The 57671-nt window shown below is 35.7% G+C and carries 52 protein-coding genes (2 of these 52 only partly in view); 34 read left to right on the top strand and 18 right to left on the bottom strand.

The genetic code is table 11. From position 1 onward, the window contains the following. Window positions 1–100, top strand: the final stretch of a protein-coding gene (locus tag DRF65_RS03600) for a T9SS type A sorting domain-containing protein (RefSeq protein ID WP_115968880.1). Its footprint begins 908 nt before the window's first position; 100 of the gene's 1008 nt are visible here — the last part of the coding sequence; the start codon falls outside the window, past its left edge; it ends in the stop codon at window positions 98–100. Window positions 101–185: 85 nt separating this feature from the next. On the opposite strand, the gene DRF65_RS03595 is transcribed toward DRF65_RS03600, so the two are convergent. From DRF65_RS03595 to DRF65_RS03585, 3 genes are all read right to left on the bottom strand, one after another. Then, the gene (locus DRF65_RS03595; protein ID WP_115968879.1) at window positions 186–803 is read right to left on the bottom strand and encodes a GNAT family N-acetyltransferase; all 618 of its coding nucleotides are present in this window, start codon (window positions 801–803) and stop codon (window positions 186–188) included. A gap of 76 nt (window positions 804–879) precedes the next feature. Next, window positions 880–1506: a hypothetical protein gene (locus tag DRF65_RS03590; protein WP_115968878.1), complete on the bottom strand. Its 627-nt coding sequence runs from the start codon at window positions 1504–1506 to the stop codon at window positions 880–882. A gap of 76 nt (window positions 1507–1582) precedes the next feature. Next, a complete protein-coding gene (locus DRF65_RS03585) occupies window positions 1583–2428 on the bottom strand; it encodes a helix-turn-helix domain-containing protein (RefSeq protein ID WP_228438487.1) in 846 nt (281 codons plus the stop codon). A 192-nt stretch (window positions 2429–2620) separates the two neighbouring features. Between DRF65_RS03585 and DRF65_RS03580 the strand changes: the two genes are divergently transcribed. Beyond that, the gene (locus DRF65_RS03580) at window positions 2621–3781 is read left to right on the top strand and encodes an MFS transporter (protein ID WP_115968877.1); all 1161 of its coding nucleotides are present in this window, start codon (window positions 2621–2623) and stop codon (window positions 3779–3781) included. A 47-nt stretch (window positions 3782–3828) separates the two neighbouring features. On the opposite strand, the gene DRF65_RS03575 is transcribed toward DRF65_RS03580, so the two are convergent. Both DRF65_RS03575 and DRF65_RS03570 read right to left on the bottom strand, forming a co-directional pair. Further along, entirely contained in the window at window positions 3829–4218 is a 390-nt protein-coding gene (locus DRF65_RS03575) for a hypothetical protein (protein WP_115968876.1), read from the bottom strand. Between the two features lie 40 nt (window positions 4219–4258). Beyond that, complete coding sequence (locus DRF65_RS03570; RefSeq protein ID WP_115968875.1) at window positions 4259–5638, bottom strand: MFS transporter; 1380 nt, start codon at window positions 5636–5638, stop codon at window positions 4259–4261. A 74-nt stretch (window positions 5639–5712) separates the two neighbouring features. On the opposite strand from DRF65_RS03570, the gene DRF65_RS03565 reads away from it, so the two are divergent. The 5 genes from DRF65_RS03565 to DRF65_RS03545 all read left to right on the top strand — a co-directional run bounded on the left by DRF65_RS03565 (window position 5713) and on the right by DRF65_RS03545 (window position 9222). After that, the gene (locus DRF65_RS03565) at window positions 5713–6558 is read left to right on the top strand and encodes an AraC family transcriptional regulator (RefSeq protein WP_115968874.1); all 846 of its coding nucleotides are present in this window, start codon (window positions 5713–5715) and stop codon (window positions 6556–6558) included. A 134-nt stretch (window positions 6559–6692) separates the two neighbouring features. Further along, window positions 6693–7187, top strand: coding sequence for a MarR family winged helix-turn-helix transcriptional regulator (locus DRF65_RS03560; protein ID WP_115968873.1), 495 nt, complete (start codon window positions 6693–6695; stop codon window positions 7185–7187). After that, window positions 7184–7948, top strand: a complete 765-nt coding sequence (locus DRF65_RS03555) for a hypothetical protein (RefSeq protein WP_115968872.1) — start codon at window positions 7184–7186, stop codon at window positions 7946–7948. The genes DRF65_RS03560 and DRF65_RS03555 overlap by 4 nt, the downstream gene beginning before the upstream one ends. 464 nt (window positions 7949–8412) lie before the next feature. Then, window positions 8413–8706 (top strand): T6SS effector amidase Tae4 family protein, encoded by a 294-nt coding sequence (locus tag DRF65_RS03550; RefSeq protein ID WP_115968871.1) that lies wholly within the window; start codon window positions 8413–8415, stop codon window positions 8704–8706. A 147-nt stretch (window positions 8707–8853) separates the two neighbouring features. Beyond that, entirely contained in the window at window positions 8854–9222 is a 369-nt protein-coding gene (locus tag DRF65_RS03545; protein WP_115968870.1) for a hypothetical protein, read from the top strand. A 438-nt stretch (window positions 9223–9660) separates the two neighbouring features. On the opposite strand, the gene DRF65_RS03540 is transcribed toward DRF65_RS03545, so the two are convergent. Then, complete coding sequence (locus DRF65_RS03540; RefSeq protein ID WP_115968869.1) at window positions 9661–10413, bottom strand: hypothetical protein; 753 nt, start codon at window positions 10411–10413, stop codon at window positions 9661–9663. A 246-nt stretch (window positions 10414–10659) separates the two neighbouring features. Between DRF65_RS03540 and DRF65_RS03535 the strand changes: the two genes are divergently transcribed. Continuing rightward, window positions 10660–11556 (top strand): hypothetical protein, encoded by an 897-nt coding sequence (locus DRF65_RS03535; protein ID WP_228438485.1) that lies wholly within the window; start codon window positions 10660–10662, stop codon window positions 11554–11556. Between the two features lie 5 nt (window positions 11557–11561). Then, window positions 11562–12518 (top strand): hypothetical protein, encoded by a 957-nt coding sequence (locus tag DRF65_RS03530; RefSeq protein WP_115968867.1) that lies wholly within the window; start codon window positions 11562–11564, stop codon window positions 12516–12518. A gap of 40 nt (window positions 12519–12558) precedes the next feature. Here DRF65_RS03530 and DRF65_RS03525 read toward each other — a convergent pair whose 3' ends face one another. Together DRF65_RS03525 and DRF65_RS03520 are read right to left on the bottom strand one after the other, a co-directional pair. Further along, window positions 12559–13140 (bottom strand): NAD(P)H-dependent oxidoreductase, encoded by a 582-nt coding sequence (locus DRF65_RS03525; protein WP_115968866.1) that lies wholly within the window; start codon window positions 13138–13140, stop codon window positions 12559–12561. Then, window positions 13137–14093, bottom strand: a complete 957-nt coding sequence (locus DRF65_RS03520) for an alpha/beta hydrolase (RefSeq protein ID WP_115968865.1) — start codon at window positions 14091–14093, stop codon at window positions 13137–13139. Before DRF65_RS03520 ends, DRF65_RS03525 begins: the two co-directional genes overlap by 4 nt. Window positions 14094–14179: 86 nt before the next feature. On the opposite strand from DRF65_RS03520, the gene DRF65_RS03515 reads away from it, so the two are divergent. Beyond that, window positions 14180–15010: an AraC family transcriptional regulator gene (locus DRF65_RS03515; protein ID WP_185148450.1), complete on the top strand. Its 831-nt coding sequence runs from the start codon at window positions 14180–14182 to the stop codon at window positions 15008–15010. A 1-nt stretch (window position 15011) separates the two neighbouring features. Here the strand turns inward: DRF65_RS03515 and DRF65_RS03510 are convergent, their stop codons facing one another. Next, window positions 15012–15245 carry a hypothetical protein gene (locus tag DRF65_RS03510; RefSeq protein WP_115968864.1) on the bottom strand — a complete coding sequence of 78 codons (234 nt, stop codon included), beginning with the start codon at window positions 15243–15245 and terminating at the stop codon, window positions 15012–15014. Window positions 15246–15648: 403 nt separating this feature from the next. On the opposite strand from DRF65_RS03510, the gene srmL reads away from it, so the two are divergent. Further along, a complete protein-coding gene (gene srmL, locus DRF65_RS03505) occupies window positions 15649–16683 on the top strand; it encodes a PheS-related mystery ligase SrmL (protein ID WP_115968863.1) in 1035 nt (344 codons plus the stop codon). 159 nt (window positions 16684–16842) lie between these two features. Here the strand turns inward: srmL and DRF65_RS03500 are convergent, their stop codons facing one another. Then, the gene (locus tag DRF65_RS03500; protein ID WP_115968862.1) at window positions 16843–17670 is read right to left on the bottom strand and encodes a helix-turn-helix domain-containing protein; all 828 of its coding nucleotides are present in this window, start codon (window positions 17668–17670) and stop codon (window positions 16843–16845) included. A gap of 154 nt (window positions 17671–17824) precedes the next feature. Between DRF65_RS03500 and DRF65_RS03495 the strand changes: the two genes are divergently transcribed. The 6 genes from DRF65_RS03495 to DRF65_RS28770 all read left to right on the top strand — a co-directional run bounded on the left by DRF65_RS03495 (window position 17825) and on the right by DRF65_RS28770 (window position 23828). Next, window positions 17825–18385 carry a GNAT family N-acetyltransferase gene (locus tag DRF65_RS03495; protein ID WP_115968861.1) on the top strand — a complete coding sequence of 187 codons (561 nt, stop codon included), beginning with the start codon at window positions 17825–17827 and terminating at the stop codon, window positions 18383–18385. 107 nt (window positions 18386–18492) lie between these two features. After that, on the top strand, window positions 18493–19032 hold the full coding sequence (locus DRF65_RS03490) for a class IV adenylate cyclase (RefSeq protein ID WP_115968860.1): 540 nt from the start codon (window positions 18493–18495) through the stop codon (window positions 19030–19032). A gap of 297 nt (window positions 19033–19329) precedes the next feature. Further along, window positions 19330–20613 (top strand): cryptochrome/photolyase family protein, encoded by a 1284-nt coding sequence (locus DRF65_RS03485; protein WP_115968859.1) that lies wholly within the window; start codon window positions 19330–19332, stop codon window positions 20611–20613. 18 nt (window positions 20614–20631) lie between these two features. Further along, entirely contained in the window at window positions 20632–21660 is a 1029-nt protein-coding gene (hemH, locus tag DRF65_RS03480) for a ferrochelatase (RefSeq protein WP_115968858.1), read from the top strand. 64 nt (window positions 21661–21724) lie between these two features. Continuing rightward, window positions 21725–22405, top strand: coding sequence for a MarR family winged helix-turn-helix transcriptional regulator (locus tag DRF65_RS03475; protein WP_115968857.1), 681 nt, complete (start codon window positions 21725–21727; stop codon window positions 22403–22405). A 502-nt stretch (window positions 22406–22907) separates the two neighbouring features. Continuing rightward, window positions 22908–23828 (top strand): helix-turn-helix domain-containing protein, encoded by a 921-nt coding sequence (locus DRF65_RS28770; RefSeq protein WP_228438483.1) that lies wholly within the window; start codon window positions 22908–22910, stop codon window positions 23826–23828. A 115-nt stretch (window positions 23829–23943) separates the two neighbouring features. On the opposite strand, the gene DRF65_RS03460 is transcribed toward DRF65_RS28770, so the two are convergent. From DRF65_RS03460 to DRF65_RS03430, 7 genes are all read right to left on the bottom strand, one after another. Then, window positions 23944–24270: a helix-turn-helix domain-containing protein gene (locus DRF65_RS03460; protein WP_115969171.1), complete on the bottom strand. Its 327-nt coding sequence runs from the start codon at window positions 24268–24270 to the stop codon at window positions 23944–23946. 22 nt (window positions 24271–24292) lie between these two features. Beyond that, entirely contained in the window at window positions 24293–24715 is a 423-nt protein-coding gene (locus DRF65_RS03455; protein WP_115968856.1) for a transposase, read from the bottom strand. A gap of 92 nt (window positions 24716–24807) precedes the next feature. Then, the gene (locus DRF65_RS03450; RefSeq protein WP_123947266.1) at window positions 24808–33180 is read right to left on the bottom strand and encodes a thrombospondin type 3 repeat-containing protein; all 8373 of its coding nucleotides are present in this window, start codon (window positions 33178–33180) and stop codon (window positions 24808–24810) included. Window positions 33181–33449: 269 nt separating this feature from the next. Next, on the bottom strand, window positions 33450–33971 hold the full coding sequence (locus DRF65_RS03445; protein ID WP_115968854.1) for a hypothetical protein: 522 nt from the start codon (window positions 33969–33971) through the stop codon (window positions 33450–33452). 136 nt (window positions 33972–34107) lie between these two features. After that, a complete protein-coding gene (locus tag DRF65_RS03440; RefSeq protein ID WP_115968853.1) occupies window positions 34108–34671 on the bottom strand; it encodes a hypothetical protein in 564 nt (187 codons plus the stop codon). A gap of 67 nt (window positions 34672–34738) precedes the next feature. Next, window positions 34739–36562, bottom strand: a complete 1824-nt coding sequence (locus DRF65_RS03435) for a hypothetical protein (protein ID WP_115968852.1) — start codon at window positions 36560–36562, stop codon at window positions 34739–34741. Window positions 36563–36903: 341 nt separating this feature from the next. Further along, complete coding sequence (locus tag DRF65_RS03430) at window positions 36904–37509, bottom strand: hypothetical protein (protein WP_115968851.1); 606 nt, start codon at window positions 37507–37509, stop codon at window positions 36904–36906. Window positions 37510–37878: 369 nt separating this feature from the next. On the opposite strand from DRF65_RS03430, the gene DRF65_RS03425 reads away from it, so the two are divergent. From DRF65_RS03425 to DRF65_RS03360, 14 genes are all read left to right on the top strand, one after another. Further along, the gene (locus tag DRF65_RS03425) at window positions 37879–39483 is read left to right on the top strand and encodes a helix-turn-helix domain-containing protein (protein WP_115968850.1); all 1605 of its coding nucleotides are present in this window, start codon (window positions 37879–37881) and stop codon (window positions 39481–39483) included. A 114-nt stretch (window positions 39484–39597) separates the two neighbouring features. Then, entirely contained in the window at window positions 39598–41268 is a 1671-nt protein-coding gene (locus tag DRF65_RS03420; RefSeq protein ID WP_115968849.1) for a helix-turn-helix domain-containing protein, read from the top strand. Window positions 41269–41737: 469 nt separating this feature from the next. Further along, the gene (locus DRF65_RS03415) at window positions 41738–42109 is read left to right on the top strand and encodes a helix-turn-helix domain-containing protein (protein ID WP_115968848.1); all 372 of its coding nucleotides are present in this window, start codon (window positions 41738–41740) and stop codon (window positions 42107–42109) included. 650 nt (window positions 42110–42759) lie between these two features. Continuing rightward, window positions 42760–43416: a MarR family winged helix-turn-helix transcriptional regulator gene (locus DRF65_RS03410; RefSeq protein ID WP_115968847.1), complete on the top strand. Its 657-nt coding sequence runs from the start codon at window positions 42760–42762 to the stop codon at window positions 43414–43416. A 44-nt stretch (window positions 43417–43460) separates the two neighbouring features. After that, the gene (locus tag DRF65_RS03405; protein WP_115968846.1) at window positions 43461–44951 is read left to right on the top strand and encodes a phytoene desaturase family protein; all 1491 of its coding nucleotides are present in this window, start codon (window positions 43461–43463) and stop codon (window positions 44949–44951) included. 1 nt (window position 44952) lies between these two features. Beyond that, window positions 44953–45789, top strand: a complete 837-nt coding sequence (locus DRF65_RS03400) for a phytoene/squalene synthase family protein (protein ID WP_115968845.1) — start codon at window positions 44953–44955, stop codon at window positions 45787–45789. A 55-nt stretch (window positions 45790–45844) separates the two neighbouring features. Next, complete coding sequence (locus tag DRF65_RS03395; protein ID WP_115968844.1) at window positions 45845–46312, top strand: SRPBCC family protein; 468 nt, start codon at window positions 45845–45847, stop codon at window positions 46310–46312. 2 nt (window positions 46313–46314) lie between these two features. Next, a complete protein-coding gene (locus DRF65_RS03390) occupies window positions 46315–46767 on the top strand; it encodes a sterol desaturase family protein (protein ID WP_115968843.1) in 453 nt (150 codons plus the stop codon). Next, entirely contained in the window at window positions 46764–47453 is a 690-nt protein-coding gene (locus DRF65_RS03385) for a lycopene cyclase domain-containing protein (protein WP_115968842.1), read from the top strand. The genes DRF65_RS03390 and DRF65_RS03385 overlap by 4 nt, the downstream gene beginning before the upstream one ends. Further along, window positions 47443–47991, top strand: coding sequence for a lipocalin family protein (locus DRF65_RS03380; protein ID WP_115968841.1), 549 nt, complete (start codon window positions 47443–47445; stop codon window positions 47989–47991). The genes DRF65_RS03385 and DRF65_RS03380 overlap by 11 nt, the downstream gene beginning before the upstream one ends. Before the next feature lie 33 nt (window positions 47992–48024). Then, entirely contained in the window at window positions 48025–48615 is a 591-nt protein-coding gene (gene ribA / locus DRF65_RS03375) for a GTP cyclohydrolase II (protein ID WP_115968840.1), read from the top strand. A gap of 52 nt (window positions 48616–48667) precedes the next feature. Next, window positions 48668–50095, top strand: coding sequence for an SDR family oxidoreductase (locus DRF65_RS03370; RefSeq protein ID WP_115968839.1), 1428 nt, complete (start codon window positions 48668–48670; stop codon window positions 50093–50095). 199 nt (window positions 50096–50294) lie between these two features. Further along, window positions 50295–50594 carry a hypothetical protein gene (locus tag DRF65_RS03365; protein WP_115968838.1) on the top strand — a complete coding sequence of 100 codons (300 nt, stop codon included), beginning with the start codon at window positions 50295–50297 and terminating at the stop codon, window positions 50592–50594. A 266-nt stretch (window positions 50595–50860) separates the two neighbouring features. After that, a complete protein-coding gene (locus tag DRF65_RS03360) occupies window positions 50861–51538 on the top strand; it encodes a MarR family winged helix-turn-helix transcriptional regulator (protein WP_115968837.1) in 678 nt (225 codons plus the stop codon). Between the two features lie 457 nt (window positions 51539–51995). Here the strand turns inward: DRF65_RS03360 and DRF65_RS03350 are convergent, their stop codons facing one another. After that, window positions 51996–53291 (bottom strand): NRAMP family divalent metal transporter, encoded by a 1296-nt coding sequence (locus tag DRF65_RS03350; protein WP_115968835.1) that lies wholly within the window; start codon window positions 53289–53291, stop codon window positions 51996–51998. Between the two features lie 998 nt (window positions 53292–54289). On the opposite strand from DRF65_RS03350, the gene DRF65_RS03345 reads away from it, so the two are divergent. The 3 genes from DRF65_RS03345 to DRF65_RS03335 form a co-directional block, all read left to right on the top strand. Next, window positions 54290–55735: a helix-turn-helix transcriptional regulator gene (locus DRF65_RS03345; protein WP_115968834.1), complete on the top strand. Its 1446-nt coding sequence runs from the start codon at window positions 54290–54292 to the stop codon at window positions 55733–55735. A 514-nt stretch (window positions 55736–56249) separates the two neighbouring features. Then, window positions 56250–57170 (top strand): hypothetical protein, encoded by a 921-nt coding sequence (locus tag DRF65_RS03340; protein WP_123947265.1) that lies wholly within the window; start codon window positions 56250–56252, stop codon window positions 57168–57170. A 10-nt stretch (window positions 57171–57180) separates the two neighbouring features. Beyond that, a protein-coding gene (locus tag DRF65_RS03335; protein WP_115968832.1) for a hypothetical protein crosses the window boundary here: on the top strand, window positions 57181–57671 show its 5' portion. 421 nt of this gene lie beyond the right edge of the window; the window shows 491 of its 912 coding nt (coding positions 1–491); its start codon is at window positions 57181–57183; its stop codon lies beyond the right edge, outside the window.

The following is a 57671-nucleotide window of genomic DNA, read 5'->3' as shown; positions in this document are numbered from 1 at the left end:
TGAAAATATTGATGTTTCAAAGCTTTCCAAAGGGGTTTATATTCTTCAGGGAGAATTGAAGAATGGAAATGTGGTTTCAAAGAAAATAATTAAGAAGTAAATTGATCATTTAAATAAAATCAGACGTAAAGTCAGATACTTTTACGTCTGATTTTTATATACTGTAGTTTATCAGAATATTGACTTTAGAGCTTTACGGAAGTTTCTTTTTCTCTGATTTGAGCTTCAATTTTCTGTTTTGCGGCCTTCCATTCGTCGTCCAGAATACTGTAATAGACTGCATTTCGGGTGCTGCCGTCATTTTGAATTTTATCTTTCCGTAAAATACCTTCAAATACCCCTCCGATTTTTTCGATTGCTTTTCTTGATCTGAAATTATTATCTTTAGTTTTCAACTGTACCCGATTGGTCTTTAATATTTCAAAACAGAAGGTAAGCAAAAGCAATTTGCATTCTAAATTAACAGTTGTTCCCCAAAAATCTTTTGTGATCCAGGTCCAGCCGATTTCTAATTTTTTATCTGACGGATATATTTCAAAAAATCTTGTGGATCCTATCAGTTGTTGGGTTTCCTTATGTCTTATGACGAAAGGGTATTGGTTTCCGTTTTCTCTTTCTGATAATGAGAATTCATAGTTTTGATAGAATATTGTTTTATCTGAAGCATTCGTGGGAATCAATGTCCAGAGATCTTTATCTGCTGCTGCAGCATACAATTCTTCAAAATGTTCTTTTTCCAGAGGAATCAGTTCAATAGTTGTGCCTTCTAAAATGATTGGATGGGATATCCATTGTTCCTTCATAAAATATTTTTTTGGTAAGCTAATTTAATTAAAAGCCTATATTCGTTTGGTTTTTAAATTGAAATAAATAAAATCATCAGCTGATATTTTCAATGGAATCTATCAGCCATTGATCACCATTGCCTTTGGAAAGGATATACTGATAAGTCATACCACAGTTTTTCAGGTGAAATTTTACAGCGTATTGTTCAGAACTGATTTGTTGTACAGTGAATTGTATGGCTTCAATATTTTGTAAATCGGATTGATAATCATCCTGGGTTCTGAAAAAGTAGTCATAATCAAAACCGTGCGGAGGCCCGTCATCAGTAGGGTTCTTCTTGAAATACTCTTCTCCTTGTACATAGTTTTGTTTGTAAACAGATAGAAATTTTTGAGAGAATAAACCGCTGCTTTTCAGAAAGTTCAACTCTTTTTCTGCCTGATTAAAATCTACATAATAATTAACCTGAGTTTCATTTTCGCCCTGAGGTCCTCCTTTTATCGTATTGAAGCTATATAGGTTATCTTCATTATCTCTATACCATTTCAGAAATGATTTTACCTTCTCCATCTGAGAATCATCTTCAGGTTTGGAGATTACCACTTCTCTTTTTTGTTGTGTTATGGTGTCCTGTCCAACAGACGGTTTGGAAACATTCTCTTTTTTACAATGAATAAACAGCAGACATGCTGTAGATAATAACCATGTTTTCCCTGGCATAATTCGTTTTTAAGGGTACTAAAGTACAAATAATAAGTGCTTCACTTTACTATTTTATTGAATGGCTTTCTTACTTTTATTTCTTTATCTTATAATTTTCTCTGTAGGTATTGGCTGTAATTCCTGTACAGCGTCTAAAATACCGGCAGAATAGGGAAGAATCTACAAATTGTAACCGGTTGCTGATTTCTTTAATGGACAGAGGGGTTGTTTTGAGTAGTTCCTGAGCTTGTTTTATCACTCTGTAGCTTATCCATTGTTTGATAGGCTTTCCGGTTTCTTTTTTTATTAAGCTGCTTAAATACTGAGGAGAAAGATGCAGCTGATCAGAATAAAATAATACACTTCTTTCCAGATATCCATGTTTATCCAGCAATTCAAAAAAGTGTTCTATAATGTCCTGACTTCGGGTCTGCAAAAGGCTGTTATTTTTTATCACAGGTAAATAGAGCTTTGAAACGAGCTCGAGAAGGGCATAGAGCAGATATTGTACAGATTCTACGGTACTTTCTTCTTTTGTTTTAGCATGATAGTCCTGAATGAGTTTTACAGTAGACCAGATTAGTTTTCCTGCAGGGTTTTCTATAGACATTACCGGATTGAATTTGATCTCATCACTAGCCAGAAGTACAGTCAGAAAACTATAACTGCTTATGAAATCCAAGGAAATAAAAAACACAGATAATTCAAGCTCATTACTCCCTGAACTGTTTTTAAGGTCTGTGTCAGGAAGTAACATGAGGATGGAATTGGTTTTTACATGAAAAGGAAGTGTATTGATCTGAAGATCCAGCGTCCCTTTTGATACAAAACAAAGCAGCAGTTTATTGAGATTTTCTGCTTTTCTGTGAAATTCAGAGAGGCTGTTTAGGATATATTTTTGAATATATAATCCTTCAAAATTGGGCTTGATCTCTATCATAATATTGTTGGATGACTTCTCAGAATGGTTAGTAATTTCGTCAGTGCATTCCGGTGATCAAATGTAAGCAGTTAATTTTTCTTTTTAAAAGCGTTGTTTAAAATGGAATATAAAATATCAAAAATGGAATATATTTTATTGGATGAGTGTTCCTAACTTCGCAAACGGAAATTTTAATCAAACACTGTTATAATGCAAGACCGAGAATCTCTCAATGCGAAAATGCCTGCTGCCTGTTTTTTACTTTTCTTTGCCCACGGACTTGTTTTCTCGTCTTGGGCAAGCCGGATTCCTATTATTAAAGACGCTCTTTCCATCAATGAAGCAGAGCTGGGAACTCTTTTGCTTCTGATGCCGATAGGGCAGCTTTCCACCATGATGTTATCCGGAAAGCTGATCAGTCAATACGGAAGCAGTAAAATCATTAAAAGTCTTTTTTTACTGTATCCGGGTTTTCTTTTGCTGATCGGTCTTTCTCCTTCTTACTGGGTGTTGGCCACTGTTCTGTTTTTTTTCGGCGTTACCGGGAATCTGTGTAATATAGCAATCAATACACAGGCGATTGAAATAGAATCAATTACAAAGAGAACGTTATTGTCTTCTTATCACGGAGCATGGTGTTTTGCTGGATTGATAGGGGCAGTTGTAGGCCTGATTACCATTAATCTGCATATAGAAACTTTTCATCATTTTGTGCTGACTTTTATCCTCGTCTCTCTGATCTGGCTGTATAGCAGAAACAATCTCACCAATATTATCCATAAAGCGGAACCACAGACGAGATCTATTTTTAAATCTGTAAATCCTACTTTGGTTGGGTTAGGAATCATTGGTTTTTTAAGTATGGCCATTGAAGGAGCTATGTTTGACTGGAGTGGCGTTTATTTTCAAACGATTGTAAAGGCACCGGAAAACCTTGTTATATTGGGATATACAAGTTTTATCTTAATGATGACTTTGGGGCGGTTTGTTGGAAACCGGATTATTGAAAAACTCGGAAAAAGAACTGTTCTGCAGTTTTGTGGGATTTTAATGAGCTGTGGTCTTTTCCTGAGTGTTTTCCTTCCGGAACTATGGATTTGTATCATTGCATTTATGATTATCGGGCTTGGAGCCTCTTTAAGTGTACCGTCGGTTTACAGTACCATTGGTCAGGTGAATACTGTGGCACCGAGTATTGCGCTGTCCTTTGTATCCAGTATTTCATTTTTAGGCTTTCTGATAGGGCCGCCATTGATCGGATATATTGCGGAAGGTTTTGATCTCAGGTATTCTTACGGGCTTTTTGCCTGTTTTGGAATCTTACTGAGCATTATGGCTGGTAAAATGGAGATATTCAGGAAAAAGAATTAAACTGTATATTATAACAAACGGTCTGTGAAATACAGACCGTTTATTTTTTATATCCAATTTTCTATAAGATGAACCCACAGTGCTCTTTCTTCAGTTAAAAGGAAAACAGCCGAGGACTTTCTGGTGTTGGCTACTCCTTCTGTCATCTGAATCTCTGTATAAGTGGCCAGACCATGATGCTCAGAATGATTAATTTCTATATTTTCAATCCGTACACTGCGGTCCGGGAACTTTCCAAACACGGTAGGAAGCCACTCTGAAAACATGGATAAAGTAGCTGTATTTCCATCCCCATTAATCATTTTGAAGTCAGGAGAAAACCCGGAAAGTATTCTTTTAAGTAATGCATTCTGATCCTTTTCATTACCCTGGAACCATTTTTCAATATTTTCACAGAAGTCTTTTAATTCTTCGGTAATTTTTTCTTTGTTGTTCATAAGATTTAAATTTAAAGCTATTTTTTGTTGTTGATGAAAATTAAGAGTTAACATATTTACGTAATCTGATGTTGGTAAGTATTCCTATCATCTGTACAGCGCCGATCATAAAAATAGCTATTGCAAAAGCCTTTGGAAATCCCAGGAGGTCAGTCAGATTAAAAAATAAGGTGCCGATCGCAGCTCCTCCGACTACACTGCCTACCTGTATTCCAATGCTGATCAAACCTGAAGCCTGTCCTGCCTTTTCTTTGGTTGTGAAAGTAATAGCAGTCTGCATCATTACCGGCATGATCGTTCCATGACCTAGTCCTGCCATAAATAAGGTCATATAACTGATGAAAGAAGGCTGCTGTTGAAAATAAAAGTACACTGCAGTACAAGTAAATCCTCCTATTAGTAACCCGAGCCCGATGTAAATCATTGTATACGTTGATTGTTTTATTTTGGATACTATTAATGGGGCCAGAAAAAAAGCAACTCCATAAGGAATAATGGCCAATCCTGTCTGCATGGAGCTTTGGTGTAGAAATTCCTGGAGATAATAAGGGTAACAAATGAACAGTCCTGAAGTAAAATTGTAAAAAAAGAGAATCAAAAGGCTCAAAGCGAAAGGTGTATGCTGTAATAATGTTGGGTCTATAAGCACAGGACGATTGTTTTTCAATAGATACGTTTCATATCTAAAGAAAATAATTAATAATGATACTCCTGATATCATAACAGTAAATATCCACCATGGCCAATGATACTTCTGCCCGAAGATAAGAGGACAAATCAATAGGAGAAGAGCAAAAATAAGGAGTAATGAGCCTTTAAAATCAATTCCAGAATCGGATTCCTTTCGGCTGTTGTCCATAGTAAAATGAATTCCCACAATACAGATAATGGTAATAGGGACATTAACAAGAAATACCATTTCCCAGGAAAAGTTTCCCCAATGCATGCTGAGGAGCAATCCACCAAGCAACTGTCCAATTACAGAGGCCAAGCCAAATACAGAACTGAAGAGACTCACAGCTTTTGGTTGTTCCTGGCTGCTGAATAAAACTTTGATAGAAGCTAAAACCTGAGGAGCCAGCAACGAAGCTCCAATTCCCTGAAATAATCTTGCTGCAATAAGCCATGTTACTGTAGGAGAAAATGCACACGCCAGCGAAGAAAATAAAAAGGTATACAATCCCAATATAAAAATTTTTTTACGCCCATAGAGGTCACCAAGCCGTCCTCCGCATACTACTAAAGCTCCATAGGTGAGTCCGTATATGGCAATAACCATCTGTAACTGATGTTCACTTGCTTTGAAAGCTTCTTTTATAGAAGGTAATGCCATATTGACAATAAAATAATCCAAGGGTGAAAGAAAAGCTCCGGCGATCAGAAAATTGAGTGCCTGCCATCGCTTCGGATAAGTGTTCATATTTTTTTATGCAAAATTAACCTCCTTTTGTTCTGTGAAAATTGTACTTTTGGAGGAAAGTATAGTGCGAACTCATGAAAGGATTACATCTTGAAGGTATTGAAGTGAAAGAAATAAAGCTTAAAGGAGAAATAACCTTTAAGACCATATCTTTTTTATCATTTGTATACATTGTACAGGGAGCCGGAAAACTCCTGTATGATGAACGTTATATTGATTTCACAGAAGGTAAACTTGTTATTATTCCTCAACAGGAATCCTATCGTTTTGAAAGCGAGAATGCTGATTTGATTACGATCGAATGCCCCATTGAATTTATTGATAAGATCCGCCTCGAAGCAGACCGTATTGAAAGCTGTGAAAACCTGTACAAGCTGCAATACATCAGTAATAACTATCATGCCCGTGCCGGATGTGTATTCCGTAATAAAAATGATGAAGATTTTGCTAAAGTGATTATTCAGCAGATTGCAAATGAATTTAGAAACAGGGTAGAGGATTACCTCATCATCCGTAACTGTATTTCGATCCTGCTTAATCTTATTGCCAGAAATATAATTCAGAGTGAAACTTCAGATCTGCAGAAGAACAAGAAGGCTTTTTCTATTATGAAAATCATTACTTATATCCAGCAGAATATCAAAGATAGAGATAAGACAGGAATTCAGACTATAGCAGAGCATTTTGGAATTTCGGGGAATTATTTCGGGGAATATTTTAAGCAACAGACCGGAGTTTCCTATCAGGACTATGTACTGGATTATCGGCTTAAGCTGGTTGAAACTTATCTGAAATACAGCAGTATAAGGCTCAGTGAGATTGCTTATGAACTTCAGTTTAGTGATGAAAGCCATCTCTCGAAACTTTTTAAAAAATACAGAGGGATTACTCCAGGGGAATTTAGGAAGAAAAATAAATAAAAAAGTAGCATCAGAACTGTTTTTATTTTTTTAAAACATTGATTTATTTAGGGTTATGAAAATTTTAATAAATTAATATAGCGAACTATATAGTTCGCTATATAGTTTATATATTTACACCAAAGATTTTTAAAATGGATTTTGACTTTATTAAAGAATTGGGATATAAGGCATTAGACAGCAGGTTGAAAAGGATCAGTGACCGGATGTCTCATGATGTCAGAAAATTCTATAAAGAGTTTGGAGTAGATGTAGAACCTAATTGGTACCTGGTGTTTATGTTACTGCAAAAAAAAGAAGAAGTTTCCATTACGGATATTGCAGAACCATTGGGATATTCTCATCCGTCTGTGGTCATCATTGTAAAGAAAATGGCTGAAAAAGGATATCTGATGATTAAAAAAGACAGTACAGATCAGCGTAAACAAATGGTTTCTTTATCCCCTAAGGCAATAGAAATACTTCCTCAATTGGAAAAGATCTGGGACAGCTGTGAAAAGGCCATTTTAAAATTACTTTCAGAAGATTTATCTATTCTTTCTTACCTCGATACCATAGATCAGGAATTGAAGAATGAATCTTTCCATCATCGGTTCAAACAGGAATACTTAAAAACAATACAATCATGAAAACATTTTTTCTCGCTACAGCATTACTTTTTTCCAATCTTATGGTTTGGGGCACAGAAACTAAGGTGATGGTAAGGGCAAAAGCAAAAGATGCTAAATTTATCGGAAGTTCATTGGGAGGTGCTCATATTATTGTCAGGAATAAGCTAAACCAAAAGATTTTAGCAGAAGGCAATACAGCAGGAAGTACCGGCAATACGGATCTGATTATGAAAACTCCTAAAGTGAGGGGAGCTTCAATTACTGATGATCAGACAGGTGGTTTTGTAGCAACAGTTGATATTGATGAGCCTACCTTTGTGACGGTTGAAGTTATTTCTCCACTGAACAGCAGACAGGCACAGGCTGTGGTAAGTACAGAATTATGGTTGATTCCCGGAAAGAATATTCTGGGCGAAGGAATCATTCTTGAGATTCCCGGATATATTATTGATATTTTAAAACCAAGAACTCACCAGTATATCGCATTGAATACAATTAAAGATAAACCGTTTTTGTTTCAGGCGAATATTGTTATGATGTGTGGATGCGTTATCGAAAAAGGCGGAGTTTGGAATTCTGATGAAATCGAAGTGAAAGGAATTCTTAAAAAAGATGGAAAACTGGTTAAGAATATTGATATGTCATGGGTTTCTACCAACTTATTTGAAGGCAACCATACCATCAGTACTCCAGGAAATTATGAACTTACTCTATATGCTTATCATGAGAAAACAGGCAATACAGGAGTAGACAAAGTAAATTATGTTGTTTTTGAATAACTTAAGAAATTAAAGGTTAAAATACATACAATGTTACACTAAATTAATTTTCTAATATAACTATCTTATAACGATTCTAATAAAAAAGGAAAGAGGATTCAATGTCCTCTTTTTAAGTAGTATAACTTAAAATTAATCCAAAATGGAAAATACAGAAAACGAAAACATTGAAAAATTTAAACGACATGGATTTTTTACAATGCCTGAAAATAAGGTAGTAGATAAACGCTTATTTTAAATTAATTAACATAATAAATTTAATCTCTAATGTTTGATTTATATTTCTATATTTGATATTAAAGTCTAATGTTTTATTATGGTAAGATTTGACGAATTGTGGAAAAATCATCCAGGAAAAGGGTCTCATCCCTGTAATGTAGCACTATTTCCAAACCAATGTGCTATCAGGATGAGTGAAGCTTTTCATAAATCAGGTGTTGATTTAATGTCCTTTAAAAAGTAAGATGCTGGGAGAACATGAAGATGGATTTAGACACATATTAAGAGCTCAGGAACTCGCTGATTGGATGCATCTGCATCCTGAAATATTTGGAAATCGACTAAAGCTTGAAAGAAAAAAATATCCCAAAATGGACCACAAATCTTTCAAAAATGGGAAGGGGATCATTTTTATTAAAGATGGATGGTCTGAAGGTACAGATCACATAGATGTTTGGAATGGAATGTCTTTAAAAGGTGGGAATGCTTTCGATTATTTAGGGAGAGGTACAGAAATTTGGTTTTGGGCTTTAATTTAACTACTATGAAAAATATTTGTTTTATAATAACATTATCATTAATATCTTTTTCCTGTAAAAAAAAATCAAGAAAAAGAATACACTCAATCAAATACTAAAAAAAGTACAATAATAGTAACTGATACAACTAATATTGACGGAGTATTATTGGAATTAATAAATGACAATGGAAAAGCAAAATTAAAGATTAATACCAAAGAATATAAATTATCCGGTGATATAAAAATCAACCCTCCATGTTATTTTTTAAGATGGGAAAAGAATAAAGTTGAAAACTTCTCTTATCCGGATGTAGGAGTAAAGCATACTTTAGTTATTCTTGGAAACATGGCAACAAAAGATGATAGAAAAACATTTGGAGCAGAAAATAGTGATAATATATGTGGAACAGGTATGCAGGGTATTTTATTTAAAAAAGACAGTATCATTGTTACAAATAAGATTTTAACACACTCATTTGTATGTGCTGATATTGGTACTGATGAAAAAGATTTTAGTGGATTTGCTCATGATTAAAATTACCATATCGGAAATATTCTCTTCAGTTTTATATAAATAGTCTGGATAATTAAAAATAGTCTCCCAATGGAAGACTATATGCAATAAATATATTGAAGATAAAGAATCAATTGTATTTATTCAAAATGATGGCCTTTATCAGTTAGACTTTTTTCTCTTCATCAGAAAAAATTTCATTATACTCATCAATGTAAATTTCTACATTATTTAAGTTTAGATCATTGACAACATAATCGTTAATTTTATTGGTCAATTCTTCAACAGTATTAAAGAAAACATTTTGCCTTAGTATTGTTATTTTCGTCCTTTATACCTACTGTAATAAGATTTCTATTTCAGAAGCTTATAATACAATATTAGAGGAAGTCAAAAAATTGAAAAAGTAATTAGTGTAAAATTGTATGTAGGTGGCATATTTTTTATAGGTATAACATTTTATTCCCAAGTGAATGTATACATATATTTTATCCCATTGGAATGCGAATACTTGGCTGAGAGAGGATAGTTATCTTTATCATAAGTAAATTCTACCGTAAATCCGGTTTTAGATCCGTTAAAGATATTATCATCCAATACAGATTGCGAATTATGCTCATGCTGATATACAAAAGGATCTAAAACTTTATCCCAGGCAACCGCGTTATCTTTTACCGTGGTAGTGACATTGGTTTTTTCTCCTGTTGCATTATAAACATTCGTTATGTTGCTTCCGCGGCTATCGGCGTATGTAATTTCACTTTTTCCAATTAGATTTCCAGTTCCGTTATAATATTGTGAACCTGTTAAATTATGGGAAGGTTTGGAAGCATCATTAGTATAATGTACCACCTGCATTAAGATATCCTGTCCTGTTGATGGGTTTCTGGTGTAACTTGATCGCTCAGTAACAAGCCTGCCGCTATAGGTAAATGTATAATAATTAAATAGTACATTCTGTGAATTATAGACGCTTCTTTTCGTTTCCAGACCATTTGTGTATTCTACTCTTGTAGTATTGGCTAAAGTTCCATTGTTGTAGTTTGTGATTTCGGAAATACTACCAGCATTGTTATAGGAAAATTTATAATAGGGCTTACCATCTTGTTTTACTTCAATAATTTTTTTTGATTTAGTAGTAGGTTCATCCGTGTCAGAACTACAGGATGAGAATAGATAAAAAGGGATGGCCAGCAGTAATATTTTTTTCATGGATATAATTTTTTGCAAAGAAAATACTTTTTATTCAATTTACCCTTGCTCGTGAATTATATAATTGATAAAAGGCAGCAGGGTATACCAGTATAAAAAAATACCTTATTTTTATCAGATCAGGAAAATGATTATTCTTGATTGCAGAGACTGAATCAATCATTCTGAAAACTTATGCGTTTAAACTTATTATTTTTCTGTTTACTTTTCTCAACATTCTGCAGCAGCCAGGATAAAAAAGTAACTATGTCAACCGGGCAGAGACTGGAATATTTATCAGAGAAGGTTATTAAGTTTAAAAATGAGCCGCTCTACCAAATAGATATACAGTCGTTTTTTAATTTTAAAATCATAATTAACGGCTGTCCTGTTTATTCAAATTACGATAAAACTCCGGTGACGGCAAGGATAAATATTAATCCGTCTATTCTAAAGGCAGGAAAACAGAAAATTGAAATAGAGCTTTATCCAGGATATGATAAGGCTGGAATTCAGAAGCACTCCCTTGAAAATGGAGAGAATTTTATTTTAAAAATTGAAAAAACAGGATGGAATAAAGATAAATCTCTGATAGAGCCTAAAGAGATATTAGTCTTTAAAAATAATGAACAGAGTGCTGATTTTTCTAAATTAGCGGAGTATAAAACCAGTTTAAACTTTGAGGCTTCTGTTCCTTACATTCTTCAGGGCTGGGAAAATGGGGAAGATCTGTCCCAGCTGGATCAGAAGGATCTGGAATTAAAAGTGGTCAATTTTTACAATACCATTGCTTCTGCTCTCAAAGAAAAAGATTATGATTACCTGAATACCCAATTTCTGAATGCAGACAGCGAATGGTATCAGGCAGAGTATTTCCCTAAGGATATTATGACTAAATTTCAAACTGTAAAAGGAAGAAAAGGCAAGTCTGTAACTTCAGGGACAGACGTTTCTTCGCAGAGTATTTATCCCATTGAAAATTATATAATGAAACTCTATGCTAATAATAAAATGGTGAGATTAGAGCCTAAAGAGGGAAGTCATAAGGGAGAATCTCTGCTTAGGTATACAATAACAGATAAAAATGGAATGAGCAGAACCTCTTTCATTGATATGCTGCTATACATTCCAAAAGGGGCTAAAGCCTTACAAATTATAAGATAAGAATTATGAAAAAATATATTTTATTAGGTTTGATATTATCTTTGTCGGCTAAAGCTGAGAAAAAGACTGAACCTGTGGTATCCCACCAAAATATTTCTGTAACCTCACAGGAAATCAGATATTCTGATAACGAACCTCATTATGGGGCCTATATCTCTACCAGTAACTGTTCTTTTGAAATCTTAATTAATGATATTCCCATTATAAAGCATAATGACACTTCCGGCAGTAGTCTGTCAGGATCTTATTTTCCGCTGAATGAATGGATTACTAAAAAAGGAAATCAAAAAATCATCATTAAAATGACACCGGGATTTAATCAGGATAAAAATATTTTAAATACGGAGCTTTCTCCTAATTCAGAAATTCAGGTGAAGATTGTAAAATCACTGAAAAATAAGAGTGGGAACTCTGAAGAAGACGAAGTGAGAAAATATTCAACATCTAAAAAGAAACGCATCAATAGCAATACATTTGAAGACGCATTCACCTTTTTTGCGGATATTCCTTACCATATAGAAACTCTGGAAAATGCAGAGGTCCTACTGACTACTGATAAAGATAAATTACAGGCCATTGAACAGGAGGCAGTTGCTAAATACAATAAGGTAAGAGATATCTATATGAAGGGTTCGTGGAGTACGCTGGCTAATATTTATTATAATAGAGAAAAAAGAGTGGCTAAACAGCTGTTCTTATTGCCAGATGAGATAAAGAACAGATGGAATGAGTATGTATTCAGAACAAATACCGATATTACATTTTTTGATGTAAAGCCGATTGAGGATTATAAAATGACTTTTTATGGCGATGGCAAAATCGTATGCCTACAGAAAATCAATAATGAAAAATCAGCGCTTTGGGGAGGTTTTAAAAGAAAAGGTAAGGATAATGTAACAACTACTTACATTACCCTTTATCTCTATCGTCCAAAAGGGACTAAAGAACTGGAAGTATATTAAAATTGGATAAATATATACAACCAGTAAGTCACCTAAAATTTTATAAAGAATCGGCGAGGGCCAATCCTGTGATGGTATCCAGCCATTCTTTTCTGTCTTTTTCTGTTAATTCATACAGTGGACCTATAAAATGGTTATTAATGGATGAAACTCCACAGTATTCTAAAATCCCCTTCTTTAGCTGAATAAGTCCACTTGACTGGTATTCATTCTCATAAACCTGGAGGGACAAATCACCCGCTGTGGTAATAATTCTTGCTGATCTTGCATTGAGTAATCCTTCGCTGTTCCCTTTTTTATCACTTTTAAAAGTAATTCCCGGAAGAAATGCCCTGTCAAAGAAGCCTTTCATTATGGCAGGCATCCCCAGCCACCAAACAGGATGTATCCATACCTGATGGTCACTCCACTGAATATCTTCCAGCGCTTTTACAAGATCAGGCTCCAGTTCCATTCTCTGTTGATATCCGAATTGAAGGTTAGGATTAAAATTAAGCTTTCCAATGGCAATATACCGTACCTCAGCACCGGAAGCTACAGCAGAGTGGATATAGGACTCTGCAATAACAGAGTTAAAGCTTTCCTGAGCCGGATGGCCGTTAATAACAACAATTTTTTTCATAATTTCTGAATTAAAATAAGTTTAAATAATTTGACTTGCTGTAGGTAAAAATTTTCAGAGATCTTACAAGGGAAGAAATCAAAAGCATGTACAGCACCTTTAATTTCCAATAGATGCACTGAAGCTCCTGCGTGCTGTAATTTTTGAGCATATTCCTTTCCTTCATCTTTTAGCGGGTCCAATTCGCATACAATAATGGTAGCATCCGGAAGATTGTCAAAATTCTTCTCCTGCAGCGGAACAGAATATTGAGGCGGTTCAATCATCTGATGCTGAAGATAATGTTTCCACATCCAGTAAGCAGCTTTTTTAGTCTGCATGGGAGCATTGGCTAATTCATTCATTGATGAGGTTTTCAGGAGATGGTCCGTAGGTGGATAGAGCAGATATTGATGCTGAATATTTACTTTTTCCTTATCTCTTGCATGCTGTGTTACTGAAGCTGCAATGGTTGCTCCGGCACTGCTTCCGCCTATTATGATCCTGTTTTTATTTCCACCAATACGGTCAGCAGATTCAGACAGCCATAGTAAAGCATCATAACCATCTTCCATAGCAGCAGGGAAGGGATGTTCCGGGGCTAACCGGTAATCTGCAGAGACAATAACCGCATCAATATCCACTGCCAGCCGATAGAATATAAAATCATACTGTTCCGGCATTCCATATATAAAAGCACCACCATGGAAATAGAGCAGTATCGGTAAGTTCTGTTTTCCCTTTGGCCTGTAAACTCTCAACCTGATGTCTCTTTGACGTTCAGAAGAGGGAATATAGATGTTCTCTACAGAAAGAGATAGAGGAACAGGCAACGGTTCTTCCACTGTCATGATCTTCATTTCTTCTTCCCGGATCTTTGCCGGATGATTGGCCAGTAAATAGTCATAATCAATTTTGCTAAATGGACTGTCAATAATGGCTTTTAAAAGCTCAGGATCTATTTTTTTCTGCATTACAGTTCTAATTTGTGTCGCAAAAATAGACTGATAAAATGGGCAAAAACAGGTATATTTAATGCTTATTTAGGTATCTTTGTACTATGGCAAGAGAAAATATACACCAATCCCTTGAGGTTTTTTATGAAAAGATAGATCAATGCCCGTTAAAGGACAGGCAATTCAATTTTTTTGAACTGGTGTATGTCATTTCCGGTATTGGGGATCATATCGTCAACGAAAATAAAATTGCTTTTTCTACGGGAGACCTGTTTTTAATTACACCCAATGACTGTCATGGATTTGATCTGAATGGAATCTGTGAATTTATGGTGATCCGTTTTGGGGAAAGCTATATCAAAGAATATCAGTGGAAAAGCATCGATCACATAGAATGTCTTTTGTATTACGCTTCTCATTTGTCAGGCTCGGTACTCGTGAATAATGAGGATAAAAAAATGATGGGTCTGCTCATACAGAATTTGCAGCAGGCTGTAGAGCATGAGTCAATATACAACGAAGATCTTACCCGCCATCTTGTGAATGCTATCATTGTAATTGCAGCAAGAAATATAGCTATTGTTAAACCACAGAATATCTCATCCAATGCAGATATCCGCCTTCTTCAGATGCTGGATTATATTCAGGAAAATATACGTAAGCCAAAACGATTAAAAGTAGAGGCTATTGCCAATGAGTTCGGATTATCTCCAACCTATCTTGGAAGCTATTTCCGTAGACAGTGTAACGAATCTATCCAACAATATATTTCTTCTTATAAAATTCGCCTGATAGAACATCGGTTACGTTTCAGTGATAAAAGAGTTCATGAGATTGCGGATGAGTTTGGCTTTGCTGATGAAAGCCATATCAATAAGTTTTTCAAAAGGCATAAAGGGAAAAGCCTTAAAGCATATCGGTTAGAGCCTGTTTAGGTTAAAGAGCATTAAATACTTCCATAATTGCCTCAATAAGCCCTTTTTCTATCTTTGATTCTGATGAGGTATCCTGTACCATAGCCCGCATATTGCCTTCATCGTCGCGTTCAAAAACGACTTCGTTACCATCCACATCTACATAGAATTTATAACCATAAGTGAATGTTGCCAGTTTTACATTAAATAGCTGCTCTTTGCCTTTATAGGTTACGGGTAATTCAAATTCTTCCATTAGGGGTTCTGTACATTTTAATTGTAGACAAAGTTCGGAAATCTTGGGGTAATTTTATCATACTTATAAGTGATTCTTGAATTTGTATTGATAAACAATTCATTCTAAGTTATATTCATGATATACGGGTTTCCTATTGGAGTTGAAAGCTATCATTAACCATTTTTTTAAACAGGCGTATTGCCCGGTTAGGATTTATTAGTTTTTTTTAATAACTTCGTGTCAAAGATGATTTCCAGAATCAACATATTATTTTTCTTCTTCTTTTTTGGCCCCCAAGGGCCGAGATAATTCTATATGTCCGTTGCGTACGGATATTCAAAACAAAATCAGACTTTTATATATTTTTTAAACCATACCTCTGCAACATTATTTTTGCAGATACTATACCATTATTTTCGATATGAATAATATATCAAAAACAATCAATGAAAAACGCGGAAGAAAACTGCATAACGATTCAAAACATCCTATTACTCAGTTAAAACAAAAAATACAGCATTTCTTCAAAGACTTTACCATATTCGACGACTTAAATGAAGTAGTAAGCATCCGTGACAATTTTGATGATCTGCTGATTCCTTTGGACCATCCAGCCAGATCTGCTAATGACACTTATTATACTGATGACAATAATGTATTGAGAACTCAGACATCAGCACATCAGAATGCATTGCTGCGTGCCGGTAACAGACAATTTATTGTAACCGGAGATGTCTATCGAAAGGATACCATAGATAAGACTCATTATCCGGTTTTTCACCAAATGGAAGGCGTTAAAATTATGCCCCAAGGTGCAGATGCATTAGCGGATCTAAGGCTTACATTGGAAAAACTGATTCAGTATCTGTATCCCGGAAAGGAATATAGGTTTCTGGATGATCATTTCCCGTTCACAGAACCATCACTGCAAATAGAAGTATACCAAAATGATGAGTGGATGGAGGTTCTTGGAGCAGGAGTCATTCACTCCAAAATTCTTCAGAATTGTAACATAGACGGAACTGGCTGGGCATTTGGTCTGGGACTTGATCGCTTGCTGCTTTCTTATTGTAATATTCCGGATATCCGATATCTTTGGACCCATGACCCTCGTTTTCTTTCCCAGTTTACAAATGGTTTGGTGGAATTCCGGGAATATTCAAAATATCCTCCCGTATATAAAGACATATCATTCTGGGTTAATGAATATAAAGAAAACTTTGAGGGAATCTGGTCAGACTATAATAACTTCTGCGAGATTGCAAGAGAAGAAGGAGATGACCTGATTGAAGATGTCCGTTTACAGGATAAATTTACCAAAGACAACATGACATTCCTGTCTTACAGAATTACATACCGCTCAAATGAACGAACCCTGAACAATGAAGAAATCAATACCATTCAGAATCGGATAAGAACTTCTTTGTCTGCTCATTTTGACATTGTCTTAAGATAATGCTTTATATCGTTTCTCAGGTAATAAGTTTGAGAGCTTCATTTTCATAGCATTATGCAACACCCAATCATACATCTGATTGGGTGTTGTTATATTTAGATATTGGGTTGTATGGAGCCTGAGATTTAGAAAAGCATTATTTTTTTTATTCCAAAGTAATCATTTTCGATACTCTGTTAAGGTAACACCTGTTAATTTTTTGAAATAACGAGCCATATATGAGGTATCTTTAAAATCGAGGCGGTCTGCAATTTCTTTGATAGCCAGATCTGTCGTTTTCAAAAGTGCCTTTATCTCCAGGATTACTTGTCTGTCAATTAATCCTTTTGGAGAATCGTTGAAGAAGTTTTTGGTTATTTGGGATAAGTAGAATGGAGTTATATTTAATTGATCAGCATAAAAAGCTACATTACGTTTTTCAGTACCATATTTACCTACTAACTCCCAAAATTTCCAGCATAATACTTCTTTTTGGCTATAGGAATGCATTTTTTTTATTTCTGCCACCGGCATTTCTTCTGCCATTCTAAGAAAAAGGTTTTGTAGGTGGTTGCGCAATATTATATGCCCGTGGGTAGTACATGTTTTCTTAATATATTGAAGCTGTGTTATCCACATTTTCAGCAGATCAGCTTCTAATTCCGGAGTTTTGCACAGTGGATGCTGATGCAGAAATAGGAAAAGCTCATTGGGTAAATGATACGCCACTTCTTCGGCCATAGCTTTATCAATGAGACAATAAAAGGATCTGAAATCATTTGATATTCGTTTTACGATACTTACATCATCTTCTGATAAAACCAATATATCATTTGGGTTTAATAGATAGTTTTTAAAATTTACATTCAGCAAAGCACTGCCTTCAATACAGATAATCAGGTTGGTGTAAGTAAGTTGCAGAGGATAACCAAAACCTTCGCTTAGATTAGTTTCCCCAATGATGACAAGACCTTTTCCCTGGGTAATATTTTGTGAATAACGAAGCATTAGTAAGTTTTAATTAGTACCTTAAATCTATCATTTTTTTCTTTATATCCTTCTTATTTGTTTTCAAAAGTACCTATTATGCGCAAATTTAGTCAATGTACTTTTGTGAAGTCCCTTTTATCTTTGCGTTGTAATAATTTAAAAATATAATGTTATGATTTTAGAAACAGAAAGATTGTTTTTACGTCCATTCAGGGAAGCAGATGCTGCAGATTTATATCATTATGCTAAAGATGAAAGAGTAGGACCAATAGCTGGTTGGCCGCCCCATGCAAGTGTTGATCAAAGCAAAGAAATAATCAATACCATATTTGCACAAGATGGAGTATTTGCCATTACACTCAAAGAAGACGATACTGCCATTGGAATGATTAGCCTGATTATAGGAGAAAAAAGTAATTTCCCAATAACAGAAGCTGAAGCTGAGATTTCCTATTGGATTGGAGTACCATTTTGGGGGAAAGGGATAGTGCCTGAAGCAATTCGCGAGGTAGTACGTTTTGGTTTTGAAGATCTAAGATTGGTGAATATCTGGAGCGGATATTATGATGGTAATGTGAAATCTCAAACGGCACAAGAGAAATGTGGATTTAGGCATCATCATATTGAAGAGACCAGCCAAAGTATATTTATAGATGAGGTTCGTAAGGAACATATAAGCCGTTTGACAAAGGATGAATGGACAATGGCTGCTTACGGAACGGTATCCTTCTAATGGAGTTGGATTCTTGTAGCTGCTATTACAAAACTTATTTCTACGAGGAAGGATAATATGTTTTTTCTTGAATATGAAACTCCGTTTAAAATGAATATTGTTACAATATGAAAATAAAGAATTTTGAATTTAAAGCAAAAGTAGAAGAGCTTGAAAAATATCAGGATCAGATTCTTAAACTAAATCCTATTGACTTTGGGACAGAACATCAGATAGACACTTACTTTAATGCTCCAAAGGGAAGATTGAAATTACGTGAAATTAAAGGAAAGGAAAGTAAATTGATTGATTATAACCGTGAAAATACTCAGGGAAGTAAAAAGTCTGATGTTCTTCTCTATAAACACGGTATGGATGATACTTTAAAACAGATCCTCTCCAATCAAATGGGAGTAAAAATAATTGTAGATAAAAAAAGAAAAATATACGGAATAGATAATGTAAAGTTTCATTTTGACACAGTTAAAGATCTTGGAACCTTTATTGAGGTAGAAGCAATAGATGAAACAGAAAAGTTCAACTTAGAGGAATTGAAAAAGCAATGTGATTTCTATTATGATTATTTTAATATTCAGCTACACCAGGTAGAAAAGTTGTCCTATAGCGATTTACTTACTGATAAATTAGAAAAAAGTTGGAATGCTTAAAGCAGTATTGGTCATCTCTAATGTTTTGGACATGATTGATTAGATATGGAATGGGTTCAAAGCAGGGAGACTTATACAGAAGGAGGACTGTTTGATGTTTAGTTTATTGATCGCGTACTTTAAAATGCTTTAACCCTTGTATTGATTTGTATCCTCTTATTGAGTTCGGAACATTAATACACTAAATTATTTTTATTTTAAGTTAATTTGGTCTATTAATGTTCTTAATTTTATTTTAAATAGTATATTTGTATTCATTTTTGATTAACGAATATTTATTTTTTTAAAAGAGAGGTCATGAATAGAGTGAATGTTTTTTGGTTCAGGAGAGACCTTAGGCTGGATGATAATATAGGGCTTCATCATGCCCTTAATGCGGGGGAAAATGTTGTTCCCATTTTTATTTTTGATACAGATATACTGAATCAGCTTCAGGATAAAAAAGACAGAAGGGTAGATTATATTCACCAGGCTTTACAACGTATTCATAGCAGATTGAAAAAGCATAACAGTGGACTTCATGTTTATCATGGAGATCCAATAGACATTTTTAAAAAAATAGCAGAAGATTTTACTGTTGATACTGTATTTAGTAACAGGGACTATGAGCCACAAGCCATACAGCGTGATCGACAGGTAGCTGAACTATTGTCAAAATATCATATTCAATTTAGGAACTTTAAAGATCAGGTCATATTTGAAAAAAATAACATCCTTAAAAATGACCTTTCTCCGTATACTGTTTTCACTCCTTATTCAAAGAAATGGAAAGAGAATTTGGGAAATGTAGAATCCGTTACAACAAATTGGGAGTTCTTTGCAGATTATGACGGAGCTTCAGGTGTTGTTCCATTAAAAGAAATTGGATTTGAAAAAACGGATATAAAGTTTGTAGAGCCTAAATTGGAGAAGGATATCATAGATACTTATGGAGATTACAGAGACTTCCCTGCAATGGATCGTACTACTCATCTCGGGATTGCGCTTCGCTTTGGAACAATTTCCATCAGGAAATGTGTACAATATGCTGTTAAACATAATGAAGTATGGCTTAATGAACTCATCTGGAGAGAGTTTTTTATGCAGATTCTGTATCATTATCCAAGTGTTGTACACCATTGTTTTAAAAAGAAATATGAGAATATTTCCTGGAGAAATGATGAAAAAGAATTTAAGGCATGGTGTGAAGGTAAAACAGGATATCCAATTGTGGATGCGGGCATGAGAGAACTCAATGAAACCGGGTTTATGCATAATAGGGTAAGAATGATTACAGCCAGTTTTCTTACCAAACATCTGCTCATTGACTGGCGGTGGGGAGAAGCCTATTTTGCAGAAAAACTCTTAGACTATGATCTGGCAGCTAATAACGGGAACTGGCAGTGGGCTGCAGGATGTGGATGTGATGCAGCACCTTATTTCAGGATATTCAATCCCTATGAACAGACTAAAAAGTTTGATAAAGATACTCAGTATATCAGGAAGTGGCTTCCTGAAGATTATAACGAAAAACCCATTGTAGAGCATACAAAAGCCAGAGAACGGGCATTGAAAGTTTATAAAGAGGCATTGGCAGAATAACAAATAAAATAAAAAAAATTGGCTAACAAAGGAATTTTATTAATCAATCTTGGTTCTCCAAGATCAACCGCGGTAGAAGATGTAAAAGAATATCTGGATGAATTCCTGATGGATGAGAAGGTAATTGATTATCGGTGGATTTTCCGGGCACTTTTGGTTCAGGGAATTATTTTAAAAACCAGACCTGCAAAATCAGCGGAAGCTTATAAAACGGTATGGACAGACGAAGGGTCTCCTCTCATTGTCATAACGAAAAAGATACAGCAAAAGCTGCAAAAACTTGTTGATATACCGATTGAGATCGGAATGAGATACGCGGAACCAAGCATTGAAACAGGAATCAGGAATCTTGTTGAAAAAGGAATTACAGAAATTGTATTGTTTCCTCTTTATCCACAATACGCAATGAGTACTACCGAAACGGTTATTGAAAAAGCGGAAGAAATCAGAAAGAAAAAATTTCCTCATGTCAGGATCAATTATATCCAGCCTTTTTATAACCGGGATCTCTATACGGATTGTCTTGCAGAAAGTATCCGTGAGAAACTTCCGGAAAAATTTGATGCCTTGCTGTTCTCTTATCATGGAGTTCCTGAGCGGCATATTTACAAAACAGATAAGACAAAGACATGTAATATGAATGACTGTTGTTATAAAGATAGCCATCCCAGTCATTCATTTTGTTACCGTCACCAGTGTTTTAATACTACTGAGCGGGTGATCAGAAAACTTGGATTACCAAAAGATAAAGTCATTGTTTCTTTTCAGTCCAGATTAGGAAAAGATAAGTGGATAGAACCTTATACAGATCATACATTAGAAACAATACCCGGTAAAGGAATTAAAAATCTTGCCGTTGTTTGTCCGGCGTTTGTCTCAGACTGTCTTGAGACGCTGGAAGAGATTTCCGTTGAAGGAAAAGAATCATTCCTGGAATCAGGTGGTGAAAAATTCACCTATATTTCCTGCCTGAATGATGAAGACCGTTGGATTGAAGTTATCCGAACCCTTTGTGAAGAGCAGCTTAATCAATTCTATTTAGTATAGTTTTGAGTATATATTGGCATTATTCTTTAAGAAATCAGGTATTTTTGTAGACGATTTGAAACGAATGAATTATACGCTTATTAAAGACTTCATAGACCTGCTGCAGGATTTTGAAACGGAAGCCTGTACTTGTCCTGATGTGTACCCGGGAACCATTCAGGGGTTTAAAGCATGGATTTTTGATAAGGAGAATGCCGGGGAAGTAGCTCATTCTGAAGAACCTTATTGGGAAGGTAAGGAGAATGGGAGAACTCCGGAAAGCGCAATAAATACATTGCTTGTTCATCTTAACCGATATGCGAAAACCTACTCAAAGTCTGCCATTTCAGATTCTGAATTTTCTACTCAGGAAGACTTTATTTATTTAATTAATCTGAAAGCTTTTGGAGAGATGAGCAAGATGGCTCTGATCAAGAAAAATATTCAGGATAAACCGGTAGGTATGCTTATTATTGCAAGGCTGCTACGTCAGGGACTTATTGAGCAGATGGATTCTGATACAGACAAACGCAGTAAATTAATCCGTATTTCAGAAAGGGGACTGATGATTCTGGAAAAGCAAATGGATAAGATCCGCCAAGCTACTAATATTGTTGCAGGAAATCTTAATCATAGCGAAAAGATGGAACTTATACATATTCTTAATAAACTGGATCAATTTCATTATCCCATTTTTTCACGGAATATCAATTCTGAACAGCTTATAAACACAGTGTATGATGAGTATTCATTTAAAGATAAGTAGCATAAGTTTCTCGCTGAATTTATCCTAAAAAGGAACTGTATTAAAAGACTTAATTAATCTACTAAATAAATCGCTAACTGTATTCAGTTGGCGATATTTTTTTGAAAATAAATGAACAATGAAGAGAGGATGTTTATTTGATCGGTGAGAAATAGCTATAAGAGATTTATGTTTATTTTGTATTAATTATTGATTATATGTAAAAAAACGGTATCAAATGGCGCCGGATTACCTAGTTATGGTCCGAAGAATTTTTCTTCCGACTTTTTTTATATTGTGATATAAAAAAATAGATTTAATCCGTTGGTTAACAGGTTTTTAATTTGTTTTTATTGTGGGGATTTTGTATCTTTATATTTGATAATCAATTATTTATATCAGTTTTTAAAGATCACAAAATATCTCTTAAAGATGTTTTACAATTTATTCCCGAAGCACTTTTGAGCCATCTTTCCACCAGTACCAAGTAGATCATTATAGCAAAGTTCTGCACCGCAAAAAAATGTTTTACCTGCTTTTGTTCTGCATCTTTGATAACGAAAAATTAAGTCAGAGAACTTTGGAAGATACTTTTAATAGCAGCGGATTCAAAGCATTGTTTGGACTGGGTGAAGAGGAAAAAGTACGTAGAAGTTCAATCTCAGAACGGCTTTCAAAAATTGATTCTAATTATTTCAAAGAAATCTATGAGCAGATGTATGAACGATTTTCAAGTCTTTATGACAAATCTGAAATCGAAAAATATAATCTCATCAGAGTGGACAGCACAATCGTTGCCGATACCTGTTCGAAACTTAAAGAAGGAATTGATCAAAAAAGCGGAAAGAAACTGGTGAAATTCAGTTTTTCTTTTGATGGAATTTTGCCATCGGCAGTAGAGATTTTTACGGGACAAAAATACTCGGCAGAAGACAATGCGCTCGCTGAGGCCGTTCTGAGCCAGGTGAAAAAAGAAGAGCACCATGATAATATTTACGTCATAGACAGAGGGTTGCAGTCTACAAGAACGATGAAATATGAAGCCCTTATAGATAAAATAGAGAGTAAGAGTGATGAAAGTCTCAAAGTTAAAAATAAAGTTTCCATTACGGATGATACTTTAGAGAAGATTTTGGAAAGCCTAGCGACTTTTGAGAAAAACAATGAATTCACCAATAAAGATACTAGCCTTCCTAAACTGGCACATCAGCTGGGCACCAATACAACATACCTGTCCGAAGTGATCAGACAGCATAAAAATACTAATTTTAACAACTATATCAATGGTCTCAGGATAAAGTATATTATCCAACTGTTGTATGATAACGCGGTTTTAGGGAATACAAGATCAGTTATCTCGCTGAAAAATCTGGATTTTCCTCCAGAGAAGTATTTACTGTTACATTCAAGAAAGAGAGAGGAATTTCTCCGTCTCATTTTATAAAAGAACTAAAGGATTCCAAGAAATAAAAACTTGAGTAATTAGTAAAGGAGCTCTGAAAAGAGCTCCTTTGTTTGGGTTTTATATATCCTTAATGAATTGATTGATAATTCGGGTGTTATTGAAACATTCTTCGCCATTTGGTCATCGTATTTCTGCTCAATCCAAAGTGTTCGGCTATCTGAAGATTATTCATTCTATTATTTTTTTGATAATCAAGAATACCCATAATATCTGATTCATTATAGGAACGAAGCTTTTGATTTATCTTTTTCAGATTTTGGTCTCTACTGCCAAAGATCCTGTTATTCAGTTCCATGATATCAAGAGCAGAAAGCATCTTTTTTTCTAATAGCCTTTTGCATTCTGCTTTTTTATGGGGAAATTTTTGTTCAATGATATCTGAATATATTAGCTTATAATTGGGTTGACTCTTTTTTTTCATTCTGATTTCTGATTTGATGCTGTCATTTATTATGTTTTGCAATCCACTTGCATAAAGTGGTATAAGGAATTCCATACTCATCCGTAACCTGGCGTTTGGTCTTTTTTTGTTTTTCTATCTGTTCCAAAATGAAGTCTATCATTTCCCGGGTATAGATGTTTTTTCTGAAACGGGGAAGTTTTGAAGAATCAGATTCCCGAATGGAGGCCGAAGGAGGAGCATAGAGGATGAGGTGCTGGGAATAGATTCTGAAGAAATCATATTCAAGCAGCTTGCTCCATCTCAATAATAGGTTTGTAGGGATGCTTTCTTGTTCATACATCTTATTTATTTCACTCTCGGTACATTTCATGAAGTTGCAAATACGAAGTAAGTCAATCTTACTTTCCTTAACCCGCATATGTATAAGCTCTCCAATATTAATATCTCTAAAATTTGCAATCATTTTTTTATATTATTTAAGAAACAGCCTTGTTGAAAAACTTTAACAAGGCTGTTGATTTTAAAAACCTTCACGAGAAAGGTATTGTTGATAATTTAGTCCGGACAGGTTTGTGTAGAAATGCAATGCCATGCCATGGAGGAGTCTCCCTCTTTAAGGGTATACATCTTCAAACATTTGTTCGTTGCATCATATACCATCATTCCTTCCACAAAATTAGAAGCCGGAATGCCCACCGGATTTCCTGATGTATCAAATGCAACTCTGTTTGGAACAAAACCTTTTGTTTTTGCCTCCAGAGCCAGCCAGCCACCTTTTCTTACCATAGGCCAGTTATCGGTTCCCGCTCCAGCTCTACCAAGTGCTGTGATTCCTACTTTGGTATCTAATGTGATTCCAGTCGTGATACCAGGTTTGTAACAGAATGGAGGGATACAGGTTGAAACGGAAGCGTTTTGTGAACTTCCAATTGCCTGTCCTGCATTGGCAATTGTTGGTATTCCATTAGTATTGACCGTATTGCCAAGGTTTTTGATAACCGGACCTGCTGTTCCGTTGTATCCACTTCCTGTATTACCTCCCGGAAGTGAAGAATCTATAAGATTGGCGATAGTGAAGCCTCCTGTTCCCTCCAGGGCATCAGGACATCCATCTCCATCAGAATCCAGATCCAGATGATTAGGAATTCCATCCCCATCCGTATCACAGGATTTGTGAGCAAACAAGTTGTAGGCAACTGCATCATTCGCACCAAAATTATTACTCGTAAGGGTAATGGAAGTAACAAGATTATTTCCTGTACCTCTTAAAAGAATCCATTGATCATTTACAGCACCTATTGAAGAAATAGCTCCTGTTACCGGATCATAGTTCATTACAGCTGAAGGAAGACTTGCCATGTAGGAAGTTGTCATATCTTTTACCAACGCACCATTTACATTTCCACCATTGATCTTTAAAGAATAACTGGCAGCTGAAGAACCGTTTGAAAGACCGTCTACATCCTCGATGTAGAAAGCCAGTTCACTGGCAGGAATTCCTACGGAGAAGCTATAGGTGATACTCACGGAATTATTACTATGAAATCTTACAAGTCTTTTGGTTGCTCCATTGCTGTCTGTATAGAAATGGTTCAGGTTATCATTAAAACCAGAAGCTGTTTGCAAGGAGGTATTTGGCGCTGTCACCGTTAGATTGGAAACTGTATCTCCCTTCCACGCACCACTTTCATTATCTGAATAATATCCTCCGCAGTTTTCATTGAGGTCAGATATACCGTCATTATCATTGTCTAAATCGCACATGTCTGCAACACCATCTCCATCAGTATCAGGGCCATAACAAGGGCTTTTCGCAAATGTAATGAACTTACCATCAGCGATGTTCTGTTGATAGATCCATTTTGTGGCATTGCTTGACGTAGGATTCACTACTGTTACATTGGTTGTGAAAGCTGCATCATCAGCTACCAGCATGGCGATCATACCAGATCCCGTATTAAATGTACCACTGTTATAGGCGGTAAGATCCGCTTCAAAGAACAAAGCTCCTGCATCAGCATTTTTCTCCTGAGCCAACCAGGTTCGTGGGATTCTTTTATAGACAGTGCTTCCTACCGTAAGGTCTACAGGTGCTAGTGTAACATTAGCATTATCACCTAAAAGGAAATAGGTTTTATCATTCGCAAACCCTGTTCGTGCTGCATTTTGGTTCGGATTAATGAAATCATTAATGGTGGCAATAGTAAGAATCGTTCCAGTATTGACACTTTTGGATACTTTTTGTTCTAACATTTCAACATCGTCTCTGCTCACTCCAAAGATATTGTTGTTGTAAGAAGCATTGCTTGCTCCGTTCCATACTGTGTTTCCATCAGTATTCAGATAATGGTCAGTATTAACCTGCCCCAGCGTAATACCATATTTAATAGCAAGATAAGAATCTACCTTTCTACGTTCAGCAGGAGTAAGATTCCCGGAACCATAGATAATGGTTTCTCCTAAATTACCTATGAATCCACGGTTATCACTGCCATTACTGCTAAATTGAGAATCACCGAATAAATGGCCTCCATTCAGATTTCGGACCCCGGTTCCTGAGTGATTGGTTGTAGCAAAATTAGCATCTCCATTAAGAGCCTTAGTTGTTGTAAGGGCTGTAAACGTATGGTACATGATGCTTGGAATAGTTGTTGAGAATGCTCCAGCAGGAGTTCCATAATAATCAGTATTACCTCCCGTATTGGAAAACCGTTCTATTCTGTTATCCATTACGATTCCTAAACCATCCCATCTGCGTAAATCCCCGGTAAGTAATGAATTATCAACCAGAGATCTGAAGATACTTGGATGAGCTCCTCCACTGGTCATACCTTCTTTGGTAAATGTAAATACATCATAAGAATCCTCAGAGAATGTTCTTACATCAATATTACCAAGAGTTTGTGTTCCTGCTGTAAAATTAACCCCTGGGTTGAAGTTAAAATAATTGGCAGCACCCAACTTGAATTTTGGCAGTGCATTGGTTCCCAATTGTGCAGAAGTAGTTCCGGAGAACTGGTCTGTCCATGCCGTAATATCTGTTCCGTCTCCTGTATTTACAGCATCTTTATCTGCTCTATACCAATAGGAAAGATTATTTACAACCCCACCTGGTGCACGTCCGAAACCTGCAAAAGTGAAGAACTGCCCATTACTTAAGGTTACATTGGCTGTGTTGTAGATTATTCCATTGATGGTTACTTCCGTAGCCATCGGAGTAAAATTATCCGCTGTATCGAAGGTTTCATCTGGAGACTGCACCAGATATAGGTTTTTGATTCCTTTTGGCCATGCAACTGTCACGGTTCCTACACCATTTGTATTCTGGGCTTTCCAAACCGCTTCGAAACGAAAATTAGTTTCTCCGTTAGCACCAGCAATATAAACCAGTGGCGTTTTTAATCCTTGCTTCAGACTGTTATCTCCAACCATTAGGAATTGTTGGTTATTTGACAAGGCTGTATTATTAGTCGCATTACTATCAGAAAGTCCTGTGGTAGCAATAATAAGCTTTTGTCCATTATTGATACTTCCTGATTGTTTCTGGTTCAATATAGTAACCTCATCTTTTGCAATACCGAAGATATTGTTGTTGTACCCGGTGTTGACGGTTCTGTCCCATACCACATTACTGTTGGTGGCAAGATAGTTTTCATTTAAGGTAACCCCGTTCTTTACAGCAAGATAAGAGTTGATTCTTGATTGTTCATTAGCTGTTAATGTACGTTTGTACCAGGCAACCTCCATAATATCTCCAGGGAAAGCACCAGGTGCATCCCATCCCGCATGGCCAACCCTTAGGTTACGGCCATAAATTTGGAATTTATTGCTATTATTGAAGGTAGTTGTTTCGTAAGTACCATTCAATCCTAATCTTTTTTCTCCACCTGAGAAAGATGAGGTTCCTCCATTTGCAACGGAATTATCTGCTATTGTTGAGAATACATTAGATACCCCAATATTGAAAGTGGTTGAAAAATCAGTTGAAGTGGTAACATTATAATACTCATAATGTCTAGGTTTCCCATTGGCAATTGATAATGCAGGTTCAGAAGCATAAGTTGCATCATCATCAATTCCAGTTATACGCCCATTATCTGAAGTGGTAGGTCGTACCGCTGAGAAGATAGAGTGGGAGATATTGGGAAGTTCACCATTGGTAGGATTCAGTACTGAGGCATTATTATAGAATAATTTCGAGGCACTATATCCTGTTGTGTACGGATGGAAGTTGTGGTTTCTGTCCGCTGAAGAAAGAGACCATGTACCTACTGCAGGAATGTCATTTGCGTTGATGGAATTATCCTTCCATGCTGTTGCAATATCTCCGGCATCATCAGATCTGATCCAGAAATCCGGTCCGGAAACTCCTCCCGGAGCGTATAGGTATCCTGCAAAAGTAAAGTACTGCCCATTCGTTAATGTTACATTGACTGTGTTGTATATCACTCCGTTTACAGTTGTTTCCGCTGTCATTGGAGTAAAGGTAGACGTTGCATCAAAAACAGGATTGGCAGACTGTACCAGATATAGATTTTTTAAGCCTTTAGGCCATGCAACAGTCACGGTTCCTACACCATTCGTATTCTGAGCTTTCCAGATGGCTTCAAAACGATGATTGATTTCTCCATTTGCTCCTGATGTGTATACCAAAGGAGTATTCAGGATTTGCTTAAGACCGTTGTCCCCTGCGATTAAGAATTGCCCTTCCGCTAAAGAGTTGGTATTATCAATATTGGTATTGGCCAATGAATTCCCTGCACCAATGATTAACTTTTGACCATCATTTATACTTTGAGATTGCTTTTGATGTAAAGCAGAAGTATTATCCCTTGCAATACCCAGGATGTTGTTGTAATAGCTGCTGGCCGATCCGTCCCAAACCACAGTGCCCGTAGAACTCAGATAATTTCTATTTTGTTCTTTGCTCAGTGTTTGTCCATATTTTATAGCAAGATAGGATTCTACTTTATTTACCTCTTCATCCGTTAGTTTGTCTGCGAAAATAATCATTTCGTTCTGCTGTCCGGTAACTTGTGATCCTGCATCTGCTTTTCCTACCATCAGTGCATTACGTACTGCGGCTGTGTTTACATTTGAAATACTAGTGTTATACGTCTGGTGAAAACCGTTTAATGTAATATTAACAGCATTATTTCCTCCTGTTCCGGCACCGTTTTCCCAGGTACCTCCACCAATATAAAAGCCATTGATTGTATAGGTACTTTGTGGAGCGTATTCTCCTATTACAGGGTAGAATAAAAGTTTATTTCCTGTGAAACTGTACAACCCCGGATCATCCATCGCATTTGCCGCTCCGGATACTCCAAATCCAAGTAATGAAGCGTTTGCACTGGTTGTGTTTCCTGCAGAGAAAACAGCTCCTTTATTTCTGCTCAATATATTGCCTTGAGCATCTGTCGGAGCATACTGCAACCATTTTTGAGTGCCATCATAATTCATCGTTGGATTGAAATTCGCCAATGTTGTAGTATTGGAAAACTTCGGACGATAAGCAGCTGTTGCTTGTAGAAGAGAGAACGGTTTATTGTTGAACTCATTCCATTGTTGAATAGCAGTGTTGTCTGTAGCTGTAGTCGTTCCAGCGTCTGAAAATAAGTTTAAAACAGCATCTGCACGATACCATGCTGCAGAAAATACTCCACCAGGTGCATAAGCATAACCGGCAAAAGTAAAATACTGTCCATTCGTTAATGTTACATTCGTAGTGTTGTATACCACTCCGTTTACAGTAACTTCGGTACTCATTGGAGTAAAGGTGTCTGTATTGTCAATAACAGCATCTGGAGACTGAACCAGGTACATGTTTTTTATTCCTTTTGGCCAGGCAATGGTTACAGTTCCTACATTTCCGGTATTCTGCACTTTCCAGATAGATTCAAAACGGGAGTTTACTGCTCCGTTAGTACCAGTTGTGTAGGCTAATAATGTTTTCAATTCTTGTTTCAATCCGTTGTCTCCTGCTATTAAGAATTGTCCTTCTGTTAAATTGTTGGTATTGATGCTATTGGTATTCGCTAATGAATTTCCTGCTCCAATAATCAATTTCTGGTCAGGGTTTTCGCTTCGTGACTGTTTCTGATATAAAGCCGAAAGATTATCCCTTGCAATCCCTAAGATATTATTCTGATAGGATGGGGTATTATTCCAAACAATACTATTGGCAGAATTTACATAGTCAGCCATAAGTGTTGTCCCCCATTTAACAGCCAGATAAGAATCTACGCGGGCTTTTTCTGATGCCGTAAGAGGAGTGGCAAATACAATGGCTTCATTCATCTGCCCATCATGGCTTCCCCAGTTCGTATCACGGCCAATTCTAAAGGCACGGGCTGTATTTCCTGTATTTACATTATTAAGTGTATTGTTGTAAACAGATTCATTGCCATCTAACCAAACCTTAGCCAATGGATTTGATGCAGTGGCTCCGGCTGCATTTAGCCATGAAGAACCGGCTACAAAGGGCTTTCTATCTGCAAATAGATTGGTAGACAAAGTAGTATAGCCACTTCCTGCCGTATAAAACAATAATTTGTCTGTAGTCGCATTATTGGAAATATGCAGTCCTGGATAATCCATACTTTGGTCAAATCCAGCTAATCCAGCTGCACCTAATGTGCTCATTTTACCGGCAATGTAGATACTTCCTTTAGTACGGTCTATAATTTCTTTCCCAGTTCCCGGATCAGCTGCCATGAAACCTCCTTGTCCTGTTCCATGTGCAGTTGAATTGAAGGTTACCGTTGGGTTGAAATTAGCCAACATATTCTGATTCGAGAAAGTAGGTTGTAGGGTAGTGGCAGCCTGTACAAGATTATATCCTGTACCCATCTGATCAGTCCATTGGTTCAGTGGAGTATTGTCCGCAGATGTAATCGCGTCTGCTTTATACCAAACTGATGCTGCAACTCCTCCTGGTGATGGAGCAGAAACATTAACCGTCAGGTCACTGAAGCTGCTACAAGTACCAGTGGTAACTGTCCATCTGAAAGTGTAGTTTCCTGAGCCGGAAAGCCCTGTAATATTGGTATTATATTGCGAAGGACTAACAATCACAGGATCCGAAGCTCCAGCCGGCTTTGAAACCAAGGTCCACACTCCTGAAGAAGATACTCCCGGATTGTTCCCGTTTAATGAAGCTTGTGATACTCCTATTTCTAATGTTTGATTAGACCCTGCATTCGCGTTTACCTGTGGAGATACAAATATGGAAAATGTACCCTCAGGAGACGTTCCCGAGCAGGCATATTCCTTATCTATGAATCTGGGATCTATTCCTCCTGCAGTAGGAATAGCCTTTATCTTGAATATATACTCTCCTTGCTTATCCAGATTACTTATTGTAGTAGAGGTATTGGTAAAGGTTCTGAGATTAGTGGATTCATAAACAGGGTTGGCAGCGCCGACAGGTTTGGAAACCAAGGTAAAATCATAACCGCCTACAAACCCTTGAAAATAGCTGCTGTTAACCACTCCTTGATATACGGTAGGTAAAGGAATCGTTGCCGTTACAATACCTGATCCTGTATAGCATATTGTAGTATTGGGAACCGTTACATTCGGACGGTTACCATCTGAAATATGAATGTAATAATCCTGGCTATTACCACAGGTGCCGTTTTTGGTGGATAGATTAACAACGTAGGTTCCTACTCGCCAGCCTCCGGAAGGTGGTGTTACCACAATATTTCTATTCATCGTTCCGGCTCCGTTCAATACCAGAGTAGGACTTCCTCCAGGAGGAACAATCCCTGAATTACTAACAGTGGTAATCATTGTGGCTGGATCTGAAGGATCTACCTTGAAGTAAATGGTTATAGGAGTTATTTTACCTGCCATATTACAATGCACGGAACCTGCACTGCCAGCTGCTCGATAAGTCTGCATTTGTTCAGGATAGGAAGCATCAATAAAACTAACTAGCTTTGGATCTGTTCCATTGTAGTTGTAGGTTATCTGTGGAGTTGTATAAGTTCCGTTTGCATTCGTAACAGTTAAGGTAAATACATAGGCTCCTGTAACATTTACACCATTGAAGTAGATTGAACTATTTCTCATTTGGAAAAATGAAATATTTCCTCCTGCCGGCTGACTGATGACATTTATAGTAACTGTCGTTCCGAAGGCCGGGTTTCCGGATGAGTTTGCGGTATTGGTTGCAAACACTGGAGATGTACTACTCAAACTGATATACCGGTTGGTATCTGTAGATGGATAGCATCTGTTGTGGGTTGCTGAAAGACTGATTTGTGGATTAGGAATGAATCTTACAATGGCATCATCTTCGTACCAACAGTTTGGATTGTTGATGGAGGTAATTCTTAACACTGCACGATAAGAAGGATCACTATCATGATTTGCTTTTTTTGTGAGAGTCAGTGTGGGAGTTGCCGTTGTTGTGTTAGACATTGTAGCGTTCACAGTAGTGGTCTGTCCATAATATTCTTTATCAAAAATATTATAATAGGTCCACGATGCGGTATATCCAGTTGGTATTACTGCATTTAAGGTGGCTGTACCGGTACTTGCAGAAACATTGGTAACGTCAGGTCCTGCAGTGAAGGAAGTGATATTTCCTGGCGCTGTAATGGTAACCTGTGAGGTTGCTGTTCCTGTAGTACATATTTGTGCAATCTGGAACACATAATTTCCTGGATAGGTCATTCCTGTGACATTAGTGTTGTAACCTGAGGGCGTTACAATAACCGGATCCGGTGCACCGGAAGGTTTGGATACCAGAGTCCATAATGGAGTTCCGGCTGTACTTCCTCCTGGGCTTCCAGATAAATTGGCAGAGGTGCCGCAAATGACGGCGTTGGCTCCTGCATTAATGTTGCAGTTCTGTGCCAAAATCAACATATTGCCCATAAGAAGGAATATGAAGAAAAAGAGGGTTTGTTTTTTCATGACTCAATAGTTTTTAGCCGGATTTCCGGCATGTGCGTTTTGTAATGAAATTTTTATAAATAAGGCTATGGATCTTATGAATTTGGCTTTGTGAAAAATCAATAAGAAGTTTTTTTCGTGTTGCCAGGGTTCATATCATCATTTAACTTGTACTGTTTAAGGAATTAATAGCCCTTGAAGTCTGAGTGTTAGTACCTACTTGAGTAGAAGCAGCTGTATTTATAAATAATGGGGTTAATAAATGTGTATTTTTTCCATATTGTGTTCATTTAAGGTTTCCAGAAAGTCCAGACTTTACCGTTATATACAGCAAGCTGTCGTTTAACCGTATCATAAGCCATCATTCCAGGGGCAGGGTCGATGATGTTGAGGTGTGGGCTGGCCACTTTGGGTAATATCATTGCCTTGTTGGGATCAGATAAAATCAATATCCCCGGGGTGGTGTCTGTAGCAGCAGATCCGATCACTGATTTTGCAGTTGTAGATTCCGTTTTGCCGATCTGAGGCAAAAGACTGGCTGTTCCGGTGTTGTCAACACTCAAGTCAGTCCAGGTTCCTGTATCTTTCAGGTATTTTACTTTGTAATCGGTAGTATCATAAATGAGGGTACCGTTGTTTGTAATGCCTGTTTTCGTTTCTACATAGGGGAGTATCAATCCCCGGTTTTCTGTGTCCGCAAATTCCAGGGAGACCGAAGTATTGGTTATGGTCGGTTTCCCTATGGCAATCTGAGACTTTACAGTGCCCGTTACAGCAAGTAAAATTGCGATGGGCAAGAGTTGTTTTTTCATGATTTTTTAAATAGGTTTTTATAAATGGAATGTTTTCTTTCATAATGTGGTCTCCTTTCCAAAAAGAACCGTTTAGCCTGGGAAAAATAAATCATGAAGGATACCTTTAAAGCTTTGCCAGGCATCCTTCATGATCTTATGGACTGACCGGTAATATCAATCCGATACAGCTTTTTCCTCCTGCAATGATGTTCAAAGACATGGCTCCGGAAGTGGCAGGTGTACCATTAATTGTATACACCAGATTTCCGTTTCCAATACTGAAATTTCCAGCTGTAAGGGTGAATATCAGTCCATTCTGAGTAAAGCTCTGTACAGGATAAGTTCCTCCATTACCACCTGTGTAGGGAATGGTTAGTGTGCCGCTATAAGTTGCTCCCTGAGCAGCTGTTGGCTTGAATGATGCGGAACCACAAGTAAATCCTGAAACAACGCCGGATACTGAATCCATACAATCTGACCATTTTGGCGGATTATCCTGATAGGCTTTTATACAATGTTCAGAGACATCATAGATCATCATGCCTGGCTGCGGATCGTTAATAGAAGCCGTATTGGCTGTTCTGTTCAGGTAAAGTGCCTTGTCTGTAGCGCCTAAATCAAGATCTGAGCCTGTATGTGGGGTAGGAGTGCCTATGCCAACTTGAGAGAAAGCAAAATTTCCCATCATGATAAGCATAAGTGTCATATATTTATTCATAATTATTTTGGTTTTAAAAGAAGGCTAAAACCATCTGTTGTAGAAGCAGATGGTTTTATAGAATTGATTACTCCTTGATGCAGCGTACGGGTTTGCCATGATTTACTTCAGTGTTACCTATACCCGGTCCGTTAACACCAGTATTGTATAATGTGTATGTGGCATTGTAGGTTGCATTATAACCATCCGCTGCCGAATAATTGGGAACTGTTGGATTAAGTACTGTGGAAGAACTATTAATACTCTGTCCGCCATAAGTTAATTTTAATGCTTTGTTCATAGCATAAATACCATTAGTATTAGAAGTAGTGGCAGCGTCGCTAAGTATTTTCAACCATTCTGTTCTTACAGGTACTTTGAATCCTTGTGGACAAGGATTATTGGGTGATGAAGCTAACCAACGGTCCCCTGCTGGCGGCGTAGTAAGGGATGTCCAATCATTAGAAGCTATTCTATAAGGATAATTAGGGGTCCAGGTTGGTACTGGTCCAGTGGCAATCCCATATTTAGGGGCTCCTTGATTTGGAGCATTAATATTTCTTTCTATCAGTTCATGTCCATCAGCTTTTCTACCCCATTGTAATAGGGAACCCATTGCATTTACATCTGTGTTGCTTGTTGCTTGCTGAGTAAGGTTAAATACTGGGTGGTCTATATTGGAATAGTTGGCTCCCAGGTTGTTGTTCAGCCATATTTTGCCATCCTCTGCCTGTATCGGCAAGTAAAGGAAGTTATGTTCATATAGACCAGCATTGTCTATTTGCCCAAACATCCTATCCGGTATACCTGGTATGTCGCGTAACTGATAAGTAGTAAGTGTACCTGTCGTGTTATAAGGATATTGGAAAGTTCCTAATAATAATCCTAAATAATCATTCCCTATCCCCGCATTGATGTCCAGTTTCTTGGCAAGCAGATCATTTCCAACAGCTTTTATGGTAGCCACAAGAGAAGTATTGCTAGTTGTAAGCGTCTGTGCTGCCCAGGATAAAGTTACCTGTGTCGCGATACCATTCTGTGTAAGATTTGCCGGAATGGTAGTGGTGGTACTCCATGCTGCGACAGTTCCGCCGCTTCCTGTAACGGTAGCAGGGATATAGACTGTAATTCCTGTAGTGGAGATGCTTCCCTGTACATCAACCAGAGTATCCGGTGTTCCATCTGCATTGATAACAGCTGTGCTGGCAGGTGCTGTAGGTTTGGTATAAGGCATATAATCGTTATCATATACTGAGGCTACCCAATATCGGCTGTTTTGTGCCAACGTAACGGTTCCAGGCAATACGCCACCAGGATTTCCTGTTGAGGGGTTCACTGTAAGGGATAGAGCATTGGCCCCGGAGCAGCTTTGTCCACCAATGCTGATGTTGACCGAAGTGCTTCCTGCTGTAGTAGGAGTTCCGGTAATAGTATACACTACATTGCCGTCTCCATTAGCAAAAACACCTAAAGGGAGACTAAACGTAAGTCCGTTCACTGTAGTGGTTTGTGCCGGGTATATTCCGCCATTACCTCCAGTGTAAGGAACAGTAAGGGTTCCGGTATAAGCCTGTCCCACTGTTGCGAAGCTTGGAGTAAAATAAGCACCGGCACAGTTAAGGTTGGTAACAGAGCCTGTAAGTCCTCCGTTTCCTATGATGCATCCTGACCATCCTGCCGGATTGCCTTGATAGGCTTTTACACATTTATCAGTAAGATCATAGATGACCATTCCGGATTGCGGATTATTGATGGCTGTAGTACTGGCTACTCTGTTCAGGTAGAGCGCTTTGTCTGTGGAAGCCAGTTCCAGAGAAGCGCTGGGATGAGGGTTGGGGGTGTTGATGCCTACTTGCCCAAAAAAGGTCGTGCTAATAAGGCAGGTCGTTAATAAGATTGTGTTTTTTTTCATTTTAAAAAGTTTTTTTCATTCAAAGGGTTTATGTAAGGGTTGGCTTGTTAGGCTGATTACTTTTGTTATTCCATTAGTTCTATCAGGTTGTTTTATGCTGAGATATTCTATATAATATATGGTAGTCTTAGGGGTGATCATTTCTAAGGAGAATTTTGTTTTCCCAATTGCAACTTGTGATTTTGTAGGCAACCTGAACCTACGATCAGTGGCTCTTCTTTCATGAAGTTGGTGTTTACCCTAAGGAAAAGGACTACCTGTTCGCGTCGGGTGAATCCGGCAAATAGGTGTAAATCACAATAGATTTTTCATTGAGTAAAGGAGTTGCCTGATAATCTCAATTAAATGAGCATTACACCAGTAGAGTGAGCCTGAGGGGGAGGTCGGTTGAAGTTTCGGGAAAGACTCAGATACGAGAACCTACGGCTTTTATAGGGTTTATTCAGATAAATATCCAGCAAATGATGTAAAACAGGTGTTTTGCTTTCAGGCTTAAGCAGAAGGAATTTCATCATGTGTTGAGGCCTGATAATTTGCTTTTTATTCTCAGAAGCAATCAGTAAAGATCCCTCTGATTGGGGATCCCTGCTGAAAATTAATACGGTTTTATTGCTGCTTTTAACAGGTGGAGAAATGTTTTTCTCTTTCTCTTGCTTTCTTTTGCTGGATATGAAAGTATTTTTTCTTTTGGAAATCTTTTTGGTTTTCTCTTTTTTAGGCTGGGAAATATGTACTTGTTCCATCCCTGAAATTGCGGTGCCTTCTGATATAAATAGGGTAGTTGATGGAGTAGCTGCATCTGGAGATGTAGAATCATCTTGCCTGCAAATAGACTGAGTCATCTGAAAGTTAACCAACAACATGAGTAAGAATAAAAACCTTCCCCCTCCAATAAAATGCAGAGAGAAGAATTTGTTCATCATGTTATTTTCAGAATCGGTTTTCATTTTGGTGCAATATTATGATTCTCAGAAAGTCTCTACAAGGCTAATACAGGAATAATTCGGAAAGTTTCATGTGCTGTTTGATGAGTTTTACAATTTTTCTATTCTGTAAATCAGTGTGTTGAAAAATATTAATGTATTTGTTTAAAATTTAAAAAATACTAAATATGTATATGAGTTTTTAGGATATTTATTTCATTAAATTTGCGCAAATGATAATTATGAAAGGTTTATGATATGAAAAAATCCTTCTTATTTAAAATTTATAGAGGATGATTAAACTTTCATTCTCTTTAGTTATCAGGTGTTAAATTCACTGATAGCAGTGTATGATCAATTTTACTTGAAAAAAAACTAATTCTCCGGACTCTGATGAAAAAAATCTACTTATTTTTTACTCTTTTTACCCTGTGTATAACATTTGCTCAAAATTTAGGATCTTCAAAGAATCCACTTTCTATAACTGAAAAAATTGATGGTGAAATTAAAAAAAGGAAAGCTTCCGCAGCTTCGGATCCCGTAACAGCTAAAAAAAAATTAAAGGAGCTAAAGGACCAGAGTGAAAAAATTCAGTATCCAAATGGAGCCATGACCAGTTCTATGGGGCTTGTTTTACTGTATTATAATGATGGTGATTATAAAAAAACCATTGAAGAGACTCGTTTTGTTGAGAAATATGCTAAAGATTTAAAAGCTTTTGATTATGTTTCTGATATCTATAGGCTTAGAGCAAGCTCTTATGGGGAAATGGGGCTTTGGGATGAACAGCTTAAAGAGCTGGCAAAATCATTGATTAATATTGAGGATATAAAAGCTCCAAATCGCCGCTTTTATAGGAAATCTCTTATTTACGAATCCTATGCCGGAGCCTATGGAAAAAAGGGAGATGTTAAAAAGCAGATTTTTTACAGACATAAGAGCATTGTAGCGTCAAATCAAATGCCCGAGAATAATAGGGAGACGATTAATGCAAAATATCAAAATCTAGCTTTTCAATTTGCAGGTTTGGGTTTAATTTATAGTAAATTAAAGATAAAGGATTCTGCTAATTATTATTTTGATAAAGCTTTGGCAATTCATAAGAGTAAAAAATATGATATCTATATAAACGGAAGGGCAATTCTGTTGAGTGATATGGCAAAATTTTATAATGACAACGGTGAATATCATAAAGCTATTGTATTTGCCAAAAAAGGGGAAGGTTTTGAAAAGCAAACCTCAATGCCATATATAAGGAAAGATATTTACCATACCTTGTTTAGTTCTTATGTAGAAATAAATAAACAGGATTCTTCAAAATATTATTCAAAGCTATATGTGTATTTAAGTGATAGTTTATTGAAGTCTGAAAAAGAAAGTATGGTAACCCCTGTGAAGCAGATTATTTCTGATAAGGATCGCGAAACTCAATCTACCATCAAAACGATATTGATTATAGCAGCATTGACATTGTTGGTTGCAGTCTTAATAGGTTGGGCGTATTGGAAAAGAAAAAATAGAATTATTCATGAAAAGTATAAAGATTTAATCACCAAGATAAGTTCACAACAGACAGAGCATACATTAGAAGTACAGGTAAGTCCAAGAAATAATCAAACAAAAACATCAGTAACGATCACCGATGAGACGGTGAAGGCTTTACTTACCAAACTTGAAAAATTTGAGAACTTAGAAAGATATTTGAGAAAGGATCTGAGCCTTACCTGGATGGCCCATCACCTTAATACCAATACAAAATACCTTTCGGAGGTGATTAAAGTGTATAGGAACCATAATTTTACCAGCTATATCAACGAACTTCGTATCAACTATATTGTAAGGAAGCTGTATGATAATCCCATCTACAGGGAATATAAAATAACTTATTTGGCAGAAGAGTGTGGATATACAACCCCAAGGGTATTCGTTAATGCCTTCAAAAAAGAAACAGGCTTTACACCTTCTTACTTTGTGGAACAATTGAAAGCCTCCGCATAAAGTCAATGTATTGACAGTTAAATTATCTAGACTTTTAATAGACATTTTGAATAATATACTATTTTTTGACTTTCAGAATAATAAAAATACTAATTCATTATAAAACATAACCTTATGGCTAAAAAAATATCTTGGTTTGTTTGGGAAGACAGGAATCAGTTTTTTCAGAGATTGTATACCGTTTTTATTACCCTATTATTTTTCTTTAGTTCCTCCATAACAAAGGCAGAAACAGTTTTATGTCCCGGAAATAAAGAAATTGATAAATTGATTGACAAGGGAACATCTCTTGACAACGATGGGAAAAGTAAAGAAGCTCTCGGATTGTTTCAAAAAGCTAATGATCTCGCTAAGTCTGTAGGATGTGAAAAAGGAGAACTGAATGCCACAAAAAGTATTATGATGTTCTATTTCAATGCTTATGACTACAAAAAAACGTTGGAAATATCAAACAGGGCCATAGAGTTGGCGATGAGGCTAAAAGATTATGAATCCTTATCTTCTTTATGCAGTAGAAGAGGTGCTGCTTATGATGATCTGGGCATGTATGATGAGAGTTTAAAGGAGCACGAAGCTGCTGTAAAATATGTGAAACTTATTGCAGAGCCGGATCGGAGACATTATCAGGCTTCTTTGGTTTATTATAATATGACTCCATACTACCAGGATCGATCAAATGAAAAAGTGGAGTATTATCTGGAAAAAAGCAGGGAAGAGGCTTTACAAATAAGTAATAAGAGTAAAGACATTCCTTTAGAAAAAAAAATAGACATGTTGGTATCAATCAATATGAACTTAGGGATACACTATAGAAACAGCAAAAATAAAGATAGGAATGTGAAACTCTCTGAATTTTATTTTATGGAAGCTTTAAAACAGTTTGATTTACTTAAAGGAGATGTACTTCCCAATACAAAAATAGATTTATATCAGGCGCTTCAGGAATTTTATCATATGAAAAAAGAGTACAGGATGGCCATAGAATACGGAGAGAGAATGCTGGCTTTGGAAAAATCCAGCAGTATGCCTTATAATCGAAGAGTGGGGTATATGGTATTGGCAAAATCTTATCTGAGTGTTGGAGAAAATTCAACCTCTCAAAAATACCTCGATCTTTTTTCAAAACTGAATGACAGTATTAATTCCGCAGAAAAAGATGCCGTGGAAGCTCCCGTTAAAAAGATAATTTCAGAAACAAAAAGCAATGGCGATAAAAAAATAAAGAGTATTGCTGTTATTTCTTTTACGATTCTTATCCTTATAACAGGCGGAATGTTGATGTACCGAAGACGCAGCAACAAGATTATTCATAAGAAGTATGATGATCTGATTGCTAAAATACAGATTGAAAACGAGAACAATAAATTGGAGTCAGCATCTGAAAAGAATAATGAAAATAATAAAGTGAAACCTTCTGTTACCATTACTGATGAAACGATGAAAGCCTTACTTCTGAAGCTTGAAAAATTTGAGGGTTCAAAGAAATATCTGAGAAAGGAGGTGAGCCTTACCTGGATGGCTAGTAGTTTAGTGACTAATCCAAAGTATCTTTCAGAAGTCATAAAAACTTATAAGAACCATAATTTCACTAGTTATATCAACGAACTTCGAATCAATTATATCATTAAAATGCTGTATGAAAACCCAGTTTACAGAGAGTACAAGATTACTTACCTGGCAGAGGAGTGCGGATATGCTACACCAAGGGTATTTGTGAATGCTTTTAAACAGCAAACAGGTTTTACGCCTTCTTATTTTGTAGAGCAATTGAAAGTTGCTGTATAGTTTTTAGGGTACTTTATCCCATAAAAACTTTGAGTTTATAATAATGCGATGTTTCATGGAACTTCGCATTTTCTATTTATTGAGGTTTATCACATTACGATTGGTAAAGAGAAACGGTTTAATAATAGAGAGTTGTTATGTATCTATCTATCCAGTAGAAATATATGTGCTTGATAATCAGTTTTTATTTTTTGTAAAATATTAATGGCTGAATAAATTTTGTTTGGAATAATTCAGAAATCATCACATACAACATTTGTTAGAAAGGGATGTTGATGTTAATATTGCCATGTATTAACCTATAATCATATGACCAAAACCCAAGAAATAAAATCGGAAAAAATCTAGTCTTTTTATAATTACGACTCTGATGGGTGTTTTCGTTTGATTATCTGATACTTACAAATGATAATTTTTATAATTCCCAAAGGTTTTCAGTCAAGAGAATCTAGTTACAAAGAAAAACAACATGGATGAAGGAAAAAAGAAAAGTAGAAATGAAGAAATTTCAAAGAAATATTTTGAGTTTTTAGATCGTCATATAGATGATGTTATTTCGGCAAGGACAACCGATTTCATGGGTTTGAGCCAGATTGCTTCAGAATTGGCAGTTTCTCATAAACATCTTATAAATATTATTCAACATGAGTTTGGAAATCATCCCAGCTATTTCTACGATGTTAAAATCATAAAAATAACAAAAGAAATATTACTTAAAGAAGATGTATCCATTGCTGAAGTAGCTAGAAAATTCACCTATGATCCTTCTAATTTTTCAAAGTTTTTTAAAAATCGAACAGGTCAAACTCCAGGAAACTTTCGTAGACAAAATAAAATGTAAACTTCCAGAAGTTTTCAAACACCTAAAATGAGTGTTATAGAGATTTTTATGTCAAAAAAAAGAGACAACTATTTGACAGTTGTCTCTTTAAGTGACCTTGGCTAGCATATCTTCAAACACTTTTATAGATGATTTGGTTCGATTAAGCTAAATTAAAAAAGAATTACTAAATCCATTTCTCTCTGGAAATATCTTGTAATTTAATTTGAGATTTGCTTAAAAGTTAGTTTCAAAAAATTAGTATAACTAAAAGTGGTATAATGTACTTTCCTATGGCTTTTATTGTCTTCATTGTACTGTTTTTTTTCTTCCCTATTTTAGTAGATATTAAGTCTTTTTACAAAGTTTTTCAATATCGCTTTAGGCTGCATTAAAGTGTTTCTTATTTATCAAATTTTATATTAAAAATATATTTAGGTTTATAAATATACTATTGTTTGTTAATCTCCCTTTCATTATTATATGTTTTTTAACTTTTTTTTAATGTTTAAATTGTTGTTTTTTAGTGTTTTATATTTTATTGTATCTGCTCTTCTTTTAGAAGTAAATCTTTAAATCTCCACGTTGTAATTCTTAAGATTTAAAATAAAATAAAATAATAGTATATTTATATACTATTATAAGTATATTTGTATACTAATATATAAGTTATGAATTTTGATCTTATAAAAGCAGTTATAGAACTTGTTCAGCAATTTATGGAGCAAAATGAAAGTGAGGCGTTATACAGTAACGATCTTCATGGCTTTATGGAGTGGATTAATTCTTCCTATAAAAATACTTCTGAATCAGCAGATCCATCTTGGATAGGTAAAGAATCGGGAAGAAGTTCTGATAGTATCATTAATACATTATTAATAAGAATGGGGAGGTATGCAAAAACTTATTCCAGATCAATTGGTAATTCAGCTTTTTCAAGCCAGGATGATTTTATTTATCTGATCGGTCTGAAAACGATGGGAGAGATGACGAAAATGGAATTGATAAGACATAATGTGCATGAGAAATCTTCAGGCATACTTATTATTAACCGATTAATTCATCATGGTTGGGTTGGACAAACAGTCTCTGAAAAAGATAAACGAACAAAGCGTATTCGTATAACTGGGAAAGGGCTTACTGTACTGGATGAAAATATGGATGAAATCCGTAAAGCCTCAAATGTTGTAGTAGGAAACCTTACTCATTCTGAACAAATGCTGCTTATTACGATACTCTCTAAACTGGATGATTTTCATGATTCTTTTTACCACATGAATCTGGATGCAAGAGATCTTTTGGATACTGCGTATAAAAAACTGAACTGAATCAACCATAAAAGTGTCTTTGGAAAACTATTAAATAAATAACGATGAGTACTGAAAACTCAAGAAAGAGAATTGCGGTTATAGGTTCTGGATTTTCCGGGCTGTCTGCTGCAGCCTATGCGGCAAAATCAGGAAATGAAGTACATGTATTTGAGAAGCACGACCAGCCTGGGGGCCGCGCAAGACAATTTAAGACTGAAGAAGGCTATGTTTTTGATATGGGACCAAGCTGGTACTGGATGCCGGACATTATTGAAGGTTTTTTCGCTGATTTTGATTCTAAAGCATCCGATTTTTTTGAACTGGTCTCTTTGAATCCTCAGTTTGAAATGATTTTTTCAGAAGAAAAAGTTTCAATTCCTGAGAAAAATGATGACATCCGTGAGTTATTTGAAAAGATAGAACCCGGAGCTGCTAAGCAATATGATAAATTTATGCAGTCTGCCAAATTCAAGTATGAGGTAGGAATGAAAGACTTTGTAACAAAACCATGTTATAACTGGTTGGAATTTGCTTCTTTAAAAATAGCGGGCAGTGCACTGAAGCTTGATCTTTTGAGCAATTTCAGGAAATATGTTTCTGGTTATTTTTCCGATTCTAAGCTCAGATCCCTGATGGAATTCCCGGTTATATTCCTTGGTGCCTCACCCCAGAATATTCCCGCACTTTATAGTCTTATGAATTATGGGGGATATGTATTGGGGACGAAATACCCGATGGGAGGATTTTATCAGCTTGTTTTGGGCATGAAAGACGTTGCTGAAAAACAGGGGGTGACTTTTCATTTTAATCATGAGGTGCAGAAAATCAATACAAAAAATGGGAAAGTAGTCTCAATAACAACAGATGGTAAAGATTATGAATTTGATGCCGTGATTGCATCATCGGATTACCATCATACAGAAACATTAATTCCCAAGTCACTCAGGAACTATAAAGATGCCTATTGGAAAACAAGAACCTTTGCTCCTTCATGTCTGATTTATTACCTGGGAATCAAAGGGAAAATTTCTCATGTAAAACATCATACTCTGTTTTTTGAAAATAAGCTTGATGATCATATAGACTGTATTTATATCAATAAGAAATGGCCTTCTAAACCACTTTTTTATGCGTGCTGCCCTTCAAAAACTGATCCGGATGTAGCTCCTGAAGGATGTGAAAATCTTTTTTTATTGCTGCCCCTGGCACCAGGAATAAATGATGAAGAAGCTGTAAGAGAAGAATACCTGAAAGAAATGCTTGAGAGAATTGAAAAACATACTGGTGAAACCAGTCTGAGTTCCAGAATTGAATATAAAAAAAGTTATTGTGTAAGTGATTTTGTTTCGGATTATAATGCCTATCAGGGAAATGCCTATGGATTGTCCAATACCTTATCGCAGACGGCTGTTTTAAAACCCAAAATAAGAAACAGAAAGATCCGAAATCTTTTTTATACGGGACAGTTAACAGTTCCGGGACCAGGAGTTCCCCCGGCAGTTATTTCTGGAAAGATTGTAGCAGAAGAGGTTAATAAACTAAAAATAAAATAATATGAAAAAATTGTTTGATGAGTTGTCTTACGAGGTCAGTAAGTATACGACTCAAAAATACAGTACCAGTTTTTCATTAGGAATATTGGCTCTGAAGCCTTCTATCAGACCTGCTGTTTATGCTGTTTATGGGTATGTGCGCCTTACAGATGAAATTGTTGATAGTTTTCATGGGTATGATAAAGAGAAACTTTTGAAAAGATTAAAGGCTGAAACTTATGATGCGCTGGAAGACGGTATATCACTCAATCCTATTTTACATTCATTTCAGGAAACTGTGCGTCAGTATGATATTAATATTCAATTGATCGATCAGTTTTTGCATAGTATGGAAATGGATCTGCAAAAAATAGACTACAACTCCGATCTTTACAATGAGTATATCTACGGTTCTGCAGAAGTGGTAGGTCTCATGTGCCTGCAGATATTTACAGAAGGTGATAAACAGCAATTTGAAAAACTTAAACCTTTTGCCATGAAGCTGGGGTCTGCTTTTCAAAAGGTAAATTTTTTAAGGGATCTGAAAGATGATTATCAGATTTTGGGAAGAACCTATTTCCCGTCTCTGAATATGTCTGTCTTCGATAATACGGTTAAAGCCCAGATTGAAAAAGAAATTGAAGATGAATTTAAGGAGGCATTACAGGGAATTAAGAAGTTACCAAGCTCTTCCATGTTCGGAGTGTATCTGGCATACAGATACTATCTGCTGTTATTTGAAAAGATAAAGAAAACAAGTTCTCAGCATATTTTGCAGCAGAGAATCAGGATTGCGAATTCACAGAAGCTGTTGGTTGCATTTAAAAGCTATATAAGATACAAATCTGCTTATTTCTAATACATATACTGTTTAAAAGGAACTTTTTAGAGCTTTCATATCAATAAAAAAATAAATGATGTACAGATTATACAGAGAACAACGTTTGAAGTGTACTATTGAGACGGCATGGAAATTCTTTTCATCCCCTCATAACTTATCCGAAATAACCCCTGAAAACATGAATTTTGTAGTTCTTTCAGATATTCAGGATGAATCTATTTTTGAAGGAATGGAAATAGATTATACAGTTTCTCCTGTATTGGGAATTCCAATGAAGTGGAAAACAATTATCAGTCAGGTAGATGACTATAAGAACTTTACGGACTTTCAGAAAGAGGGACCTTATAAATATTGGAATCATTTTCATGAGTTTATTCCTGATAAGAATGGAATATTAATGAAAGATACTGTAGATTATGAGCTCCCGCTGGGCATTTTAGGAAGGTTGGCTCACGGGTTATTTGTTGAAGAAAAACTCAATAGTATTTTCGATTTCCGGTATAGGGTTTTAAATGATCTTTTTAACAGTAAACATAATTAAATATGAATTTTCTGATCGTTTTGAGTGTTTTTATTTCTATGGAAGGCGCCACATGGCTGATCCACAGATATATTATGCATGGTTTTCTGTGGGGCCTGCACCGTGATCATCATGATCACAGCCATAACGGGAAACTGGAGAGGAATGATCTGTTTTTTTTCATTTTTGCCAGTCCTGCAATTGCTTTATTATATTTAGGAGTACGTCAGGAATTCAGTTATTGGTTTTTCATTGGCTTGGGTATAAGTCTTTATGGGATGGCTTATTTCTTTGTTCATGATATTTTTATTCATCAGAGAGCAAAGGTGTTGACCAAAACGAAAAATCCCTATTTGCTTGCTATAAGACGTGCTCATAAGCAGCATCACAAGCATTTGGGAAAAGAAGAAGGAGAGTGCTTTGGCTTTTTGTGGGTTCCCATGATCTATTTTAAAATGTATTTCAACAAAAAATGATGCAATATACTTACATACTGATTAATTTTTTCACGGTCATTATTTGCTTTTTGGCTTCTTTTGACAGAAGAATACAGTTTAACAAACTTTTCGGAAAATTTTTGCTCTCGTCTACCATTGTGGCCATTCCTTTTATTGTGTGGGATATATGGTTCACCGGAAAAGGGGTATGGTGGTTTGATTACAGATATACATTAGGAGTTAAAATTTCAGGACTTCCTATTGAAGAATGGCTGTTCTTTTACTGTATTCCCTTTGCCTGTGTCTTTACTTACTATTGCCTTGAAAAATTTTTTAAGCTGGCATGGGTTAATGTATTTAATAATCTCATTGTGTTTACGGCTGTTATTGTTCTCTGTGTGGCAGGACTTCTTTACTATGAGAGAATATATACTTTGCTTACAGTTATTGTAACGTTAATCACCCTTTGCTATCTGCATTTTATTGCTAAAAAAGAATGGATTGCAAGAGCAAGTTTTGTCTATCTGGTTTTGATGCCCGGATTTTTCGCAGTGAATGGAATACTGACGGGCTCTATAATTCCTTCACCAGTTGTTAACTATAATCCTGATGATTTTTTGGGGATCAGGATGGGCACTATCCCTATTGAAGATGCCGTTTACGGATACAGCCAGTTTTTACTCAATATTTATTTCTTTAAAAAAATAACTAAAAATGAAAAATAGAATAATTTTCACCTTGTTAATGAGCTTCGGATTATTAAATATTCTTAGTTCATGCTCTTCTATGCCTGAAAAAGCACAACCAGTCAATCAGTTTGATGTCAACAGGTATTTAGGAACATGGTATGAAATTGCCAGATTTGATTATCGTTTTGAAAAAGATCTTGATAATGCAATGGCTCAGTACAGTCTTAATGCGGATGGAAGTGTGAATGTAACCAACAGCGGATATAATTTTAAAAAGAAGGAATGGGTTTCTGTTAATGGTACCGCCAAATTTAGAGGAGACAAGAATACTGCTGCATTGAAGGTAAGCTTTTTCGGGCCTTTTTATGCAGGATATAATGTTGTTGCACTTGAAGATTACAAATATGCATTGGTTGCCGGGAAAAATTTAGATTACCTGTGGATTCTTTCCCGTGAAAAAAATATACCCGAAAATATAAAACAGAAATTTATGATCAAAGCACAGGAAATAGGATATGATACCTCAAAGCTCATCTGGGTGAAACAGGATAAAGAAAGTCCGTTTGACAAATAGATGATCAATTAATTTAAAATTAAAATCGAACTTATGCTTAAAATACAGGCACAATCAAAAATCCCTACAGATTACGGGTTATTCACGATGTATGCATTTTCAGAAAATGAAGAAAACTGGAGCCCCCATTTGGTTTTAGTGGCGGAAAATACTGATTTTAATAAGGTAGTCAATGTCCGTTTTCACTCAGAATGTATTACCGGAGAAGTCTTTCATTCAAAAAAATGTGAATGCGGACAACAGCTGGATGCTGCTATGAAATATATGTCTGAATATGGGGGAGTTATTGTTTACCTCAGACAGGAAGGAAGAAATATTGGAATTATCAATAAACTGAAGGCTTATGAACTTCAGGAAAAAGGGTTAGATACCGTTGAAGCCAATTTGAAACTCGGCTTGCCGGCAGACGGAAGAAACTTTGATATCGCAGTTGAAATGCTTGATATTTTAAATATCAGAGAAATAAATCTGCTGACCAACAATCCGGAAAAGATCAAATCTGTTGAGAACAGCAGCATCAAACTTAATAGTAGAATTCCCTTAGAAATTGATCCTAATGGGGTAAATGAAAGCTATCTCGTTAGGAAAAAGGATTATTTTGGTCATCTTTTGGAGAAGATATAATGTCATACCTGAAGGGTAATACTTTTTAATTATACATTTAAATCCCGTCATCATGGAAAAAATACTGCTTACCGGTGCTACCGGATATATTGGTAAAAGAATGATTAGTGTCATTGCTGCACAAGGATATAAAGTAGTATGCTGCTGCAGGGATATCAATCGTTTCACGGCAAATATTGATGATAAGCTTGTTGAAGTTATTGAAGTCGATTTTTTACAACCGGAAACATTACAGAATATTCCTGAAGATATTGATGGAGCATATTATTTAATGCATTCCATGAGTACAAATGAAGATTATGAAGATTTGGAAAAGAAATGTGCCCGTAATTTTTCAGAATATATAGAAAAGACACATTGCAGGCATATAGTATACCTTTCCGGTCTGGTCAATGAAAAACAACTTTCAAAACATTTAAGTTCGCGATATCAGGTTGAGAAAATTCTTATGGATTGTAGAGTTCCTGCCACCGTTCTTCGGGCAGGTATTATTATTGGCTCAGGAAGTGCTTCTTTTGAAATTATAAGAGACCTCGTTGAAAAATTGCCGTTGATGGTAGCTCCTAAATGGCTTTACACTAAATGCCAGCCAATAGGAATTGCTAACGTTCTCGATTTTCTGATTTTTGTTTTGTTTAAAGAGAAAGCTTATCAGAAAGATTTTGATATCGGGTGTGATGATGTGCTTACCTATAAAGATATGCTGTTGAAGTTTGCGAAGGTAAGAGGATTGAAAAGGACTATTTTTACCCTTCCGGTAATGACTCCAAAGCTTTCTTCTTACTGGCTCTATTTTATTACTTCAACTTCTTATCATCTGGCAAAGGCTCTTGTGGGAAGTATGAAAATAGAAGTTGTCTGCAGACCTGAAAATCTGGCTCTGATTAAATCAATTACAAACGTACAGCCGTTTTCCTATGAGACTGCACTTAAAAGAACACTGACAAAAATTCAGGCCAATGAAATCGTGTCGAGCTGGAAAGACAGTTTTGTCAGCAGCCGAAATGATTCTACTTTAAAAGAATATCAGGATGTTCCCAAATACGGCTGTTTTACCGATCTCAGAAGTGAAGAATACGATAACAGGGAAGATTGTATCAATAAGATTTTTGAGCTGGGTGGTAAAAACGGATGGTATGCCCAGGGTTTCTGGAAAATAAGAGGCTTTCTTGATAAACTTGCTGGTGGCCCTGGACTCAGAAGAGGAAGAAGACACCCTTCAGATCTTAAAGAAGGGGATGCCCTAGACTTTTGGAGGGTGTTGTATGCCAACCGCAATGAGGGAAAGCTTATCTTACTCGCTGAAATGAAACTTCCCGGAGAAGCCTGGCTTATGTTTAAGATTTATAAAAATAAAATATGGCAGAAAGCTGTATTTCGTCCAAAAGGTTTATGGGGTAGGATATATTGGTTGATGGTGCTTCCGTTTCATGAGATTATTTTTAAGGGAATGATTAAGAAGCTTAGCAGAAGTAAATGACCTGTTCTTTGCATTAAGCTATGATTAGGATTGAAAATCGGATAACTTAATTCTTATGGTCTTGGATATGAGGTAAGTATCCAAAATTAAAATGAGTTCTCCGATAGTGGCTTAAAACTTTAAGAAAGTTTAACATTATAAATGATTTTTAGGCATAAACATTGTTTATTTATATACCAAATTACTTAAATATATTATTATGAATAATTCAGATTACAACAAAGCAGAAAATGCAGTTAATGAAGCAGAAAACTCTTTAAAAAATGCGGCTGATAATGCAAAATGGAAGATCAGCGAGTTAGGGGATAAAGCTAAAGACTATATCAATGAAAAAAGAGATAATGATCAGGAAGCTTCTCATGAAGACTGGTTAGAAAGGGTGAAGTCAAACATTTCAGATGCCTGGGAAGATATTAAGGATAAAGCTGATGATGCCTGGGAAAGCACTAAAGATGCTGCTGAAGATGTGAAGGCTGAATGGAGAAAAAAGACCAATTAATGTTAATTTAAGACATCAACTGTCCGGAGCTTTTAAAGTTTCGGACAGTTTATATAATAATTAAATATAGTTTATTTGTGTTCTATTTTTGATTTGTGAATTCATGAAGCTTTTACTGTAAATGCCTTAATAGAAAAATAAAGGGAGTTTTATTTTTTCTGTCGGTATCGTTTACTAATAGATGTAAAAAATCAAATTTATACATTTGAGTAAAAAAATATAGATTAAATTAAAAGCAGGTATATTTGTAAAGTATTTTAATTGAAATGAATTTTACCCTTATCAAAGACTTTATGACTCTTCTTGAGCAATTCGAATCAGATAATAAAACATCTCAGAATTCCTATCCGCCCACTATTGAGGGTTTTAAACTGTGGGTTTCCGGTAAAGAGAATGCCGAGTCTGTGTGTGATGCTGCTGAGCCATACTGGGAAGGAAAAGAGAATGGAAGAACAGCCGAAAGTGCAATTAGTACATTACTTGTCCATCTTAACCGATATGCTAAGACTTATTCAAAGTCAGCTATCACAGATTCTGAATTTTCTACCCAGGAAGACTTTATTTACCTGATTAATCTAAAAGCTTTTGGAGAGATGACTAAGATGGCGCTCATCAAAAAAAATATTCACGATAAGCCAGTTGGCATGCTGATCATCGCAAGACTTCTGCGTCAGGGACTGATCGAACAGACAGATTCTGATTTGGATAAACGAAGTAAACTGATCCGTATTTCTGATAGGGGAAAAGCGATCCTGGAAAAGCAAATGAAAAAAATTCGTCAGGCTACCAATATTGTTGCGGGGAATCTTAATCATAATGAAAAAATGGATCTGATTCGTATCCTCAACAAACTGGATCGTTTTCATTATCCTATTTTCGCACGAAATATTAGCTCCGATGAACTCATTAATAAGTTATATGATGAATACTCATTTAAAGAGTAATATAATATCAAAAAACAGTTGAGGAAGATTATAAAATAAGACCTGTAGAGATCTTTTTAGTTTTTTGCTAATGGTTCGACTGAACACATTTAAACAAAAATTACAAATCTATTTTTTATCAAAATAAATTTAAGAGATTTCATCTCTGTATTGATGTTGAGCATACGTCAATGGACTTTTATCTTTTGCTTTTTTCTCAATTAACAGAGACGTCTCAGAAATTATTCATAACAATAGGACTGAGCATTTCAGCCATTGCGGTCATATCGGTAATCCGCGGAATACGGATGAAGTGGGGGATCAACATCAAATCGACCGTTCTCCTGGAACTATTGCTTTTAATCATCACGATTTCGTTAGTCACAGGGAAAACCAATATCATGCTCAAATACTGCAGATATTAAATTATATATAAATTGTTCAGTATTAGCTGTTTCTATTATATTTACCGATCTATTTAGATCGTAAAAAACATAGCAATTGATGCAGCAGCCATGAAGAAAAAAGTTGCCCATAATAAGCTTTTTGACAGCCATCTGCTTTTGAATTCTCCCATAATGTGTTCACTTGCAGATATCCGGATAATAAGAAACAAGAGGGGTACGGCAGCTACACCATTGAGAACTGCTGTGTAAATAAGGGCTTTCACTGGATTAATCCCAATAAAATTCATGCAAAGGCCAATAAGTGTAGAAATAATAATGACCATATAAAAGCCTTTTGCTTTGGTAAATTTCAGATCTAAACTTGCATTCCAGTTGAGAGCTTCCGAAACTGCATAAGATGCTGATCCTGATAGAACTGGAACAGCAAGTAGTCCCAAGCCAATGATACCAATTGCAAATATAATTTTTGATATCAATCCGGAATTGGGAAATGATTGAACTAAAGGTTCTAAAGCCTTTGCTGCATCAGCGGCAGTATTAATATCTGTTATATGAGCGCTGTGTAAAACGGTTCCTCCAACCAAAATAATACACCATGTAGTAAACTCAGAGATAATCATCCCTATATTATTATCTTTTCTCATCGCATGAATGTGGCGCCAGCCGATGCTGGGCTTTCCATCTTGAATCAGACCTCTTTTATTTTCTTCTTCTACTTCCTGAGATGCTTGCCAAAAAAACATATAAGGTGTAATAGTCGTCCCAAATACTCCTGTGATTATGAACAGAAAATTGAAAGAAAATTCGAAATGAGGAACCATAGAGGCTTTTAGTACTTCTTTCCATGGCTGATCAATCATGAAAGCTGTAAGAGGGTAGGCAAGAAGTGATAATGCCAGCCACTTAAGAACTTTTGAATATACACGATAACTGGTAAAAATCTCTAAAGTAAGTATGCTAACAGTAAACAACAGCATTAGGATAACAATATCGGCAGGAATAATTAATTGTGCCGCTGCCGCCATGGCTCCTATATCCGCTCCTATATTAATTGTGTTAGCAATAACAACGAGCCCTACCGAGCTATATAGGATTTTTTTACTGTAATGTTCTTTAATTACGCCTGTTAATCCTTTACCAGTAACCATTCCTATTCTTGCACAGGCTTCCTGTACTGCGATCATAAATGGTAGCATATAGAGTGCGGTCCATAGCTGCCCATAACCGAATTGAGCCCCTGTCTGAGAGTATGTAGCAATTCCCGAAGGATCATCATCAGCAGCCCCTGTTGTCAATCCAGGACCTAGTAGTCCGAAAAATTTTTTGATTTTTTTGCTTTGGTTTTGAACATTATGCTTAACGGACATAATTAAATAGTTTTTAGGGATACAATATACTATTAAAGAGAATTAATTGGTATATTTTTTATAGCAAATCGCAGTCCTTAATTTTATATAGTAAAATAGCTCTTTCATAGTTGAGAAGGCCTTCCCGACGTCCAGAACAATCTTTTTATTTAATCTCTGTGGTAAATTTTTCAAAGGAAGAATTTTTCATGTATGGTAATTAAAATAGCCGCGTCTCAGATTGAACTGCTCCTGTGTAGGAACTGATATTTTCTCTGCAGACATTTAGCAGACAGAATAGTCGCTTCTAAAAACATATAATGATGTGTCAGGAGTAAAACTTTACTTTTTATGCTATAATATTTAGTCTGTGGAATGTTATGTATCAATATTAAGAATTTTTTCTCTGAAAAAATGTAACTGCACTATGAATTATATAATATCATCAATACTAGGTCTTAGTAGATACCTGGGCAGTCATTGTTGCTATGTGCTCATAATTTACCATTTCATCGAATATTTGGCAGAAAAAAATCTTTTCCTTACTGTATAGTGTCCATTCGAATCTTCTGCTTTACCCTTTCTAAATTATTACCTGTTTTTAAATCATAGAGTAAAAGAACTTGGATATATATTGTTCATACTGCATTTTAAAATAACAGCTCACCCATAAGATAATATACAAAAGATGCTGCTATACATCCTTAATAAGAAGTATTGATGGAATTTACTTTTTACCATTTCATGTATACCCAATATACTTGTGATTTGCTGGTTTTTTTTAGTAAAAAATTAATTTAAAATCATTTTTATTTAGAATAAAATTAATTTATAGTCTTTTTTTAATGAAAAAAATGATATAAATTAAAAACAAAGTAAAATATTATATATTTGAGGTCAAAAAGTGTATGGAAAAAATAATACTATCTTCCTTTAGTAGCTATAAATATTGTTCAGGATCAACTGTACTGGATCAACATTCCTTATCAATAAATGGAGTAAAAACAACTTTGTAAAGTATGAATTCAACTTTATTTATTGGTATGATTTATTTTAGAAAAGTATTTTTTTTAGGGGTCATTTTTTCTTTTTTAGAATATAAGTCACAATCCAAGATACATGATATTGACAGTTTACAGACAGAGGTTTTTGGTAAACTGTTGAGAAATGGTGATTTTAAAAAAATAATTTTACAAGAAAGAAAGTACCTTGAAGCAGCTAGGAAACAGAACTATAAAAAAGGAGAAATAAGAGGGAACATTAATATTGCTTATGCTCTGACTGTATTTAATAAAAACAAAATGAGCCTTGATTTTTTAGAAATTGCTAAAAAAGAACTCAATAAAGACGAAGATAATAACTTACTAGCGTATCTATATTTCGTCTATGGTGTCAATTACAATTTCCTTCATCTACATTCACAAGCGATAAGAAGCTTTGATATTGCATTTGAATGTGCACAAAGAATTGAAGATAAAAAGTCGAGAGAAAAGAGACTATATAATATATATGATTGGAAAAGAAATAGCTTTCAGGCGCTAGGGATAATGGATTCAGTATATAGTAATGAAAAAAAGTGCATGCAGTCTCCCATGCCCATGCTGTTTATAACTATTGCCAATAGGCATTTTCAAAAACAAAATATTGATTCAGCCGAATTTTTTATCAATAAAGCTAATGATTTATTGTTTATAAAAGAGATTCCTATTGAGGGAAAGGCTAACGTATTGCGGGCTTTTGGTAAACTAAATATCAAAAAAAAACATTATGATAAAGCTCTGGATTATCTATTTAATTCATTAAAAATTACTACTAAAGCCAATCTGCGAAAAAGAAATTTGGAATCATATGAGCTAATTTCTGAAGCTTATAAAGGACTTAATAATAAGGAAAAAGAACAAGAATTTGTATTGAAGTACTCTCAGCTACGTGATAGTCTAAGAACTGAGGAGGAAACTGTTACCAACATTGTAATTGAAAAAATTCTTGATGAGGAGTTGAAAAAAGAAAAAGGTAATAAATTTTATTTTTACTATATTATTGTAAGTATTTTAATCATGAGTATCGTAGCTATTTACTTGATTCGTGATGAGTTAAAAAAGCGAGAAAAGCTAAAAGATTTTTTAATAAATCAAAAAGTGCAGGAATCTCAAGAGCTCAGAAGAAAGCTTAGCAACGTCCATGATGAACTGATTCAACTTGTGAAAAATTCTGATCCTTCTTTTATGAATCGTTTTAAGGAATTGTATCCTGAATTTTGTAACCATCTTACTTCTAAGTATAGTCAGCTTACTTCAAATGATTTACGATTATGTGCATTTATCAAATTGAACTTTTCCAATAAACAAATTGCTGATTATGACCACGTCTCATTAAGGACTGTTGAATCTAAAAAATACAGGTTAAGAAAGAAACTTGAGCTTCCAAAGGACATAGATTTTAACAAATGGATTTTGGAACATTAATTAAAGGATCATGTTTCACTTGTAAAACGGCACAATGCTTTTACTGGGAGTCAAAATTAGTTTTTGACAAAACTTTTTACCAATGTTTCCTGCATTACTTTTTGTCTATATGGCTTGAAAGTAACCTGTTATTTCATAGATTATTCCAAATGTATACTAATCTATTTCCTATTTTGTAGAAACCATATTGTGATCATACAATGTACTAATTTGTAATCCTACTGCTGCAACTATGGGATTTGGGATACTCCTTCCATTGAATTAATCCTAATGATTTGGAAAGAAAATAATAATTCGCTTTTGGGTAAAGTGCTTATATTCAGTTGTTTATTTGTTGCAGTGCAAATGCAGTGTAGATTTTTTTGTGATATTACAATACATTTGACAAGAAGATGTAAACATGTAGTTAGTTTACTTTTTCCATATCTATTCTATACTATTTTTATAGAGATAGACTAAGATAGATCTACTTTTTAATACCCCCTCATATTTTACAAACTCTAAAACAGCATATATGAAAAAAACAGTATTTTTTGCAAGTATATTACTATCAGCTACTACGATTGCGCAAGTTGGTATTAATGAGGTGACTCCCAGCGCCATGTTAGATATTAAATCTAAGGGAAATACAAATGCGACTAAAGCACTTGAAATAAGTAATTCCAATGGAACAGAACTTCTGACAGTTCTTGATAATGGAAATGTCGGGATTAATGTTTCTAATCCCACTGCAAAACTGCATACCAACGGAAGTGTAAGGTATGAAAACTTACCTGTTGTTTCCGGAAGTTTATCTCCTCTTGCTATCAAAGATGATGGTACAGTTGGAACCTACGTTCCAGAGCCTACGAAATACCTTTATATGGCAATGGCGTCAACAGTTACTACTTCTGGTTTCCAACTTTCAGATATCGGTGTTTATACCAATATCCCTCTTACTTCTGCACAGGCTGTTACCAATACTATTAATACAGGATTTGGTACTGACGCTTCTGCCTCTTTAAATGTTAACAGTACCGTAATTTCATCCTCAAATGTAAGATATATCAATTTTCCGGAGCCTGGGGTTTATAAAATAAATTTAAATTACTATACCAATTGCACTGGAAGTCCTACTGATTCATCCAATGGGATGTTGGGAATAGGAACAGCTCTATTCAAAGCATCTTCAGCTAGTACGAGCTACAATAGGTTAGCAGTAGTCCGTTACAATGGTTTACCCAGAAGAAATGATACTGGTGCGGTAATTACAGGGCCTTATAATTTTCCACTTCCCCACACTGTTTTTCTAGTATTTGAAACTACAGCAGCAAATGAAAAAATTGCCCTTTTTGTAAATTATGGTTTTGGTGATAGCTTTCCCACAAATGTGTGTGCCTTTGCTGCTCCTCCTGGTTTATCCAATAAAATAACAATGAATATTTCCAAATTATGATTCACTAATTATGAAAAAGATATTTTTAATAATTTTAACTTCAGTCAGTGCTGAAGTTTGGGGACAGGTGGGAATCAATATCAGTAATCCTTCAGCAGCATTAGATATTATTTCAAAAGGGAATGATTTGACAACTAAAGCTCTGGAAATTAATAACTCAGATGGATCAGAATTATTTAAACTCCAAAATAATGGGTACCTAGGAATTAATACAGGTATATCTCTACCTACTGATTTACTGCATATAAAAACTGAGGTAAAACATGAAAATCTGCCTGTTTTGTCTTCTCCTTACAGTCCTCTTGCTGTTGATGCTAGTGGTGCTGCTAAGGTTAAGCCTGCAACAATTCAGTATTTTTATTTTAAACGCAGTTCATCCTTTGGTAACTTTTCGCTTTATAATACAAATATGTATACCAATATTCCTTTTCCTGCAGGAGGAGATGTTAAAGGTAATACAACAGGTTTTGGATTCGGAACAGATGTTTCGGGAACTGTCAA

It is taken from the genome of Chryseobacterium pennae, assembly GCF_003385515.1.
Lineage (GTDB): Bacteria > Bacteroidota > Bacteroidia > Flavobacteriales > Weeksellaceae > Chryseobacterium > Chryseobacterium pennae.
This window is presented reverse-complemented; position numbering and strand designations above follow the sequence as displayed.

Coding starts and splice junctions, on each gene's coding strand:
- DRF65_RS03595 (WP_115968879.1), bottom strand. CDS start 803: ATGAAGGAACAATGGATATCCCATCCAATCATTTTAGAAGGCACAACT.
- DRF65_RS03590 (WP_115968878.1), bottom strand. CDS start 1,506: ATGCCAGGGAAAACATGGTTATTATCTACAGCATGTCTGCTGTTTATT.
- DRF65_RS03585 (WP_228438487.1), bottom strand. CDS start 2,428: ATGATAGAGATCAAGCCCAATTTTGAAGGATTATATATTCAAAAATAT.
- DRF65_RS03580 (WP_115968877.1), top strand. CDS start 2,621: ATGCAAGACCGAGAATCTCTCAATGCGAAAATGCCTGCTGCCTGTTTT.
- DRF65_RS03575 (WP_115968876.1), bottom strand. CDS start 4,218: ATGAACAACAAAGAAAAAATTACCGAAGAATTAAAAGACTTCTGTGAA.
- DRF65_RS03570 (WP_115968875.1), bottom strand. CDS start 5,638: ATGAACACTTATCCGAAGCGATGGCAGGCACTCAATTTTCTGATCGCC.
- DRF65_RS03565 (WP_115968874.1), top strand. CDS start 5,713: ATGAAAGGATTACATCTTGAAGGTATTGAAGTGAAAGAAATAAAGCTT.
- DRF65_RS03560 (WP_115968873.1), top strand. CDS start 6,693: ATGGATTTTGACTTTATTAAAGAATTGGGATATAAGGCATTAGACAGC.
- DRF65_RS03555 (WP_115968872.1), top strand. CDS start 7,184: ATGAAAACATTTTTTCTCGCTACAGCATTACTTTTTTCCAATCTTATG.
- DRF65_RS03550 (WP_115968871.1), top strand. CDS start 8,413: ATGCTGGGAGAACATGAAGATGGATTTAGACACATATTAAGAGCTCAG.
- DRF65_RS03540 (WP_115968869.1), bottom strand. CDS start 10,413: ATGAAAAAAATATTACTGCTGGCCATCCCTTTTTATCTATTCTCATCC.
- DRF65_RS03535 (WP_228438485.1), top strand. CDS start 10,660: ATGTCAACCGGGCAGAGACTGGAATATTTATCAGAGAAGGTTATTAAG.
- DRF65_RS03530 (WP_115968867.1), top strand. CDS start 11,562: ATGAAAAAATATATTTTATTAGGTTTGATATTATCTTTGTCGGCTAAA.
- DRF65_RS03525 (WP_115968866.1), bottom strand. CDS start 13,140: ATGAAAAAAATTGTTGTTATTAACGGCCATCCGGCTCAGGAAAGCTTT.
- DRF65_RS03520 (WP_115968865.1), bottom strand. CDS start 14,093: ATGCAGAAAAAAATAGATCCTGAGCTTTTAAAAGCCATTATTGACAGT.
- DRF65_RS03515 (WP_185148450.1), top strand. CDS start 14,180: ATGGCAAGAGAAAATATACACCAATCCCTTGAGGTTTTTTATGAAAAG.
- DRF65_RS03510 (WP_115968864.1), bottom strand. CDS start 15,245: ATGGAAGAATTTGAATTACCCGTAACCTATAAAGGCAAAGAGCAGCTA.
- srmL (WP_115968863.1), top strand. CDS start 15,649: ATGAATAATATATCAAAAACAATCAATGAAAAACGCGGAAGAAAACTG.
- DRF65_RS03500 (WP_115968862.1), bottom strand. CDS start 17,670: ATGCTTCGTTATTCACAAAATATTACCCAGGGAAAAGGTCTTGTCATC.
- DRF65_RS03495 (WP_115968861.1), top strand. CDS start 17,825: ATGATTTTAGAAACAGAAAGATTGTTTTTACGTCCATTCAGGGAAGCA.
- DRF65_RS03490 (WP_115968860.1), top strand. CDS start 18,493: ATGAAAATAAAGAATTTTGAATTTAAAGCAAAAGTAGAAGAGCTTGAA.
- DRF65_RS03485 (WP_115968859.1), top strand. CDS start 19,330: ATGAATAGAGTGAATGTTTTTTGGTTCAGGAGAGACCTTAGGCTGGAT.
- DRF65_RS03475 (WP_115968857.1), top strand. CDS start 21,725: ATGAATTATACGCTTATTAAAGACTTCATAGACCTGCTGCAGGATTTT.
- DRF65_RS28770 (WP_228438483.1), top strand. CDS start 22,908: ATGTTTTACCTGCTTTTGTTCTGCATCTTTGATAACGAAAAATTAAGT.
- DRF65_RS03460 (WP_115969171.1), bottom strand. CDS start 24,270: ATGAAAAAAAAGAGTCAACCCAATTATAAGCTAATATATTCAGATATC.
- DRF65_RS03455 (WP_115968856.1), bottom strand. CDS start 24,715: ATGATTGCAAATTTTAGAGATATTAATATTGGAGAGCTTATACATATG.
- DRF65_RS03450 (WP_123947266.1), bottom strand. CDS start 33,180: ATGAAAAAACAAACCCTCTTTTTCTTCATATTCCTTCTTATGGGCAAT.
- DRF65_RS03445 (WP_115968854.1), bottom strand. CDS start 33,971: ATGAAAAAACAACTCTTGCCCATCGCAATTTTACTTGCTGTAACGGGC.
- DRF65_RS03440 (WP_115968853.1), bottom strand. CDS start 34,671: ATGAATAAATATATGACACTTATGCTTATCATGATGGGAAATTTTGCT.
- DRF65_RS03435 (WP_115968852.1), bottom strand. CDS start 36,562: ATGAAAAAAAACACAATCTTATTAACGACCTGCCTTATTAGCACGACC.
- DRF65_RS03430 (WP_115968851.1), bottom strand. CDS start 37,509: ATGAAAACCGATTCTGAAAATAACATGATGAACAAATTCTTCTCTCTG.
- DRF65_RS03425 (WP_115968850.1), top strand. CDS start 37,879: ATGAAAAAAATCTACTTATTTTTTACTCTTTTTACCCTGTGTATAACA.
- DRF65_RS03420 (WP_115968849.1), top strand. CDS start 39,598: ATGGCTAAAAAAATATCTTGGTTTGTTTGGGAAGACAGGAATCAGTTT.
- DRF65_RS03415 (WP_115968848.1), top strand. CDS start 41,738: ATGGATGAAGGAAAAAAGAAAAGTAGAAATGAAGAAATTTCAAAGAAA.
- DRF65_RS03410 (WP_115968847.1), top strand. CDS start 42,760: ATGAATTTTGATCTTATAAAAGCAGTTATAGAACTTGTTCAGCAATTT.
- DRF65_RS03405 (WP_115968846.1), top strand. CDS start 43,461: ATGAGTACTGAAAACTCAAGAAAGAGAATTGCGGTTATAGGTTCTGGA.
- DRF65_RS03400 (WP_115968845.1), top strand. CDS start 44,953: ATGAAAAAATTGTTTGATGAGTTGTCTTACGAGGTCAGTAAGTATACG.
- DRF65_RS03395 (WP_115968844.1), top strand. CDS start 45,845: ATGATGTACAGATTATACAGAGAACAACGTTTGAAGTGTACTATTGAG.
- DRF65_RS03390 (WP_115968843.1), top strand. CDS start 46,315: ATGAATTTTCTGATCGTTTTGAGTGTTTTTATTTCTATGGAAGGCGCC.
- DRF65_RS03385 (WP_115968842.1), top strand. CDS start 46,764: ATGATGCAATATACTTACATACTGATTAATTTTTTCACGGTCATTATT.
- DRF65_RS03380 (WP_115968841.1), top strand. CDS start 47,443: ATGAAAAATAGAATAATTTTCACCTTGTTAATGAGCTTCGGATTATTA.
- ribA (WP_115968840.1), top strand. CDS start 48,025: ATGCTTAAAATACAGGCACAATCAAAAATCCCTACAGATTACGGGTTA.
- DRF65_RS03370 (WP_115968839.1), top strand. CDS start 48,668: ATGGAAAAAATACTGCTTACCGGTGCTACCGGATATATTGGTAAAAGA.
- DRF65_RS03365 (WP_115968838.1), top strand. CDS start 50,295: ATGAATAATTCAGATTACAACAAAGCAGAAAATGCAGTTAATGAAGCA.
- DRF65_RS03360 (WP_115968837.1), top strand. CDS start 50,861: ATGAATTTTACCCTTATCAAAGACTTTATGACTCTTCTTGAGCAATTC.
- DRF65_RS03350 (WP_115968835.1), bottom strand. CDS start 53,291: ATGTCCGTTAAGCATAATGTTCAAAACCAAAGCAAAAAAATCAAAAAA.
- DRF65_RS03345 (WP_115968834.1), top strand. CDS start 54,290: ATGAATTCAACTTTATTTATTGGTATGATTTATTTTAGAAAAGTATTT.
- DRF65_RS03340 (WP_123947265.1), top strand. CDS start 56,250: ATGAAAAAAACAGTATTTTTTGCAAGTATATTACTATCAGCTACTACG.